Origin of the sequence: Okeania sp. SIO2F5, assembly GCF_010692685.1 — a bacterium.
Taxonomy (GTDB): domain Bacteria; phylum Cyanobacteriota; class Cyanobacteriia; order Cyanobacteriales; family Microcoleaceae; genus Okeania; species Okeania hirsuta.
Genome location: NZ_JAAHGU010000014.1, coordinates 1 through 57671, shown reverse-complemented (window position 1 = coordinate 57671; position 57671 = coordinate 1). Strand labels below are relative to the sequence as shown.

The window sequence follows — 57671 nt, the reverse complement described above, 5'->3', positions numbered from 1 at the left end:
TTCCCCCTCTTCCCGTTTAAAAGAGGAGTTGGGGAAAGAGGAAAAAGCGCGGGTACGAGATTTGGTGCAAAATCCTCTGCGGTTGGCGCTGTTGTGTCGGAGTTGGCAGTTATATGAAGGAAGTTTGCCGGAGACGAAGGCGGAATTGTATAGTCAGTTTGTGGAGCAGTTTTATCGGTGGAAGTCTATTATTTTTCCAATTAAGAAAAGTAAGCAACGGGAGTTAAATCTGGCGTTGGGTAGGTTGGCGAAAGATGATATTGATTCTAGTGGGGGTCGTTTTCGGTTGCGTCAGGATTTTATTGTTGAGAGGTTGGGGGATACTGATGATGAAAATTCTCTGTTTTATCTGGCGTTGCAAATTGGATGGCTGAATAATGTCGGGGTGGCAGCAGAGTCACCCACGAAAAAAGTGTATGCTTTTTTTCATGCCTCGTTTGAGGAATATTTTGCTGCTGTGGCGATCGCTGATTGGGATTTTTTCTTGCCTCGCAAACACAAGAATAAACCTGTAAAGGGGAGACGTTATCGAATTTTTGAGCCCCAGTGGGAGCAGGTGATTTTGTTGTGGTTGGGGCGAGAGGATGTGGAAGAGGAAGAGAAAGAGGGGTTTATTCAAGCTCTAACTAAATTTAGGGATGGATGTGGAACTTTTTTAATTCCAGGAGTAGATAGGGGTTTTTATGGATATGAGGCTTATTTTCTGGCTGCTGCTGGAATTACTGAATTTAGCAAATGCACCCAAGCTGATAAAATAGTGAAGAAAGTAGTTGATTGGTGTTTTCGTTTCAATGAAGTAGCAATAGAAGGTATTTTACCAGAGACTCCCAAGAAAGTGGTTGATTGGGGTTTTGGTTACAATAAAATAGCAATAGAAGCTAAAGCTGTTTTAACAGAGACTCCAAGGAAAAATACTATTAATGCTTTGGTGCAATTGTTGGGATCTACTTGTGATGGTTGGATTCGCTACAAAGTAGTAGAAAGCTTAGAGAAAATTGGTAGGGGTAATGAGAAAGCAATTAATGCTTTGGTGCAATTGTTGGGGTGTACTTCTGATGTTCACAGTCGCAGGGAAGTAGCAGAAAGCTTGTGGAAAATTAACCCTGGCAATAAGAAGGTGATTGATACTTTCGTACATTTGTTGGAATCTACTTCTGATGATCGGATTCGCTGCCAAGCAGTGTTATTGAGCATAGAGAAAATTTGCATGGGCAATAAGAAGGCAATTGATGCTTTGATACAATTGTTGGGGTCTACTTCTGATAGTTGGATTTGCATGCAAGCAGCAGAAAGTTTAGGGAAAATTGACCCGGGCAATGACAATGCAATTAATGCTTTGGTACATTTGTTGGAGTCTACTGATATCAACATTCCTAGGTTCGCAGCAGAAAGCTTAGGGAAAATTAACCCAGGTAATGAGAATGCAATTAATACTTTGGTACATTTGTTGGGGTCTACTTCCTGTAATGATACTCACTGGCTAGCAGCACGAAGTTTAAGAAAAATTGGCATGGGCAATGAGAATGTGATTAATGCTTTGGTGCAGTTGTTGGGCTCTACTTCTGATGGTAATAAGGTTCAGTGGCGAGTAGCAGAAAACTTAGGGGAAATTGGTACGGGTAATAAGAAAGCCATTGATGGTTTGGTGCAATTGTTGGAGTTTACTTCTGATGATTATACTTGTAGGAAAGCAGCAGAAAGCTTAGGGCAAATTGACCCAGGCAATAAGAAAGCAATTGATGCTTTGGTGCATTTTTTGGAGTCTACTTCTGATAATTATACTTGTGTATCGGCAGCACAAAGCTTAGGGCAAATTGACCCGGGCAATGAAAATGCCATTAATGCTTTGGTGCAATTGTTGGAGTCTACTTCTGATTATAATATTCAGTGGCTAATAGTAGAAAGCTTAGGGGAAATTGGCACGGGAAATAAGAAAGCGATTGATGCTTTAGCGAATTTGTTGGGGTCTACTTCTGATGATAGTGAGATTCAGTGGCGAGTAGCACAAAGCTTAGGGAGAATTGACCCAGGCAATGAGAAAGCGATTTATGCTCTGGTGCAATTTTTGAGGTCTACTTCTAATTATGATCTTCTCAAGCTAGCAGCAGAAAGCTTAGGAGAAATTGGTAAGGGCAATGAGAAAGCGATTAATGGTTTGCTGCACTTGTTGGGGTCTAACTCTGATTATTGGACTCCTAGGGAAAGGGAAGTAGCAGAAAGTTTAGAGAAAATTTTAGTAGAAAAGCAGATGGCAGAAGTCATCACATCAGTCGTCACATCCTTAAAAGGCTACATAGATAATAGCGATCGCTTCCATAAATGCTACGAAATAATCTGGAAATGTGCCCAAACTCTGCCCTACCCAGAATTTTACCAAGCTTGGCATTCTTCGTCTAAGTTGAAAAAACCTCGTTGATTATTTTGGTAGTTATGCTTTCTGTTAGGATTAGTCATAGTATTTATACTCGCCTTAAAGTAGGCCCTTGTAGAACGAAGTAAAACCCAACCCACAAAATCCTTGGAGTTGGGTTTCCTTACCTCAACCCAACCTACAAATTCTATGACTTCCACACAAAAAGACAGTATAGATAATAGATAATTTAGTCATCTTTAGATGACTTGAGCTATGAGCCAAGGATTTCAATCCTTGGCGGGGTTTGTCATCTTTTTTATGTAGTTCATTGACCTGAAAACTGCTATAAAAATTGAAAGGAGGTATCATTCATTATGTCTCAAGAATTATTAAATGAGTTAATCAGTAAATCAGAAGAATTAAACATTGAAAAAAAACTTCAATTAATGCGTTATTTATCAAGTCATCTTCAAAGAAATGATAATTCAACCCCTAAACCTCGGCGTAAATGGCGTGATATTCAAGGAAAAGCAACTTATCCTTTGGTAGGAGAAGATGCTCAAGAATGGGTTTCTCGAACTCGTCAAGAAGCCACAGAAAACCGCGAACAAATTATCCGCAATAATTATGAAAGTTAATAATGCTATTCAAGGAGTTAGGCAACTATTTTTAGATACTGCGCCAATTATTTACTATGTAGAAAATCATCCCAATTATTATCAACTAACTGAAGCTATTTTTGATGGAATAGATGAAGGTTTACTTTTGGGAGTTACTTCTACAATTACTTTGTCTGAGTGTTTAGTACATCCTTACAAGTTAGGGTTAATAGCACTTGCTCAGGATTTTATTGATTTAATTGTTTATGGATAAAATATTAACTTTATACTCATTGATGAAGACATCGGCAAGTTGGCGGCGCAAATAAGAGCAAAGTATAATTTATCATTAACTGATTCTTTACAAATTGCTGTTGCTATTCAATCAAAATGTGAGGCTTTTTTAACCAATGATTTACAGTTAAAACGAGTCAATGAGTTATCTATTTTAGTAATCAGTGAATTAACATTATGATTCTATTAATATGACAGGAGTGTTTCGATAAACTTTAGGGCAGTTTCCTATGATTTCCACCTTAATTGAGCGTCTAATATTTGCTTCTCGCCCCATGAATATTCAAGATTGGTTAGTGGTAGGGGTGACATTGTTAGTCTATGGAGCGATCGCTTTACCATTAGGTTTTAATTCTAAATTTTTACGAGTTACTCAAAGCTTTCGGAATCTCAAAGAATTATTTCAGGGGTTAGTAGCGATATTTTTTATGCCATCTTTAATAGAAGAGCTGATATTTCGAGTTTTCTTATTGCCTCATCCCACCGAGAAAGTTTCAATTATTGTGTGGTGTTTGTGGGCAGCGTTAAGTTTATTTTTATTCATTATTTATCATCCAATAAATGCTCTAACTTTCCATCCCCAAGGAAACCCAACTTTTATGACACCAATTTTTTTGACATTGACAGGAATTTTAGGTTTAGGATGTACAGTAGGTTATCAATTAACTGGTTGTTTGTGGGTTATGGTAATTATTCATTGGGCAGTAGTTGTAATTTGGCTATATTGGTTAGGTGGTAAAGAAAAATTGTATGGAAGTAACTAATATTATCAAGTTTTTGTTTGTAGTATTGCTCTAGTCCTGACAATATTTTTATTAGGACTAAAGTCCAACTACGAACCTGATTATAACTGTTCTACAGAACATGATATTCAATATATTTATTAATAAAAGCTTCATCGGATCATTACTTAATAATAAATTATATGGTTTGTAGTATTGCTCTAGCCCTGACAATATTTGTATTAGGACTAAAATCCAACTACGAGCCTGATTATAAATGTTCTACAGAACATGATATTCAATATATTTATTAATAAAAGCTTCAGGAGTTAGACATTCAAACTCTCCAGTTTTTTCTACAATATCATTAACCAATTTATTTATAGTTTGCCGAGTTTATTCCCACACTCCCCTCTTTCTTCTTACTTATTCCTTCTTACTTATTCCCTCTGCTATAAAACTAAAAACCTTGACAATTTGCCTGTACAATTTTTCGGACTTCTCCAGACTCTAATTCTATTAATTTCTTAGTTGCTTGAATTTGAGTAGGCTGATTTTCTAAATGTTGACGCTCAATTAATTCCCATTCTTCTGCTGTTTTCGTATAGCGTCTAGATGTAGCTCTATCCATATTCATAGATGTCGCAACTTCGTTTAGAGAAGCCCACCCTGGTTGATTTCGCATTCTATGTAAATAGCGAGTCATTATATCAATATCAATTTTCATTGTGCATTTTCCTGATTATTTTTAACTATATATAATTTGATGAAAAAAGAATATTACAAGTGCTTTATAAAAGGAATAAGTAAGAAAAAAAGCAATAATAATGATTGATTTTATTGCTCAATTAGATAAATAAGTTTTGACCAAAACAATTATTATCAAAATTGTCTATTCTTTACAGCAAAGATAGATCCTACTGAATATTATATTACCTATATTATATTCAGATAATTAGTTATAAAAAAAGTCTTTATTTGTAGGCGCGTTTAAGGCAACTACACACCTAAATAAAATTAATATTTCAAGACTACAATTACAACTGATAACCACAACTAGAGCAAAAGCGATCGCTTGTTTGTACAGGGGCACCACATTGAGAACAAAAACGCTTCCCAGAACTTGCAGAGGAACTTGACCCCATTTCCATCGACATATTACCCATCCGCATCTGCATTGGGTTCATCTTCATTTCCATATTGCCCATTTTCATCGGTTCCATTGGTTTCATTGGTTCCATCGGTGGCATACTTTTGCTAGGTGTTGCCTCTACTTGTTGAAGCGATAAAACTTCGGCATCACTCAAAGTAGGCGTCCCACTGATAGTACTTATTCCACCTGCCTGCAACTGAACAAAAGATTGTCCCTGTTCCGACTCTATCCGCAAAATTACTCCAGTAGCAGTTTTAAACAAAGTGGGTACTACAGTCCATTTACTTGTTTGAAACCCTGTACTTGCCTGTTGTTGTTGACCAGGACTACCACTGGAAAGAGTAACCACAGTTTGCATTACCTGATTTTCAATATAAACTTGCTGGCCATTACTAAGATTGCATTTGTCAGCCATAACTTTTAGTCGATCATTACTTAATTGTATATATTATAACAATTTTCTTAATAATAATTGTTACTTAATTATGTAAACTTTAAACTTACTTGTATAATAAAAGTTTCATTATCATCAAGTAGTTGATAAATTATAAATAAAAATAGTGCAATTTGATTCTTATACACTGGGGGAATTCTACGATGAACTTTTCATCAGTAAAAATCAACCTCGTCCAGAAGCTCAATTATTGATAGAAAGAATTAATTCTCTTTCTGTAGGTGAACTATTGATGCGACAAAAAGCTGCACAAGTCGCAATGGTAAAACTTGGAGCAACTTTTAATGTCTATGGTGATAGTCAAGGTACAGAACGTATTTTTCCTTTTCAATTTACTGGCTAAATCGTTATGTTGAAAGGGCAGAAAATGTTGCCGGATTTGTTGATGTAAATCTCAATCTACTATTAGATTCTCCTGGTTTAATTCAACAGTGGCAACCTATAGTTATTACTACTGGAGATTTACCTTTATTTCAACAATGCTATGGCGAAGCAACAGAAGCAAATGTAATTCAATTTCTTACTTTTGACTGTGACGACCCTAACTCTATTATTTCATGTCTGCGTCTAGCTAGAGAAAATTCTCGTTCCATTCGGGAAATTATTTCCTCAGAAATGTGGGAGCAAGTTAACTAATTTTATTTAATGGTAAAAGATGTTGCTAATAGTGGTTTAAAAACTTCTGAATTACCAGAATTTTTTGAGAAGGTAAAAATGGGTGGACATTTATTTTCAGGTATCATGGATGCTACTATGAGTCACAATGAAGCATGGCATTTTGGTAGAATGGGCAGATTTTTAGAATGGTCTGATAAGACTAGCCGTATTCTTGATGTTAAATACTATATTCTTTTACCTTCAATTAAAGATATTGGAACTCCACTAGACGAAGTACAATGGATGACATTATTAAAGTCAGCAAGTGCTTATGAAATTTATCGCAAACATCAACAACATAGAATTACCCCTAATGGAATAGTAGAATTTTTAATATTAGACCGAGAGTTTCCCCGCTCAATTCAATATTGTTTAAGTTCAACAGAGCGATCGCTCTATCAAATTATTGGAGTAACTCAAGGTATGAAAAAACATCCAGTAGAAAAAGTATTGGGTCGTTTATGTTCTGAGTTAGACTATTTAACAATATAGGAAATAATTCAAACTGGTTTACACGAATTTCTGGATAATTTACAAACGAGAATTAATCAGACAGGAGAGAAAATTTTTGAAACTTTTTTCGATCTTCAACCTATAGAGGGACAGCGATTAAATAATTAGCAAATGCGATAAAGTCGAATGAAAATCGCCTAATTTTTTCCTCTCAATATAGATTAATTTCTCAATTAAACCAACGATTAGATATTTTTGACTCGATACAAGGAACTTCTAAACTACCAGTAATATTATGTCCGGTTGAATAGTTATAAATAATCAGGAAGGAGTCAGGTAGGGGAGCTGTCGGTAGGGCGACATACAGGAGGGAAGAAGAGGGAGTTTTAAGCTATAAGCAGGGGAAAGTTTTTTTGGTCAGGCTCTTATCCGGACATGATATAATCCAATAATTAATAGACATTTCCAACAATAAAAAATCAAATCAATTATTGCACATAAATTATCAATTCTTTCTCCCTACTCTTTACGGACGTTGCATGCAACGTCCCTACTCCCTACTCCCTATGCATGGAGGAGATGTCTAATAATTATTATTCAAAATTAGGCGTTGCTGAAATGTAATGGTAAGTAGCTGAAGGTAAAATTGAAAAACTTATGTTTTGCGTTGATAAGTAGGTAGGCGCGAATAAACGTCACTATGTAACGAAATGTTTATGCCGTCGAAACTTTTGAGATTGCTTCCTTCCACTCCGTTCCAGTCGCAATGACGTAGTTGGAAATTTTCTCACCTACCTACTTACTTAATCTAAAAATCATTACTACTCAGCAACGCCCAAAATTAAGCCAAAGATCGAATATTTTTGACTCGATACAAGAAACTTCTAAACTACTAGTAACCCAATAATTAATAATTACAGCAGATTTCATCAGGCGTGAGGTACATCCTTCGTGGGCAAGATGCCCGCACTACGAACATCTTAACGTTAATATTTGTATCTCATATACGACCGAATCTGCTGTATTATTCACAGCAGAACTATTTCATATATATGTCCTTTATTCACTGTTCCTGAAAAATATCTAAATTTTTCCTCGATCAATTTGTCAATTATGATCAAGAGTAACTTTTTCATCAATATATTTATATTTAAGCTATAAGGCAAAAAATTTGATGAAAAAATAATCAAGAGTCGATGTATAGACACAAGAGTTAATATTATTGTTATAGTAGTATCGACTTTATCATCAATTTAAAACTCAGCTCGAGACAAATAACAACCACTAGAAAACTGTAAATATATTGATTTTTATGAGTAATTTATCTTCATCAACTCAAGACTCCAGACAAACACAGACACAGATAGAAACAAATGCTTCCACAACTGAACCAAAACCCAGTTATGTCAAACTGGCCATGAGAAATATGGTGAGGAAGGGAAGTAAATCACTCAAACATTTTGCCCTGACAACCATTGGACTTGTAGGTATATTGGTTGGCCTTGCCTATCTAACGCGATAATTAAAATCACATTTTTGAGCGGAAAGGAGAATTTAAGGTTGTATCTGGAAGTAAGTGTTCAGGATTATTTCTGGTCATCCTCTGTGTCAGAAGTAGAAAAATTAAAAGTCCAGAATGTTGACGAAGTCAGAAGTCAGAAGTCAGAAGTCAGAAGTTGTTTTTGTCAGGGGGATTTGAGCAAGTCTCCAAAAACATTTAGCCAATCAAAGCAGGGTTTTAGACCCAATTATTCTGATAAGGAAAAATTTTATCCCATATCTTCTGAAAATTGGGCATATTGGTTTCAAAAATGGCTAGAAATTCTACAACCAAATATTCCACTTGCTGAAAACTACGAACTTACTCTACGTCTGACCGGGGATGGCGAAATCCAAATCCTTAATCATCAGTATCGCGACCGGAATCAACCAACAGATGTTTTAGCTTTTGCTGCTCTGGAAGTAAATGTTCCTCAGCCAAAAGTACTAGATTCTGATTTACAACTATATCTGGGTGATATAGTAATTTCCGTTGAGACGGCCATTCGGCAAGCTAGACAACTGGAACATTCATTAACAACTGAATTAGTTTGGCTAGCCGCCCATGGTTTTCTACACCTACTTGGATGGGATCATCTTGACGAAAAGAGTTGGCAACAAATGCTCAAACAGCAATTATTTTTGCTTCATGCCGTTGGAATTACTATTGAGAAACAAATCACTTTAGAAAATTGACAAGACTAAGGGTAAATTTTGAACTTTTTAGATAGACTATTAATCGAGTAAGTCTTTGATTATCTGGGCCTTATTTATTAAATTGAACTGAGGTAGATAAATTATGAAACTGAATGAGTCATCAATATCTTACAATGAAGCCACTTTTATACACAAATCGAAAAATTCTTCTGCTCCGAAAATAAAGGGTTCTAAAAGTACAGTTAAACCTAATAGAGAATTATCTTGGCAAGTAGCAAATAGTCTTTTAATTAGCTTCAAATATGCTTGGGCAGGATTGTCTTATGCTTTCCAGACTCAGCGTAATTTTCGGATTCATACTTTCATCGGTATTGTTGCTGTTAGTTTGAGTATTTTATTAGAGTTAAAACCAATAGAAACAGCAGTTATTGTGTTAACTATTGGATTGGTTATGGCTATGGAATTACTGAATACTGCTATTGAATCTGTGGTAGATTTAACAGTTAAAAAAAGTTACCACGAGTTAGCCAAGATTGCTAAAGATTGTGCTGCAGGTGCTGTTTTAATTTCAGCTATTGTCGCATTACTTATCGCAAGTTATCTGATTTTACCTCAATTATTAAGTCTAGTTATTGATACTTTTAGTAGTTAGTGCCGCTACGCGGAAGTTAAAAGTCAATCATTTTTAATTTGTAATTGTTTTAGGATTTTGTAACTGGTCAGTTATTTCCGCCATCCTGCACTAGGGATTATCGCTTTGATTGATTAAATGGGGTGCAAGATTTGAGATTTTAAGTTGATATTTAATGAAATTTCAAACAAGAGTTGGTTATTTACTAACAGTAAAAAGTCCGGCAAACCTTCTTCTATGTTACCTGTTGTCTTTTGCCTGTTGCCTAAAAGCGACCAGTTTTTTTACCTAACTCAAATAAAATTACTATATAAGTTTTTGCCATTATCAAAGCATCTGGCTTTTTACAGTAAAAATAATTTTTACTGGAGTAGAGGTCTAGCTATAATCAAAGTATTTTGAAAGTTGTTTGGTAAAAAAAATACTTCTTGCATCAGTGCAATGAAGCTAGAACTTTAATAAAATTAGAGTGTTGTTCGTGCTTTAGTTGCTATTTTTCTCTTTAGCTCAGTAGTAAAACTTTCAGTTTTATGAATCTTAGTCTTGAGAAATTATTTCTCAAAATAACTAATCAGAAAAATTAGCGATCACTCATCGATTGAGAGATTAAATATATCTAGGAAATTAAGGAGTAGAACGCTTTGATTATAGTTATAGATAATTACGATAGTTTCACCTACAATTTAGTACAATATTTAGGTGAATTGGGTGCAGAATTAGCAGTTGCAGCTAATGTTAAAGTTTACCGTAATGATAAAATTTCTTTGGCAGAAATTAATGACTTGAAACCTGATGGAGTGGTTATTTCTCCAGGTCCTGGTCGCCCTGAAGATGCCGGAATTTCTCAAGCATTAATTAAAGAATTAGGAGTAAGTTTACCTATATTGGGGGTGTGTCTCGGTCATCAAAGTATTGGTCAAGTATTTGGAGGAAAAATTGTTGCTGCTCCAGAATTAATGCACGGTAAAACTTCTGAAATTTATCATCACGGAGTAGGTATTTTTGAAGGGTTAGATAATCCTATAATTGCTACGAGATATCATAGTTTAGTTATAGATAAGGAAAGTTTTCCTGAAGTATTGGAAATTACGGGATGGGTTGAGAATGGAACTATTATGGGTGTTAGACATAGAAATTATCCTCATATTCAGGGGGTACAATTTCATCCGGAAAGTATTTTAACTAATTCTGGAAAGTTGTTAATTAGAAATTTTTTGGAAAAGTTATAGAATTTTTAATAGGGTTTTTTAACTGTTGGAAGAAGTAAGAAGGAAGAAGGAAGAAGGAAGAAGTGAAGAAGAAAAAAAGGTAAATATATTTATATTTGATAGATTTATAGATATAACTATCTAAAATGAATTGGAGAAGATCTTTTTAAGTATCTCCGATATAGATGCACCAAATGAAGTGCATTTTTTTTAACTTACCCTGTTAAAAGTCAGAATTATCCCAATTTAATACTTAATTACTATAATAAACCATACTTTGTTGATATTCCCCACAACAACCCACCAGCCTCATAGACTTTCATAAAATCAGGATATTGCTCATACAATTTCCCAGCAGCAATATTCCATTTTATTCCCGGTTCCTGTCGAGAAGTTCCCGGAATAGCTGCGCCATGAGGGTCATTTCAGTTATCAGTTATTAGTTATCTCCAGTAGGAGATTGAATTTATTTCGAGAAGTAAAACCAGGAAAATATGTTACATGATAAATATAGTAAGCGTGCTGATTGGTATCAAAAACAACCTAAACAATTATCATTGTTTGAGTAATAAAATAAATAGGCAACAATAATACTGCCTACTTTCAGAAGCCTACCGATTGCACTGAGTAATACAGGATACCAACGTACCCTATATAAACCCTTTATCTACTTAAAAATCTTATACTTGTAGGCTATGCAAAGTACAGCCATCAACCCAACCAGAAAGACTAAAAACTGAGGGTTTGCAGATAACGTTAGGAGTGCTGCTGCTAGCTGAAACATATCTAGGGCAATGGAAGAAATTTTTGTTTTTTGATTTGGCATTTTATCTACCTCTATTATGAGTGTGAAGTTTTATTGCACTTGCATTTTTTCCTGAAGAGCTTGACAAATACTAGAAAAGTAGATAAACTAGGATTTAATAAGTAAGGTAGACATCAAAATCTCACTTATGTATATCGGATATATGTATTGGTTAGTTTTGCTTTACTAATACTATAGTTGCTTGTACTTACCATTTCATATTTAGGCACATTTCCTAAAATACCTCTCATAGTATTTGCCATAAATGCTGTCTTCAGAGAAAAAACATGAGCTTTTTAAGCTCTCATATAATAGTACCCAGGCACTCGCTCAGTCGCTAAACTCTTTAGAGTGCCTTAAATTACGTGCCATAAAAAAAATAGCACTAATACTATATATTATATCTATTTAGAAAAAAAGTCAAGTATTCTGCAAGAATAAGTTTTTATGAGTATAGTATTGATATACTCAACTTTTTGAGTTAATAGGCATTCTATTTATCTTCACTATTAGTTTAGCTTTTTATCACAGTAACTCTTCTCAGGCTGGTAGAAAAAACCGTACATTAACGAACAAGAACCGTAAAGATAAATGCCGAGATAGTTTACCTCGGCAATTTTTTGTTTTGAGATAAAAGAAGCTCGAAAAACTATTCCTCCAAATTAATATTTTTTTTATTTGGGTATTCAGCTATTTGGACTAACAGTTTTGGAAAGCTCGATTATCTAAAGTAGAAGGGCTAAAAAATCGTCGGCGAATAAGTCGGTAACTAGACCCTAAAAGTAACAAAGTTATAGATATCATAAGGGTTCTATAGCATTAGAAAGAGAAAATATAGCAACCCGCGCTTATGTTGTAATATCTTATCGTAGGGGATTTGGAAACCAAACCAAAACTAAGGATGGGATTTGGAAACCAAACTCCTACAATTTTTTTTTACAAATTATTTCATATTGTTATAGCGTCAAACTTATAGTCAAACAAATTAAGATGAAAAGACGAAAATTTATACGTTATACACAAGCAAGTTTATTAGCCTTAATGGGAACTGGTTTAGCATCTAAACTTAACTATTCTCAAGCTGCTACAGGAGAATCTTTAACAATTAAATGGTTAGGACATACTTGCTTTTTATTTGAAGATACAGCTACTAAAGTATTAGTAAATCCTTTTCGCCCAATAGGTTGTACAGCAGGATATCGCAACCCTACAGTAGATACAGATTTAATTTTAATTAGTAGTAGATTATTAGATGAGGGAGTAGTAGAAAACTTTACAAGTAATCCCCAACCAATGTTGTTATATGAACCTGGAGTTTATCAGGTTGATAATAGACAAATTCAAGGAATTCGCACTACTAAAGATAGAGAAGGTGGACGTCGATTCGGGACTAATGTGGCTTGGTTATGGCAGCAAGCAGGAATCAAGATTTTGCATTTAGGGGGACTAGCAAGTCCCATTGGCATAGAAGAACGTATTTTAATTGGTCGTCCAGATTTGCTACTCATTCCTGTAGGGGGAGGGCCAAAAGCATATACCCCTTTGGAGGCAAAACAGACATTGGAAGTGCTAAAACCCAGAATTGTGATTCCCACTCATTACAAAACTGAAGCTGCTGATGAAGCTACTTGTGATATTGTTCCTATCGAGGAATTTCTCAGTGTGATGGAAGGAACTCCAGTAAGAGTTGTAAATCAGGATACAATTTCGATTACTAGAGCTGATGTTCCTCAAGAAGGCTCGATAATAGAAGTTTTGAGCTATGGATTCGATCAACTATCTCCGGATTCTCTCGGAAGTAATTAAAAACTGAAAAGTAAAACTTAAGTATAATTATGTAAATTATCTTGACACTTCTTAAAATTTTGTTAAGATAAATAGAACTAAGTTTACACTTTTTAACAAACAGGAAAAGTAGATCGGTATGAATAATCAAAATAGTTTCAATATAGTGGAAAGAGCGATCGCTATTTTAGGATTAGTTGGTACTACCGCATTCTTCGGTCTACCCGCAGTAGCTAACTTCTCTCAAAAATCTTCCACTCAGTCATTAGTTAACCAACCTTTACAAATTGCTGACTCTAACTCTAAGGATATTGTCGCAACTGCAGCAGAAGCAGGTCAATTCAATACTTTAGCTGCGGCACTAAAAGCTGCTGGTTTGGTAGAAGTGCTTCAAGGAGAAGGCCCTTTTACGGTATTTGCTCCTACTGACAAAGCATTTGCAGCTTTACCAGCAGGAACAGTAGAAAAGTTATTGTTACCAGAAAACAAAGATAAATTGGTAAAAATTCTGACTTATCATGTAGTTCCTGGCAAGGTAATGTCTGGCGATCTAGAATCTGGAATGGTTAAGACTGTCGAAGGTAGTAAAGTAAACATTGATGTTTCTAATTCAGGTGTAAAGGTTGGAAAAGCTAATGTAGTTAAGGCAGATGTACCTGCAAGTAATGGTGTAATTCATGTAATTGACACTGTAATTGTACCTGAATAATTAATTAGCGTTATATCGTGCATCGCAAATATCTAAATCTACCCCATTCTTAACTATGCTTATGAATGGGTTTTTTGATGAACTCAGAAGTCAGAAGTTAAAGTTCTATATTTGAAATATTTTTCAGATAAGTTCCTGTTTTGTACTATTTTTAATAACGTAGTTAATGAAATTGGGAAAACATGAATACCCAAAATATTCTCACTCTCTTCAAAAAGTCCATCAATATCTTAGGATTAATCTGTGCTACTTTAGCGCTAATCTTTGCTAGTGCCTTTTATAGTCTACCCGCAGTAGCTAATCAGCAAGTAGTTAATCAACCTATACTAATTGCTTATGCTCAAGATATTGTATCAACTGCAGTAGAAGCAGGTCAATTCAATACTTTAGCTGCGGCACTAAAAGCTGCTGGTTTAGTAGAAGTGCTTCAAGGAGAAGGTCCATTTACAGTATTTGCACCTACTGATGAAGCATTTGCAGCTTTACCACCAGGAGCAGTAGAAGATTTATTACGTCCAGAAAACAAAGACATACTAATCAAAATTCTGACTTATCATGTAGTTCCTGGTAAGGTAACTTCTGGCGACTTAGAATCTGGAAAGGTAAAAACTGTTGAAGGTGATGATATCTATGTTCAAGTTTCCTATGCAGGTGTAAAGGTGGATGACGCTAATGTAATTATTCCAGATGTACCTGCAACTAATGGTGTAATTCATGTTATCGATTCTGTGATTCTACCATCCAGATAATTAGTATTAGATTTTATTAAGTACCTAAGCAAAATTATTTACCTATTCTAATTCTTTGCGCTCTTGAGAAGGGAAATAATTTAGCTTGTTATAGATGTGTAATTAATTTTGCACGACCACTTATTAGCGATCGCTATCTTAGAAATAGAAATATTTTGAACATACCTCATTCAGAAGTAGAGTAAGAATGGGGTTTTTTAGTAAGTTTTATAAATTAAAGGAAAAAGCTATAGTTGAAGTTATAATTCAGAAGTCAGAAGTTAAATTATTGTTGTGACTAAACTTGAGACTTTTAGAATCTGCTAGTAGATAAAAAGGAATGGGAAGAAGTAGCTTTTTTATTCTGTTTCTCATTGGTGTTTTTTTCCCTATCTATTACTTAGGGTTTGCGCTCAAAAGTCTTTTAGTAGGGGTAGGAGACAGGAGACAGGAGACAGGAGACAGGAGAAATGGGAATTGTAGAGGAGGTAGTCGGAAAAATTGTAAGAGTGATTTTTCTGCCATAATTGCCCCAAAATACTAGCTTTTTGAGCTTGAGCGACCGAAAAACTTGCACTTTTTAAAGGCAAAAAAAGGCAGCAAACCAATATCAGTCAATACTTTGATATTTAATCCGCAAGCCCTACTTATACCAACGGAAATGATATAATTTTAATGCTAATCGCTGATAGCTGAATGCTAATTGCTAAAATATGAATTTGAGTTTTTGCATTATTGTTAAAAATGAGGAAAAAAACTTGCCTCGATGTTTGGCAAGTGTGAAAGATACGGTTGATGAAATGGTTGTTTTGGATACGGGGTCAACTGACAGAACGCCAGAAATAGCTCAAGAATTTGGTGCAAAAGTACATTATTTTGAATGGTGTAATGATTTTGCAGCAGCAAGAAATGAATCTTTGAAATATGTTACTGGTGATTGGGTTTTAGTATTAGATGCTGATGAATATCTCTCACCAAAAATAGCTCCACATATTCAGGAAGCAATTAAGAGCGATCACTACATTTTAATTAATTTAATTAGAGAGGAAATAGGGGCGCAACAATCTCCATATTCTTTGGTTTCTCGTCTGTTTAGAAATCATCCTGAAATAAAATTTTCTCGGCCTTATCACGCCATCGTTGATGATAGTATTACTGAGATTTTGGCGAAGGAATCTCACTGGGAAATAGCTTCGTTGCCAGATATAGCAGTTTTACATGAGGGTTATCAAAAGGGAGAAATTACTTCTAAAAATAAACTGCAAAGAGCAAAAGCAGCGATGGAAAGTTATTTTAATAATCATCCTAATGATGTTTATGTTTGTAGTAAATTAGGTGCTTTGTATATAGAAATTGGGGAAAAACAGAAAGGAATGGAATTACTATTTCGAGGTTTACAAGACCCCCAGATAGATAAAACAATTTTGTATGAGCTGCATTATCACTTAGCTATTGCCTATCGACAACAACAAGATAGAGAAAAGGCAAAGAGTCATTATAAAATAGCAACAGAATTAAATGTTATGCCTAAATTAAAGTTGGGAGCATACAATAATTTGGGTAGTTTGTTGAAAGAAGAAGGAAATTTACAGGATGCAAAAATTAACTATGAAATTGCTTTACAGATAGACCCTAATTTTGCAGTTGCTCACTATAACCGAGGAATGGTATTGAAAGAAATGGGTTGGTTTACCGAGGCGATCGCTTCTTATCAAAAGGCAATTCAGCTTGATAGTAATTATGCAGAAGCTTATCAAAATTTGGGAGTTGTATTGTTGAAAGTTGGTCAAGTGCAAGAAAGTTTAGAGGCATTTGGGAAGGCTATTAGTTTACATGAAAAATATAATCCTACAGAAGCAAAAAGAATTAGGCAAGGATTAGAGTCTATGGGTTTTATTTTGTAGGGAGTAGGGAGTAGGGGAGTGGGGGAGAATTCATTAATTGATAATTGATAATGGATAATTGATAATTAACTCTGGTTAAAACCGTTACGGAATTGAATATAAGGAAATATTATTTCTTCTCTTAGTCGATTGGATATGGTTAGGAAACCCATCCATCCCACCCTTCGGGAAGCTACGCTAACGACCGCTTTTTTCCCCTTAAAAGGGGAGGCTTCAAGGCGCGAATTATTTAATTATTAATTATTAATTATTCGGTAAAAATAAGAATAACTAACAATAACTGGTTAATAGTTATCAAAAAAAGTTATTTACTTAAGGATAGTTCATTAATGGATAATGGATAATTGATAATTACCTTTGGTTAAAACTGAGAGGATTGAATATAAGGAAATATTATTTCTTTTTTTTCTCTTAAAAGAGGAGGCTTCAAGGCGCGAATTATTTAATTATTAATTATTAATTATTCGGTAATTATTAATTATTAATTGTTGAAAGCAGCTTCGGAGTTAGTGATACCAATTTGAAAAAAGAATGTTACGAATAATAAGTGCAATAAAAATATTTTGCAGAAAATGTCCCTTTGACAAAGCGGTGCTACCCCGCGACGACTTCTAAGATAATCAGTTAATAGCTGATAGCTGACTGCTGACTGCTGAATGTTTACATACAATTCCAATAACTTGAGTAAATTAAAAATGATTATTTGGATCGATAAATTCAGGAATTTTGAGCATAAGAAGTTAATTAGGTTTATTTTTCTGAGTGGAATACTATTTATTTCTAGTTGTAATATATCCCTCGAAGCTAAAACAGAAAAACTACCAGAAACTTTACCTGTAGAATCACCTCAACCACCTCAACAAACTCCCTATATTACCGAGGCAAAATTAATGGCGGTTGGAGATATTATGATGCACGGTATGCAAATCAAATCTGGCTATAATTCTCAAACTAAAACTTATTCTTATCAAGGTTTTTTCACAGAAGTCAAAGATATTTTGTCTGCTGGTGATTGGGTAATTGGTAATCTAGAAACAACATTAGCAGGACCTGAATCTGGATATACAGGATATCCTTTATTTAATGCTCCGGCAACATTAGCTGATGCTGTTAAATGGGCAGGTTTTAATATTTTAACTACTGCTAATAATCATTCATTAGATAGACGAGAAAAAGGTCTGTTGAAAACTCTAGAAAATTTACGCGGTCGCGACATTTATCCAGTAGGTACAGCAGCATCTTTAGCAGAATATCAACAGATTTTAATAGTGGAAAAAAATGAAATTTTGATGGCTTTTTTGGCTTACACTTACGGCACTAATGGCATTCCAGTTCCTCAAGGAAAAGATTATTTGGTAAATTTAATTGACGAACAAAAAATCATTCAAGATATTACTAGGGCAAGAGAAAAAGGAGCAGATATTGTCACAGTATCTCTACATTTTGGTGCAGAATATCAACGTCTACCTAATACTAAACAAAAACAATTAGTGGAAAATTTGGTGAATGGAGGAGCAGATATTATTTTGGGTAGTCATCCTCATGTAGTTCAACCCTATAAAATATTTAACGTTACATCAAAAAATGGAGATACTCGTCAAGCAGTTGCGATTTATTCTATGGGTAATTTTATTTCCAATCAAACGAAAAAATATACTAATTTGGGAGTTATTTTTCAGGTTAATATTCAGAAAAGTTTTCCTGAAGAAACAATTGAAATTTCTGGTGTGGAAGCTTTACCGACATGGGTACATCGTTATCGGAAAAATGGGAAATTACAATTTCGTATTTTGCCTTTAGAGGAAGTTGTTAATGCTAAAAACGATTCTTTACTTAAGTCTAGAGATTATTCATTGCTAGAAAAATATTTAACTCAAATGAATAGTCATATTAATTCGTTAAAAGAAGGAGTAGGGGTTCAATAATTAATAATTAATAATTAATAAGAGTGGGTTTGCTGATTAACTATAAAAGCATTTACAGATAAAGGTTGTAGCCTTTTTGCTGCGAAAAAAGTGTCAGTTTTTAGCTCCGAATTGCCCAAAATACTCACATTTTGAGCAGACAAGGGCAGAAAAATTGAGCGACAATTCTTTCGACTGCTTTCTCTGTAATTCCCATTCATTCTGACTCCTGAGTCCTACCCTCCACAAAAAGACTTTTTCAGCAAACCCTAATTAATAATTACCGAATAATTAATAATTAATAATTAAATAATTCTGGTTTAAAGCCTCCCCTTTGAAGGGGAAAAAAAGAAATAATATTTCCTCTGGTAAGTCTTGTATTACAAATAATAAAGTTAAGTAGACTAGAAAAAGTTAACATATTATTCTTAAGTGTAATATAAAATACTATATGAGGTGATTATGCCTAGTTCTTCCACTGGTCCGCAGAAAATCAGTATGAACCCAAGTGGCAAGTTAGTAACAGTTGCTGCCTTTGCTCAATCAAGTGGTAATCAAACAGTAAAAATTGTTGATTCTAATGGTAATGAAGTATTCTCTGCTTCTGGTAGCAGCAGAAGTGGTGGAGTATTCACCTATATCGGTGGTGGTAGCTTCACATCAGCAGGAGATGGAAATTACACAGTTAGCCTAACAGAAGGTTCTAAGATATTGGTGGGTGAAGACGCTATTATAGAAAAAGGCGAAGTCTTTTTGCACCGATATTCTTTCATCACTAACGATGGTGGTTCTGATGCAAAACCCGACTTTAATGACCTTTTTGTAACTCTCTCTGTATTTGGTTACACTGGTTAGTCCAGTAGGGTGCGTTAATGAAATGTAACGCACCATCTATCGCAAATATTTCTGGCAAAAATAACTTTCCTTAATCACTGAAGTTACCAAATATCAAGCATTTGGTCGAATAAATAATATTTAGAAATAGAAAGTCCAAGATATAGCAAAGTTTATGGTAATTGGTATTACTTCTGCTATGATGCCTTTACTTGAAGCAGCATACAACCCAAGTATTTCCGTGACCCCACTCATCACCAAATGTATTCGGGTTTGAATACAAATCTCCCCAAATTTCCCTCCTGGGGGGGTTAGGGGTGGGTATCCATCTCCCCATCTCCCCATTCACTAAAGTCAAAAGTTAGAAGTGATATCTGATATCAAATCCATGTAATTGGGTAAAAAAAAATGTTCCATCTTCAACCATTACTAAATATTTCTCGCTCTCCCCATCTCCCCATCTCCCCATCTCCCCATCTCCCCATCTCCCCATCTCCCCAAAAGGGTACTTTATCAACCAGATTCTATATTACTCTCATCTCCAGCTTTTAACTCAATTACTTCTGTAGGTATAATTTTCGGAATAGTTGTGTCCGCAGATTGTAAATTAGTTTGATTTGATGGTTTAACGTAACTATTTTTAATTTCTTCAAGCAAATTAATCATTAAAACTTCTATTTCTTCAAAAGTTTGTTTTTCTTGCAATTCTGATAGGAACTTAGTTGTAAACTGTCTGAATAACTGTTGTCTAAGTTTGATACTTACCGCATCTGGTTGTGTTTGATAAGCTTTTTGCGGAGAAGTAGCAATTGTACTTGATATTTGTATCACTAAATTATTAGCAATTTTATCCGGTAAGCGACGTAAAAAAGGTATTTTTTGTAAACGCCTATATATAGATAACTGCTGCATAGACTTTTCAACCTGATAGCGTAAAAAATCTTCAATATCTGGATAAATTTCTGGAAGGACTCTACAAGCAGTTACTTCAAGTATATTGTTAATAATTTCCTGAATGTTTCCATAGTCATTTTTATCTACACCAACTTTATCTGATTTATTTTTTGATTCAAATATAGCTTTTTTTAGAGAACCTTTACTAATATTATTCTGAAGCTGATTTATACTCCCACCTACTACAACTTGAATTATTTCCTGAGCAAAACTACCAATAAGTTGGAATCGGATATTTGTGTAGAAATGTTTCATGTCTGGCAATTTAACTTTCTGTAAACGAATAAATACAGTAATTATTCGCAGTGAAGGTAGCCAAGGTTGTAATAAAAAAACATCATACCAACGCTTTTTAACAGCACCCCATAAACTTAAATTAGAACGACAACTGATTAGTAAAGTCCGCCCAATAAACTCTATCCAAAATATAATCATCCAAGGTAAATCTACTAACCAAAATCTATCTACAAATTCCCCATCCTTACCCAAATCGCGAAAGTAAAAAGAGTGCATTAAAAATTGAATATTTTCAGAAAAAAAATCTAACTCTTGTTCCCATTGATATCTTTCTAGATGTTGACGACTCCAGAAGGTATTAAACGCTATTTTTGATGATTTATCTGCCAACAAAACTTCTGGCGCTAAATATTGGAGCAAGTTTAATGACTGTAAAATTTGAATAGTAGGAGTTAAATTCACATTACTATCTGGAATCTGGCTATAAATATGTTGCTTCATCCGGTATTTTATTTGAGTTAAAACTAAAATTTGATTAACTATCTGGAAATCATAATCTCTATCAATTAATTCCGTACTATGACCGCGTAATTCTTTGAGTAAAGGTTCTATTTCTTCTTCTTCCAGACCTTTTTTTTCGAGTAATATCTTCAGTTCACTAACTGCGATTAAATAATTTTGTGAGTCTCGGAATGGCTCTATTCCTTTAATTAAATCATACTGTAATTTCGGCTCATACAATAATATTAGAGGACGAATTTTTCTATTGAAAAATTCTAACTGACTTTGCCAACCTTGTGTTTCTAAGTAATTTTCATCCCAAAAAATTTGTACTGCTTGTGAAAAACTTTCTCTTCTAGTGTGAGTAGTAAATATTTGCTTAATTTTTGCTAAATTTCCATAACTATCGATAACTTTAAATGGAGGACGATTAATGAATATTTCAAAACTACTAATGCGTAAATCGTCTAATAAATTTTCTACTTTTGGTGACTCTAAACCATTCTTTTCTAACTCCTCTTGTAGATTATCTACTTTTTGGAGATATTTTTTTTGAGGAGTATCAGTGATTGTTTGTAGGTATAAATCTATTTTTAAGTACCAATGACGGATTTTTATATAGGTAATATCAAATATTACTAACATGACATTAGCAAGAATTAGTAATGCCATAATTCGTTCACTCAGTAATAGTAAAAGTGAACGGTGAGACTTCGGAAATTTTTTGGATAACATAGTTATATAGTTTGGACTTTAAAATTTCCTATTGCTAAACTCTTATACCAATTTTATATGAGGCTATACATAATTAGGTGTTAGGTCGTAGGTAGTGTTGTCTTATACAAATTTTATGTGAGGTGGCACAGAATTATGAAATTTATTAACTTGTCTATCTAGATCTACATTCAATTATGATTAATATATTATTCTATGCAACTTAGAAATGAATTTGGTATTAATATATTTTCTTTTATAGCAAAACTAATAAATTATTTTAGGATTGATATTTAGTTGATTTAAATTGATATAGTAGTCGAAGGAAAGGGCACGGATATATCAAAAGCTTAAGACTCAGACAAGGCCAGATTTTTCCTTATCTCCTAGATAATTAATCGCCTTCTTCCTTCTTCCTTCTTCTTTCTTTTTTCTGCTATAAATAGTTATAATTAAGTACTATAAAATGCACCAATATCAACTAATTAACAATAAATTTTTAGCTAAAACTATATAAGTTATAAATAGCAAAAATTTGTCCTACCGAATTTACCTCTAACGATATAGGAAACTTATTTAAGTTGTGAAATATTGTAGACCCTGATAGAACACCGGATTTGAGAATAGTCAAATTATTACGAATAATTTAGGATTGCCATATCATATTTATCAGGACTTACGCATGCTTGACCTTGAAAACGCCATATGTAGGGGCGCAATTCGGAGCTTTGCGGAGCGCAAATGGCATTCGCCCTCACTGGATTTAGTGTCCATGCGTAAGTTCTGTTTATGCTAGATTTAAAAAAGTGGCTAGAACTAGGCTTATAAATTTGTTCTAAAAAAAATTAGGAATTTGATCATCTCTAAGCTCTGAAGGTTTCATTTAAGTGAAAAATTAGCCTTCTGAGTCGGAACTGTATTAACAGTAACTACCGCCATCTTTCAGTAGCTTGAAATCAGAAATATTTTAATCTTCATCCCCTTGTAGGACTACAGCCCTTAGTATAACCAAAAAGAAGCTTTTTACCTATTTTTTTTTGCCAAGTTAATTAGAAGGTAATAAGTTGTAGATTGCAAAATATCTACTACCTAAAACCTACCACCTACCACCTTCTTAAATTTTAGACCTAGTTTCAGAACCTAGTCATAAATTAATCAACCATACCTAGTCATAAATTAACCAACCATTTGTAATGACTTAGTAGTAAATTCTATTCCCATCCAACTACCTCCATTATTACTAGAATGACTAGCTTTTTCAGCTATCTCTAGAACTAAACCAGCTTCCATCAAAGAGAATGGTTCAGTATTTGGATTATTAGCACAATCTAGAAAATTCTCAATCAATCCATTAAACCAATTAGTATGACCAGGATCGTCAAAATATGTAGGCACAAAAATATGCTGAACTGGTTTATCTTTAACACTTAAAAACACATCATTATTTTCAATGCTAATTTCTCCTTCTGTCCCCTGAATTCTGTAATAAGCTTTTGGAATAGACCCTAAAGAACTGACACTAATATTGATTAATTTGTTCTCCCAATCTAAGCAAAAAACAGCTACATCTTCAAGTTGACTATTTGTTTCATTGAAACTTCTAGTATGTGCAGATATACGTTGAGGGAAACCACCAAATAAAGTTTGAGCAACAGAAATTGCATCTAAACCATGGTCTATCATAATACCACCACCAGATAGTTCTTTATCTTTTCCCCGTACACCTGGTTGAAAACCTACACCAAATATATTAAATGATGCAAATAAAGGTATCCCTATTTCACCTGAATTAATTAAGTAGGCAGCGTGAACGATTGAAGGAGCAAATTTATAATTATGACATGGATATAAAATACGTTTTCGTTCGTTTGCTATATTGACTAATTCATAGTATTCAGCTTTATTCAATACTAATGGTTTTTCACATAAGACGTGCTTATCTGCTGCTAATGCTTGTTTAATACTTTCTACATGAAAAGCATTAGGTAAACAAATATCTATTATGTCTATTTCACTAGAATATTCTTCTAATAAATCGTTGAATTGTTCATAAACTCGGATATCTGCATATTGTCGAAGCGCTGCTGCACGCCTAGATGTTACTGGATCTACTACTGCTGTGAGATGAATATCAGAACGATCTCTATATACTGGTACATGGGCTTTCTCTGCATTAAATCCAAAACCAACAATCGCTACTTTCACAATCTAAAATCCTCTTAAAGTATGTTAATTTTTAACATTTTTTTAACAAAACTTATAATTTTTGTCAAGTATTTTTTTTTGAAGTCCACTCTTAAATATCTTTCTGATTTTATTATGGATAAATTTTCTCCAATTTAACTCAATAATTTAGTAATCATAGCTTAAATAAGTTCAATTTTTTCTTGAATCAAAAATCTCAACTAAGAAATAGATATTACTCTTTGATATTTCTCAGATATATAGCATTTACATTTGGATTGTAAATATATTTTTGAATAAAAGGTAATAGAGAATAAAGTACACAAAAATTTTATATTGAAAAAACTACTTTTCTCTTTGTTATTTTTCATGGAAATGTTGTATTCAAGCAAAATTTAGTTAAATTAAATTTTAAGTATAACTATTTGAGTAATTAGCTTGATTATATTAACTTGAACCTGATTTAAAGAAATATAAAAATTCCCAGTTGTTAACTCACTCTTAATATCAACAATTACCGAGAGTATTAATAATATTTTTATAGTGTTTCTCAGACTAATGAGGTATACACCTATCTTTATTTCTATTCTATTCTTTTCCCTGTTCGCAGATCCGATGCTCCATAAAACAAACAAATTTTGTCCCTCACGCCTCTTGGGAATTGCTATATCAAAATTATTTATTAAATGCTATTTTGAGACCATTCCTTATTTTTAGACAAAAAAAATCATGTCTCAAGCCTCCCTTTTTTAAATTATGCATCTTCTCGTCTCCATATTGTAGGAAGTCCTGATAACGTAATTCCTTTGTAATACCAAGTGTGAAAAAAGAATGCTATACTTAAGTTACAAGTGACACTTCAATTATTAAGTAATTAACAAATAATCAATTACTTTTTTGATAATTATTAGCCAGTTATTGTTAATTATTCTTATGTTTATTTCTCGCTCTCGGACGTTGCATGCAGCATCCCTACTACCCTACTCCTCAGCAGTGCAAAAATGTAGCAAGCATTTATTACCCTTGAGATAAGAAGCTAGGGTAGCTCCTCTGTCAAGAGACTAATTGAAGCCCACAGTTCCTCCGGCAGGAAGCTAACTGAATTGACTGAATAATGTTAAAGTAATCTATAAATATAACGGCAATATCAAATCAATTAACCAAGATGAAAATTAAAATTCCCAGTAATAACGGCGAGACTTTTTCCGCTTACTTAAAAACACCTACTTCTACACCTGCTCCTGGATTAATAATTATCCAAGAAATTTTTGGAGTTAATGAAGTAATGCGTAATATAGCTGATGAATATGCTCAAGCAGGTTATGTGGCAATAGTCCCTGATTTATTTTGGTGTCAAGAAGCAGATATTGAACTTACCGATAAATCTGAGAATGACTGGCAAAAAGCATTTGAACTTTACCAACATTTTGATGAAAATAAAGGAATTGATGATTTAATTTCTACAATGAAAACTCTCAAAGAATTACCAGAATGTACTGGCAAAATTGGCAGTGTAGGTTTTTGTTTAGGAGGAAAACTCGCTTATTTAATGGCTACTCGTTCCCAAGCAAAATGTAACGTTAGTTATTATGGAGTTGGCATTGAAAAAAATCTTGATGAAGCTGCTAATATTCAAAATCCATTAATACTTCATCTTGCTGAAAAAGATGAATATGTTTCTCCAGAAATTCAGTCTCAACTAAAAATTGAATTGAGTAATTATCCTTTAGTAACAATACATTCTTATCCAAATATTAATCACGGCTTTGCTCGGATAGAAGGAAAAGACTATAACTTAGAAGCTACTAATCTTGCCCAAAGTCGCACTATAGAATTTTTCCAAAAATATCTTGACTAAGTTTTTAGTTTGACACTGAGTCACTATTTTTTAACCCACTCCCAATAAGTTGATTATTCTACATTATATCTGGTTGATTGACTGCTATTATTGGGAAGGTTTTATTGAACCGAAGTTAAGGCAGATAATAAATTGAATAAGGAATATAAGCAAAGCAAGTAATTTATTAATTAGAAATTATAACTACACAAGAATCACTGATAATCAAAGCTTCCATAATTTCCCAAGTATACTAAAAAAAAATTTGCTTAAATGCCATTACTGAGAGTCAAGAACTATATATAAATTTATAGAATATTAGTATTGTTATCTATGTAGATTATAATCAATGAAAATTTTATCATTAACTTCTATTGTTGCTGCCACAGTAATTGGATTGTTAAATATTCCTATAAATCATCGTTCTGCTGAAGCTCAAACTACTAATTTTTTCTGTGGGAAAATCGGGGCAACTCCAGCAACAATAGCCACTAAACAAGGCAAAAATATTCCGATTATTCTCTGGAATTCTAATAATTATTTTACCGAATCAGGAGAAGATGCTCTGACTAGATGTACTAGAGTATCTGGAATTTTATCTACTCAACAAAGAAACGGATATCGAAGTATCACTGTCAGTATTTCTAAAAATGGACAGCCAATGATTTGTGCTGCTAATCCTCAAGATGGTTCTTGTAGATTATTATATCAAGTTCCTAATGGTCAAAATCCTCAACAAGCTAGACAAGAATTATTGAGAAGAGTTGCTAATCCTCAGCCAAATCTACCACCAATTACTATTTATTAAAAGAACAAGTATTAAGCAGAAAAACTTTGATAATGATGATAGGAAAAAAGTAGTTATCAGTTTTCAAAACTTGAGAAAAAGTCAAAGCCATAGCAAACATTGTTAACATTCCCAGACAAACCATGCTAATGTCTAGTTTTCAAGAAGGTGAAATATTAGGATATTGCAAAATTGTATATCATCCCCACAAACCTAACAAAAGTCAGGCAGGGGGAGGGCGTTTATGGATACAAGAAAGCCAGAAGTTCAAGTTATCCTTGACATCCTCTCCGGCCTGTTAGCGTTTGCGCAGCATTCCGATCGGAATGCTCCTTTGTTAGCGCAGCTCCTCCGCAGGAGGCAAGAGGCAGGCACGGAGATTCCTACCGAGTCTTAGTTATTCGGTGGGTTGACGTTTTGCTGGGGCAAAACTCCGCTAACATTGGGTGCTGCACCCACCCCTCTTGCTCCCCTCCTGGGAAGGGATGGGGGTAGGTTACGCTTGCCTCCAGGTCCGTTTTTTGTCTCGGACTGCCCGCCTGCGACTAATATATTTATTGCTGCATTCTAATCTCTATGGTGTTTTGCGCCACAGTTGAGGCATTCCCATTCTCGCATCTGAAGGTCTAGCTTGCCACCTTTAAAGCCACAATTTGAGCAAACTTGACTTGTAGGTTCCCACCTGCTAATGACTCTAAAATCACGACCGTATTTCTCAGCTTTTCCTTCTAAGAAAGTTCTAAATTGTCACCAACCTAAATCGGATATAGCTCTGGATAATTTGCGGTCTCTTGGTGCGTGTTCCCTTGCGACTGGCGTCATCGCGGGGTCGCACCGCTTTTTTACCATGCCAGAAAGGTTTCCTTCGGAATGCTTTGCAAACAAATCTTCTAAAACAACTGTTTGGTTGTCACGAATTATTTTAGTAGATAATTTATGCAAAAAATTAGTTCTTGTATCTTTGCAGTTTACCATGGAACTTAGCTACTCTAACCCGTGCTTTTTCATACCTTTTTGACCCTTGAGTTTTATTAGATAATGACTTGCTTAACTTTCGTTAGCACAGCTCCTCTGAAACAGGCTACTTCTTAATTGTTTTTTGAGTGGTTTTGGTGGATCAATCTTTGTACCATTACTCAAGGTTGCAAAGGTAGAAATGCCTAAATCTATACCTACTGAATTATCAGTATGAGCCAAGGTTTCTGGTATAATTTCTACTACAAAACTTAAGAAATATCTATTAGCTGAGTCCTTGATAATTGTTACTGATGATGGAGCAGCAGGCAACTCTCTTTACCAAACAATTTTCACCTTTCCAATCTTAGCTAAATAAACTTTATTTTGACCAATTTTAAACCCTCCTTTTGTAAATCTTGCAGTTTGTTTTAATTTCCTGCTTTTGAATTTAGGAGGCTTAACAGGTTTACCTTTCCTCTGGCCTTTTGTTGATTTAAAAAAGTTTTGATAAGCTTGGTTTAAATCATTCAAAGATTGCTGCAATGGTATGCTGGAAAATTCTGAGAGCCACTCTCTACATTCAGTCTTCTTAGCCTGAGTAATAAACTGTTTTTGTAGTTCAGAATTAGTGGGTTTCTTTGCTCCCGATCTATACTTTTCTTGACAATAAGCTAGGATATCATTCTAAACAACACGGACAGAACCAAATAGCAAAACTATTTGGTATCTTTGTCCCGGTGTTGGATATATACGATACTTAAATCTAGCTTTCATAATTCCTATCTAAACTAACAGCATGATAACATATCTATTGAAAAAAAAAGCTAAAAAGTCGCCCTAGAAGGGCGGGGCTTTAAACCCATTTTTTTGGTAAAATCTTCCAAGATCGAGAACCAAAAGGTTTTGGCTAATCCCAATTAAGCAGCCAAATCATCATTATTGAATAGCTCAAAAATCTGCCGACAGAAATATTTCAGTTTGGCAGCAGATTCTGTTGTGGGTTGGGTATTTCCCACAAAATGCCAGCCACCCACCGTTGATAATTTCCATTGTTCTCCGCGATGATCGTAACCAGCAACTTCCACTCCAATTACACGAGAATAAGCTTCAATAGGATCTTGATATAAACGAATTTGCACCAATAAACAACGACTTTCCAGAGACCTACTTCTACCAGGCAAATGAAAACCAATATCTATAGAATCTGGGTCAACTAACTCCAAAGTATCTGGATCGTTCATCCAGGGCTTGAGATCGACCTTAACATCTACAAACTGGGACTTAAATAAATTTACAATCGCAGCAATCTTACTCGCTACTTGAAAATTTTTGGCCTGTTCTGCAGCATTTACCATATATGCTCCTCAAGAATAAAATTTCAGATTATTAACTAACTAATTTAAGTAAAAATCAAAAACTGTGATTATTGGGACAATTATTCATAATTTTAGATTTTCTACTTATTTGTTAAACAATAGCTTCGAGGGTTTAGATTTGATTGGGGCTAAAATTTTTCGTTTAAGTCCCAATCTCAACAGCCAAAAAGAAAATTGTTAACTTTTGACTTGACTACTTTTTAATTGATAATGCTAGTATCAAAATAATTAACCTAATTTCTAACATCTTATGCTTCAATATCTTGTGGCTCTTATAGCAACTGCAATCATTGGTTATACAGTTAATTCATCTGTAAAAGTTATTGATGAAGGAGATGAGGCTTTAGTAGAACGCTTGGGTAAGTATAAGCGCACTTTGAAGCCTGGACTTCAGTTTGTTCTACCTCTAGTAGAAAAAATAGCTCATGTTGATACCATCCGCGAAAGGGTCTTGGATATTGACCCTCAGTCAGTCATTACTAATGATAATTTGACATTGCAGGTAGATGCAGTAGTCTACTGGCAGATTATAGAAATCGAGAGAGCGTATTATGCAATTGAAGACGTAGAAAATGCTATTGATAATATAGTTTTAACTTCTCTGCGTTCTGAAATTGGTCGCTTGCCACTTCAAGAAGTTTTATCTACAAAAGATGAAATTGATAAAGCTTTGTTGAAGAAATTGGATGAAGCTACTTCTAGTTGGGGTGTCAAAGTGATTCGTGTCGAGGTTCAAAATATTATTTTTCCTGAAAAAGTGCAAGCAGCAATGGAGTCGGAAAGGGTAGCTTTAAGTGAGAAAAAAGCTATGCTTGAACAAGCAGAGGGAGAAAAAAGAGCTGCTATTGCTAAAGCTCAAGGACAAGCAGAGTCTATAGAGGTTCTTTCCAAAATTTTAAATTTGCGCCCAGATAGTCCAGAATTTATGCAATTTCTGATTGCTCAAAGATATTTAGAAACTAATCAGAAATTAAGTGAAAGTGCTAATTCTAAGGTTCTATTTATGGACCCGAAAGCCATGTCAGAAGCATTAGCTGAATTAGTGGGAGATTCTCCTGATTATCCTCCACTAAACGATCTACCTATTTCACCATCTAAACTGAAAAAATCTGATTAGTATCATGTCTCATAGATATTGGGATAGGGAGTAGAAACAAGGGATAAGAAGATTTTGATTATGGTTTATTAAGCGAAATCAAGATAGTTATGACCGGGGAATATATCCAGTTTTAGAGATGCTAGCTGGGTAAATTTTTTGCAGCTTTTAATCAGGCAGAATAACTATCATTAGCACTTTTTTATAAACTATTAGACATCTGGCGGTCCTAAAAAAGAAAAATAAAATCAACTATCGCACATGAATTATCAATAATTATCAATTATTTCCCCCTACTCCCTACTCCCTCTTTTGGAGGAAATGTCTATTGATATTTAATCAATAAACTTATAAATTAAAATAATTAAAGTAAAGTAAGAACCTTAGGAATATAAATTCTTGCCACTTGGAAGTAGCTAGAGATGATTTTGGTCAAAAAATTAACCTTTTTCTTTACTTCCTTCGAGTTAAAATATCTAATACTAAACTAGCTAAAATGCGCTCCTATTCATTAATTGCTCCTGCTAAAATCAATCTGTATCTAGAAATCATAGGCGATCGCCCAGATGGTTATCACGAATTAGCAATGGTTTTGCAAAGCATTAGTCTTGCAGACAGAATAGATATTCGTGCCATTGGAATTGAAACTATTGTGGTTCGATGCGAACATCCCCTAGTTCCTGCTGATGCTGACAATATTGCTTATCGATCAGCTTCCTTGATGGGTAAACAATTTCCAGATGTATTTGCCAGGTATGGTGGCGTTGAAATTACTATCAATAAGCAGATTCCTGTAGCAGCAGGGTTAGCAGGAGGTTCCACAGATGCGGCAGCAGTATTAGTGGGATTAGATTTAATGTGGGAACTTGGTTTGACTCAGGGAGAGTTGCAAGAGTTGGGGGCACAGTTGGGTTCAGATGTTCCTTTTTGTATTAGTGGCGGTACAGCATTGGCAACAGGACGTGGCGAAGTTCTCTCCCCACTACCAAATTTAGACCAACTTTCTGTGGTTTTGGCTAAATACAAGAATCTCTCTATTTCTACACCCTGGAGTTATCGCACTTATCGTCAAGAATTCGGTCATACTTATATTGATGATACTGAAGCTCGGGAAAATAGTATACAAAGAGTACATTCTGGACCAATGGTTTCAGCGATCGCTCACCAAAACAATATAGAAGTTGGCAAACTATTGCACAACGATTTAGAAAAGGTGGCTTTACCAGAATATCCGCAATTATTAAAATTAAGAGAAGCTTTTGCATCCCAAAATGTCTTAGGAGCTATGATGTCAGGGTCTGGGCCTACTATATTTGCTTTGACAGAATCTCTTGCTCAAGCACAGGAAGTTGAGGCCACAGTAAAAGCAAAAATGGCTGACCCCGGTCTAGAATTCTGGATAGCACAGTTTAACTCTAGTGGCATTACTATTGCCCATTGAAGAGGGAAGAGGGCAGGACGTAGAAGGTAGAAGGAACATATAATACTTTGAATTGGCAATAATTAATAACTATTATTCTCTGTTTGTTGTTGTTGAAAACTCTAGAAATCTCTATTTTATTTTGTCAAGTTATAAACTGCTATATTTAATTTTCATTTTTCCCATAATTCTAATATAGCAATAGCCAGACCTGTTAGGACTTATGCTGACCATTGATCTTAGCCTAGGCAATGTTTTTCCAACTATTTCCTATTCCATGTTCTCTGTTATAGTTACAAACAATTTTTATTCCGACTTCAACTATTCAAAATATATGACAAATTTAACTCCTAAATCTCAAGAAAAATCTACTTCAAATGTCAATCCTTTACAATGTTTGGCTAGTGCGATAATTGCTGGTGGATTAGCCACACTTGCCTATATGTTAATGAAATCTATTTCTGAGACATTTGCTAATAAACCTATTATTTCAGATAATGTTTTTGTGGTGAATATTTCGACTGCTGTGCGTGCTTTAGTGGTGGGAGTTATTGCTTTAGCTACTTGTATGTGTGCGATGGTTACTTTAGGTTTAATTGCCTTAGCTATACAAATTATAATTCAGCGATTTACAAATAAGGAAATGCCTCCAAATGAAGGTTGAATAGTAAAAAATTGGGGGATAAATATTTATATCATGTCCGTCTTAAATTAGTAGACATCTCCAGAAAAGAGGGAACAGGGAACAGGGAACAGGGAACCCACCCCTAACCCCTCCCAGGAGGGGAATAATTGATAATTTATGGATAATAATTGATTTGATTTTGAATTTTCACCAGATGTCTAATGATAAAAAGGCGTTGCATCATTACGGGGTGATATGTAATTTTTTCATCATTTGAAAATATTTTCAAATTATAGGCGGTTGCTGAATACCTAAAAACCCAAATATCACTGGCAAGTTTGCACTTTTAAAGCTTTTCTCTTTTCAGTAATCAATCAATCGCTTTATAGTTCAAAGTAAAATTGGGCGTTGGTAATTTGAGGTATGATATCATGTCCAGATAAGAGCGTGATAGAACTCCATTCCGTTTACACGACCAAAAAACTTTCTCCTTCTATTCCTCTTTCTTCTTCTTTCTTCCCTCCTGACTCCTGAGGACTGACTCCTGACTCCTATTCCTTCTAGTATAAAATTTCCTTCAACTCAGGTTAATTATACCTTCGTCAAAAACACGATTATTTACATCAATTCCTCTAACAATGATGCGGTCTTCATAAACATCAAAAGCAGCAAAACTAAAATCACTTGTAGAATATTCAGTCCACTCTGATTTCCCTACAAGACGTTGTTTGCCACCCGCACCACAAATTAAATAAGTAGTACCATTAATTGAGCTAGTTCTTTCATAATCATGTTCATGCCCATTAATATAAAGCTGAACCCCATATTTTTTAAATAGAGGAGTTAAAGTTTGAATAAAATCTTCATTTAACCCATACATTCCAGAAGAATAAATTTGATGATGACCAAAGACTATTTTCCAAGGTGCTTCACTGTTACTCAATTCTTTTTCTAACCATTTTAATTCGGTTTCCCAGTCAGCATTAATATTAGTATCTAAGGCAAAAAATTGAATTGGGTGATACTGAAAAGTATAGTATCTTCCTGCCATATTAAAACCTGGATATTTGAGTTCCAAGTCTCCATTTTCAGTACGAATATCGTGGTTGCCTAAGCAGGCATAAAATTTAACTTCTTTTTCTAGTAAAAATTTATATGGTTTCTCAAAAACATCTTCTATTTTTTCAATTTCTCCATCTTCATAAATATTATCCCCACCAAGAATTACAAAGTCAAAAGGATATTTTAAAAAATAACGCCCCATAGCTTCAGCTACAGCAAATTGATCTTTGCCTCCTGCACCAGTATCAGCGACAGAAACAAATCTGAAAATAGGGTTTGTTTGAACAGAGGAAGAATTGTTTAATGTCACTGCATTAGTAGGACTAAAAAAATTAATAATTTTTACTATTTTGCTGCATATACCAACAACACTAATGCTGCTGAGACTACTTAAAAATAAAAATTGACGACCTTTAATACTCATCGTTTGAGAAAATAAATTAAGTAGAAAAAGGACTATAGTCCAGAATACTAATTTGTCTTTTATTAATTTATCGTTTTATCCATCGATTTGTTTAGTCCAAAAGGTATAAAGTAAATGTCAGAAGACCAACCACAGCAACCAAATTTAGAACAACCTGAAACTGAAGCAGTCTATCAAGAGTCAACAGAAACTCCTTCCGTGACACCGCAAAGTCCACCTGAACAACAATCTACTACTGAGAAAAAATCAGTAGTGGCCCAACCTAGTCTTGGACAACAGGTTTTAGGATTAGTTCGTTCCTTATTACCAGCGTCCCTAAGTCAAAAGCTTTCTGATGGGTTATTGACAGGGGCGATCGCTGGTATTTTTGTCCTGATTCTGGTGATTATTTTTGTTTCTTTTTCCCCTGATCAACCTGTTACTGAGGTGGCAGATATTCCTATAGCTGAAGAAATAGAAGAAGCGATCGCCCCGACGGATATTCCTATAGCTGAAGAAATAGAAGCGATCGCCCCGGAAGAGTCTCTACCTCTTACAGTAGATCCAGAAGTATCTGAAGATTCATTTGATGAAGCTCCTGAATCTGTGGAACCAATTATAGCTTCACCTCCAAAGTTGACACCAGAGCAAATTTTAATTGTGTCAATTCAAAATCAAATTGATGACCTTACTAATGAATATGGTGCTGGAATTATTGAATCTTTAAGAATTAATTTTCCCAGTAGTTTATTAATTGTTGAACTGAATAATGATTGGTATGACAAAACTGAGGAAGAACAAGATAAATTAGTTAAGCAAATGTTTCAAGAAGCACAAGATTTAGACTTTAATAAGTTACAAGTTATGAACTCTAAAGGTAGAGTTATAGCTCGTAGTTCAGTGATTAATTCTGAAATGATTGTTTTAGAGCGATCGCTGTTAGAAATACCAGGATAATTTTCAGAGTTAAGAAGGTTTTAGGTAGTAGGTGGTAGCTGGTAGATGAAAAAAGCTGACCGCCATACCTAAAACTTTTGGGTGGTGATGCATAGTAATGGTAAAGGAAGCACCGGGAGTGTTGGAGAAATTAAAAAATATATATCCTCACCATTACCATGCAGGACTACCAACTTTTGATTTTTTCTATTTATTTAAAATAGCTATCCTAGATAGAAGAATGAACATTAAGTAGATATCAAGAGAAGTAAATCTCAGTATTTAGATATAGCAGTCGAAGGAAAAGGCGCTGACAGATTAAAAGCTTAAAACTCAAACAACCCAAGATTTTTCCTTCTTCCTTCTGCGATAACTAACATTTGTTCAAAACCTATTTAGGAAAGCTATAGTATCAATTTAAATTAAAATAGCTTAATTATCGCCAAAATATTTATTTATAGTTGATTCAGCGATTGATAACAAAGGCATTTATACAAAAAGTATATTATTAAATTTTTTTATTTATAGTGATGTTTTAATTCATCTGTTGCCATAACCGATAATTTCGTAGTATAATTAAAAATTACAGATAAAAAATTAAGTGTAGTTAGAATATTTTATGAATAAAAAAAGTGGTGAAGGATATAAAATAATTAGTGATAATCGCCAAGCTAGATTTAACTATCATATTATTGAAACTTATGAAGCTGGTGTTGCATTACAAGGAACAGAGGTAAAATCAATCCGGGAAGGTAAGGTTAACTTACGAGATGGTTATGCCTTAATTCGTAATAATGAAGCATGGTTACTAAACGTTCATATTTCTCCATATCAAAAAGCAGGAGAATTTTTCAATCACGAACCTCGTCGTAGTAGGAGACTACTGCTACACAAACAAGAAATTCGTAAATTGATTGGTAAGGTAGAACAACAAGGATTAACTTTAGTACCATTGAGGATGTATTTTAAGCGCGGTTGGGTAAAAGTTGATATTGCTTTGGCACAGGGTAAAAAGCTCTATGATAAGCGTGAAACTATTAAGCAACGAGATGATAAACGGACTATGCAAAGAGTAATGAAGCAATACTAGAGCCGCTACGCGGAAGTTAAAAGTCAAAAGTTAAAAGTCAAAAGTATTGATTTGTAATTGTTTTAGGATTTTGTAACCAGTTATTTCCGCTATCCTGCACTAGAGCAACCAATTTTATCTTTACCTTAGTAAATTTGAAGCTTTAGTTTGCTCATTCAACAATTAATTATTAATTATTACCTCTCCTTAAAAAGTATAGGATTGACGAAAAGGTTTTTTTTCTTTATTTCTGGTTTTAAAGAAGAGGCTTTAAACCTGAATTATTCAGTAAATTGAATAATACTTATTAGTTAGTAGTTAGTAGGTATAGTTATATTCATATTCATAATTATAAGAGTCTTCAAAATTAGTGGCGACTCTAACTCCATTAGGATCGACAGTACATACAAACTTATTTCGTTCTCCATAAACATTTACCCATCCTCGCCACTGCCAACCTTCAGCAGTTTTAGTCACATTCTGACTAGAAGACCACCGCCCATTACTAGGAATTCCCATTTCATATTGCATAAATTCTTTACAAGAATTTACAACACTAATATTACTGTTATAAATGCGATCGCCACCTTCATAAAAACGATCAGGGAAATAATCAGGATAAGTTTCTTTATGAAAATATGCTGTTACTTCATTGTTATTAATATTGCAAATAAAATTGCTTCGTTCCCCATCAAATTCTACCCAACCTTGCCATTGCCAACCAGATGTAGATTCAGTTATATTTTCTACTGAAGACCACCGACTATGGCGAGGAATTCCCATTTCGTATTCCATAAATTCTTGACAATAAGTAACAACATAACTTGTATTATTATTAGTTGGAATGTGATTTTTAGTTCCTACTTTTCTACGATTTATATAGTCAGGATAAGCATGATTTTTATAGCCATCATTTTTGAGTTTAATATGACTATTATTACCAACATCACAGGCTGCTAGAAAAACAACTGTAGCTAAAGTTATTGCTAGATTTTTGTTGTTCATTGTTCTGTGTTAGAAAATATAATTTATCATTTATAGTAGCACTAAATGTGCCTTTTAGAGAAGATTTTCTACAAGAAAATCAAAATCAGCTAATAGGCGTTTATTTTTAGATTTTCTCTTAAAATTGCCAAGTATGGTTCAAAATGTTTCCCATAGAGGTGAGTTACCAAGGCGTTGAATTAAGAAATCAATGAAAGTTTTAATTCTCAAGGAATTACGACGATTCGGTAGATAAAGTGCGTAAATACCTGTATCCATATCCATGTGGGGATAGAACTGAAAATCATTAAGTACAGCTTGGAGAAGACCCCCACGGATATCTTATCCAATTAACCAGGTTAGCATTAAAGTCAAACCAGCACCATCTAAACAAACTTGCCGAAGAACCTCTGAATTATTTGCTACCAACGATCCATTAACTTTAACTTCACACACCTCTTTGTCTCCCTTAAATCGCTAAATTTTATAACCAGTGGAATAGCTAAAATACAAACAATTATGGTGAACTAAATCTTGAGGATGCTCTGGTTTGCTATACTGCTGAAAATAAGCTGGACTACTTAGAAGGGGATTTAAACCCCTCCTCAAATGAAGCGACTTATAGAAGTCAGGGATTTAACCCAAGCTTTTCCGTTCCGGAATGCTGCGCAAACAGATACCTAATTATATGCACAAATTTTTAGGCTGATAGCTAATAGCTGATAGCTAGTTAAAAACTGAAAATCTGTAAGTCCCGATCATCTGGAAATTGCTCACTTTCCCTAATTAAATTTTTCACCTGAAATTATGCAAACAATTACAAACAGATAACAAAAACTGTACACGAAAAAGGTGGCAAAATATTTTTACAACTTTGGCACGCTGGACGAGTTGCCCATCCAGACTTGCTAGAAGAGGTAGACATTCCGATCGCTCCTAGTTCTATTACGGCTGATTATTTAGCGGATCTTCCCAATGGACAATTCCCCCACGTTATTCCTAGAGAACTCAAACTAGAAGAAATAACTCTGATTATCGAACAGTTTCGACAGGGAGCGAAAAACGCAAAAGAGGCAGGTTTTGATGGAGTAGAAATTTATGCTGGCAATGGTTATTTACCAAATCAATTTCTCCAAGATAATTCCAATCATCGAACAGATGAATATGGAGGTTCGATCTAACTTTTCTGTTTATTGAGCTTCTCGCTTCATCATCCGGATGTAAGATTTACAATTGACACCACCAATAACTAGGCCATCAACAAAGCTGATTAAAGGCTGAAACAGCCCAATAATAATTAATCTACGACCACGGCGCTTTATCTGTTCCAGGCATTTTTGTTCTCCACGTTGGTAATAGGTGTAACTCGACTCACTCCACATACAAAAACCTGATTCATCCAAATATCTCAGGTCTATTTCTCCTTTTGCAGCAGATAGCTCCAGCATTATACCAGCTATGGGCATTGAGCCTGATTATCTCTGCTCGGCCTTTGACTTTCTGTGGTACATCCTCAGTTCTAACCTTCAGTAGTTTTTGGTCTTGCTCACTCGTGAGAAAAATCCTGAAACGATCCCCCATAAAAAAATCGCCTTGATAGATAAACTTTCCGTATTTACCTATCTTTACATAGTTTTATTTTTTCGTGCCTACCTACTTAATTCTACTTAATTAAAACCTACTTAATTCTACATTAAACAGATAGGTTATCTGTAACTTTTTCTGTTAAGTTCTGTATTTCAGAATGTGGGTTTTATTGTGGTTATTCAAAGATATCGGTAGTCAACTCTTGACAATGTTGGTTAAAATGCTAGAGTATAAAAAAAGAGTGAAGTTAAAAAAAGTAAATTTTGTACGTTATGTATCAAACTTTAAGTTAGCTCAAAATTTGATATATGCAAGGTATTTTTTTTGCTCTATTCTACTTGATTTGGCAATTAAAATTTTAAGATGGAAAACACAGAAAGATTTCAAATAAACAGCCCGAAAGTAGTTCAAGAAACAATTGAAGGTGAAGTAGTCATCGTCAACCTAGATAAAGGAGACTATTATAGTTTATTGAATACAGGGGCAGACATTTGGTCAGCAATAGAAAAAGGTAATTCAACAACAGAAATAATTGCCGAAATGACAGAAAGATATGAAGGCGATCGCAAAACAATAGAGACAGCAGTCAACTCTCTAATCACCCAACTAAGAGAAGAAGAAATTATTATTGTAGCCCCAATAAATGAAGGAGAAAATCAAAATAGAGAGGAAGTAAAAGCCACAACAGATAATAAACAAAAACTCCCTTTTGAACGTCCTATCCTATCAAAATACACAGATATGGAAGAGCTATTAGCTCTAGATCCAATCCATGAAGTTGATGAAATGGGTTGGCCGAATGCTAAAGTAAATACCCTTATTTAAGCATCAAAAAAATTTAGTTATTCACTTTGCATAAAAATCTTCAAAAAGTGACTCAAAAACCAAATATTCCTAGTGAATTGTTACCTCAGAAATATCCTTTAGAATTTTTCAATGAAGTCTATGATTTATACCAACAAGCAGAAATTAATGTTGGAGGTAAAATCACTCTTTATTATGAAATTTCTGGGTTAACAGTTCGTTTGTGTTTTGCAGGAGAAGCTTTAATCTCTCGTTTAACTACTGCATTAGCACACTTAGAAATACAAGCGATCGCTAATCCTGACTTAACAATTTGTATTTGGGATAGCACCTCTACTAATACTATTATGCCACCTCCTCCCTGGCAAGGACAGCATCTACAAAAACGAGGAGAAGTTTGGGGATTAAATAGCGATCGTATTCACACATCTTTTCAATGGGGTGCTAATGCTTTAAGCTTATTAGATTATGAACGTAATTTAGGAATTTATTGGGTTAATAATTCTGAATTAGTACCCTATTGGGAAACCGGATCGCCTCTGCGAACAATTCTCCATCTTTGGTTAGGAAAAAGAGGTATTCAGATGGTTCATGCAGGTGCTGTAGGAGTTCCTAGCGGTGGTGTTTTATTAGTAGGAAAAGGTGGTTCGGGAAAGTCTACTACAGCGTTATCTTGTCTTGATTCTGAGTTATTGTATCTGAGTGATGATTATAGTTTAATAACTTCTGAACCTAAGCCTACAGCTTTTAGTATTTATGCTACAGGGAAGAAAAAGCCTGATGATGTAGATCGCTTACCTTTTTTGAAGCCAATCATTAGCAATTATGAAAAATTAGGAGAAGAAAAAGCTCTTTATTTTCTGAATAAACATTTCCCATATCGGATTATTAAACAGTTTCCTCTGAAAGCAATTTTAGTTCCTCGAATTACGGGGAAACTAGAAACAAGTTTAACTAAAACTTCGACAATTACAGCCGTATCATCCCTGGTTCCTAGTACAGTTAAACAATTACCAGGAACAGGACAAGAAGCTTGTAAAATTATGACTAAAACTGCTGAAAAATTACCTTGTTATTATCTCAATCTGGGAACTGAAATCGAATCAATTCCTCAAGTAATATTTGATTTAATTATCTCATTAAAACATGTCGTTTAATAATCCTTTAATTAGCGTTATTGTCCCTGCTTATAATGCAGAAGAATATTTAGAAGAAGCACTGCAAAGCATTAGTAAGCAAAACTATGAACCTCTAGAAATTATAGTTATTGATGATGGATCAACGGACAAAACAGCAAGTATTGCTAAGGGGTTTAGCGATAAAATCAACTATATCTATCAAGAAAATAGTGGACCAGCAGCAGCTAGAAATACAGGTATTAAAATAGCACAAGGAGAGTATATTGCTTTTCTGGATAGTGATGATATATGGGGAGATAATCATTTAGAAATACTCTTAAATTATTTGACTCAAGAGCCTGATTTAGAAGCAGCTATGGGTAGAGTGCAATGTATGGTAGTGAAAGAAAATCAACAAGGAAAAAAAATATTTGAAGAATTTGGTGAAGCAACTATTAATGTAAATTTGGGAGCAGGTATATATAAGAAATCTGTATTTATAAAACAAGGGTATTTTGACCCCAATTTACAACAAAGCGAAGATGTAGATTGGTTTATGAGAAATAAAGAAGCTGGCATCAAAATAGCGATGCTTGAAGAGACTACCTTATATTATCGTCTTCATCAAGATAATATTAGTAGAGATCGAAAGAGAGGTTATTCAACGTTTCTGAATGCTCTCAAAAAATCTTTAGATAGACGAAGAAATCAAAATACTCAACTTCCTGGTTAAATTTATTAATTAAAATGCGAGAAAAAGCAACTAAATTAATTATCAAAAAATATCTTGAAGCTGGACAAATTCCTTGGTATCCCGGTTATTTAGTTTATCGTCAACAGCTAATTAGTGAAACATTATCTAATTCTGACCTGATATCTAAATTTAAACTAAATCAGTCATTACCATTAGGATATGGTTATGGTGTAGATGAGAGATGTGTAGAATATCCTTGGTTATTTTGTCAATTAAATCATAACTCAGAGTCAATTCTTGATGCTGGTTCTGCTCTGAATCATGATTTTATTTTAGAACAACCAATATGGCAAAATAAGAAGTTACATATTTTAACTTTATCCCCAGAGTTTAATTGTCATTGGAAACGAGGTATTTCCTATTTATTTGAAGATTTACGCAGTATTCCCATTCAAGATAATTATTATGACCAAATTGCTTGTATTTCTACTTTAGAACATATTGGCTTAGATAATCGACAATTCACTGGTCAAGATGCAGATCAACAAAATAAAAATCAAGATTTTTTATTGGCTATTCAGGAAATGCGTCGTGTTCTTAAACCTTGTGGAAATTTATTATTAACTGTTCCTTTTGGCAAATATTCTAACTTAGAAACCCAGCAGGTTTTTGATGATAATTTATTAGAACAAGCAATCTCTGCTTTCAAGCCATCAGATATAACACGCACTTTTTTTTCTTATACTCAAAAAGGTTGGCAATTTTCCTCAGTTGAACAATGTAAAAAATGTGAATATGTTGATTGGATTATGTTACCAGAAGAAAAGCGTCCTAACAAATTTCCTGTTCAACTAGATAATGCTGCTGCTGCTAGAGCAGTTGCTTGTGTCAAGTTAGTGAAATAACTCTAATATTGAAGAAGGAGTCAGAACTCAGGAGTCAGGAGTCAGGAGGGAAAATTGCATGGGGATGTCTTTGACACCTTGCTCCGCGTCTATGTGCCCCCAAAGAATTTTGAACACTGCGGGTGACGGTGAGGTATTAAACCCACAAAAAAAAGATAATGATCAATTGGGATACAATTTTATGATGAAAAATCCTCTTGTTAGTGTAATTATTGTCGTTAAAAATGGTGAGCGTTATTTACAAAATGCGATTGACAGTATATTGAATCAAACCTATAGTAATTATGAAATTATTGTGATAGATGGAAGCTCCACGGATAACACCCCAAAAATAGCTCAATCTTATCCTCAAATTCGTTATTTTGTCCAAGATAGTAAGGGTATAGCTAATGCTTATAATCAAGGAATTGAGGTAGGAAAAGGAGAATTAATTGCGTTTCTTTCCCATGATGATACTTGGACTCCTGATAAACTAGAGACTCAAGTAATATACATGAGGGAGCATCCAGAAATTGAATATACAGTTGCTAAAGTTAACTTTTTTTTAGAACCAGGACATTCACCACCATCAGGATTTAGAACAGAATTATTAGAAGGGGAACATATCGGTAAAATTATGGAAACTTTAGTAGTACGAAAAACTTTATTTGAGAAAATTGGCAAGTTAAATCCTGAATTTACTGTAGCTGAGGATGTTGATTGGTTTGCTCGTGCTAATGATGCTCAAATTCCTATGGCTGTTATGCCCAAAGTATTACTAAATAAAAGAGTTCATGATACTAATTTATCTTTAAATTCTCAGCAAAATACACAGAATTTATTGAAGCTGATCAGAAATTCTATTCAAAGAAAACGTCAATTAAGCTAACCATTATTTATTAATAGAGTTAATACTTGAAAATAGGAGTTATTTGTGTCAAATAAAGATAAAATTAAAAAACAAATATTTAATAAAATATTTAAAGCAGATGATTTTATTAAAAAAATTTGTTATGGGAATGCAGGTATGTTAAACATGGGAAATATTTGGTGTTTTGATTATGCTATTTCTCATATCCCAAGTAAAGCACCAATTATAGAAATAGGTTCATTTTGTGGTTTATCTGCTAATGTTATTACTTATATTAAATTAAAACACAAAAAAAATAATCCTTTAATTTGTATAGATCCCTGGGATTTTAGCGAAGGAAATGAATTACAAAAATTAGGAGAACATCCTACTTTAAATAATAAAGATTATGGAGATTTTGTTAAAAGAAGCTTTCAAGAAAATCTATTGTTATTTAGTAGTTACGATCTGCCATTTGCTATTCAAATTACATCAGATAATTTTTTCAGAAAATGGAATGGAAAAGAAAAAGTTAATAATATGTTTCAAAAAACAATACAGTTAGGAGGTGATATCAGTTTTGCTTATATAGATGGCAATCATGATTATGATTATGCTTATCGTGATTTTCAAAATGTCGATAGATGTTTAAGTATAGGAGGATTTATTTTGTTTGATGATTCTGCTGATAATTCAGGGTGGGGAGTTTGTGAAGTAGTTAAAGAACTTTGTCGAAATGACAAATATAAGCTTATTAAACAAAACCCAAACTACTTTTTTAAAAAAATAAACTAACAACTAATTTCAAGCAATATAGATATAGATAGTCAAAAAATATGAATACTCTCAATCCCCTAATTAGCATAATTATTCCTGTTTATAACGGCGATCGCTATATATCAGAAGCTATTAATAGTGTCTTACAACAAACCTATAATCCCATAGAAATCATCGTTATAGATGATGGTTCAACGGATAAAACAGCAGAAGTAGTTAAAAGTTTTGGTTCAGTTTTAAAATATTTTTATCAAGAGAATAGTGGTACAGCTACTGCTCGTAATTCTGGGATTAGTCTGGCTAAAGGTAACTTTTTTGCTTTTTTGGATGCTGACGATATTTGGGTAGAAAATAAGTTAAAAATTCAGATGGAAATATTTAATAATAATCCTGAAGTAGATCTAGTATTTGGTCAAGTTCAACAGTTTTACAGTCCAGAATTAGATGAAAATATCAAAAAACAAATTTATTGTAATCCTGAACTAATGACAGGATATATACCTTCTGCGATGATCATTAAACGAGATGCTTTTTTCCGTGTTGGTAAGTTTCAATCTCAGTGGCAACAGGGTGAATTTGCTGATTGGTATATTCGAGCTACTGAGTTAAATTTAAAAATAATAAATCCACCTAATTTAGTGACAAAAAGACGCTTGCATAAAATGAATAAAGGTCTTCAACAAGGCCAAGCTTCTCAAAGTGATTATCTACGAATTCTTAAAGCATCTTTAGACCGCAAAAGACAACAAAAAAAAGAAAATTAAAATAATTCATAAATAATATGAAAGCTCAACAAGTAAATCATTTAGCTGAAATTCGTTATAGATTAGCGAAAGGATGGCAAATTAAAGGTAAAATTGAAACGGCGATAAGTGGTTACAAAGAAGTTATTAATATGAACTCAAATTATATACCAGCTTATCTCAGCTTAGGTGATTTACTATTAGCTAAAGGAGATTGGCAACAAGCACAACTTATTTACGATCAAGCAGTTAAAATTAATCCTAATTTTGATCGATTACATAAAAATTTGGTAAATGTTATTGCCAAATATCAAGGAATAGATGAGGCTTTTAATTACTATCAATTAACTAGACAAGACCAGAGAAAAATTACTATTAACACTACAGATATTTTAGCTTGTGTTGTAGTTAGGAATGAATCCCTGCGCTTACCTTATTTTCTCTCCTATCATCGTCAACAAGGGATTGATAAATTTTTGATTGTTGATAATGGTTCAAATGATGAGACTTTAGCTTATTTATTACAACAACCAGATGTTTATCTTTGGCAAAGTTTTCTTTCCTTTAATCAAGCAAATTTTGGTTCAGCTTGGTTTGAAGTACTGTTAAGAAAGTATGCTTTAGATCATTGGTGCCTAATGGTTGATGCTGATGAATTGTTTTACTATCCTAACTGTGAAAGTAAGAAAATTAATCAGCTATGTGAGGAATTAGAGCAACAAGGAAAAAAAGCTTTAAATACAGTTTTGTTAGATATGTATTCAGATAAAGCCATTGCCGAAACTCATTATCAAAAAGGAGAAAATTTCTTAGAAGTTTGTCCTTACTTTGATAGACAATTCTATCACACAAAAAAAGAAAAAGCTGGACCATATCAAAATCACATTGGTTATTTTGGAGGAGTCAGACAAAGGGTATTTGGCGAACAAGGAGCTTATTATTTAACTAAAGTTCCTCTAATTAAATACGATTTGAATCTAGTTTTAACAGGAGGGCAACACTATACGAATTGTCCAGAAGATAAAATTGCAGGTGAGTGGGGTTGTTTATTGCACTTTAAATATTTCTCATCCTTTTCTGGTTATGTTAAAGATCAAGTTGAGAGAAAAGAACATTATAATCAAGGAATGCAATATTTAGAATATGCAAAAGGAATAGATAAAAATCACAATTTAACTCTATATAATCCTAAATATTCTCTTCAATTTAAAAACAGTCAACAATTATTGGATTTAGGAATTATGAAGATTCAGGAAAGAGCAGTTTTTTCTGAATTAAAAGATGATTTTATCTCACATCCAGATAGTATTCTCCTCTATACAGATTGTCCAGAAATATACGGTGCTGCCCAATGGAATCATGCTTTAATTTGTGCTTTAGCAGAAGCTGGATATCATATTAATTGCGCTCAAAGCAAAGCCTCTCATCATTTAGTTACACATAGGAAACAATTAGGAATTCAACACTTATGGTTAGAAGAAGATAATATCTATCATTCTACTCAACCTGCAAGAGCATTTGTAAATACAACTGAAGCAGCTAATATTTTGGCAAAAACTAAACCAAAACTGATTATTTTTAGTGATGGTTGTCCTGTTTCTAACTTAGCTGCTAAACAGGTAGCAATTGAACAGAAAATTCCTTTTATAATTATCAATCACTGTGTTTCAGATGATTGGGCTAAACTATTTTCTCCTTACTTAGATCATTTACCCAATATTTATCAACAAGCGAAAACTGTAATTGCTGTTTCTCAAGCAAATTTAAACTTACTACATCAATTATTTAATTTACCTAAAAACAAAGGTGAAGTCATCTATAATGGCAGACCAAAAGAATTCTTTACTCAGGCAAATTTAGTAACCAGAAATTATCTACGTCAAAGTTTAAATATTCCTCAAAATGCCATAGTATGTTTCACTGCTGCTCGTTTAGAAGTAATGAAAGGGTATCAATATCAACTGAGTGCTATGGAAATTTTGAAACAAAAAGAAATTTGGTCAAAACTTTACTTTGTTTGGGCAGGAAGTGGCAGTTTAGAGAAGAAAATCATGCCAAAAATCAAGGAATTAGGAATAGAAAATAAAATCAAATTAATAGGCGATCGCTCTGATATTCCTGATTTATTAGATATGGCTGACATTTTTATTTTACCTTCCCAATTTGAAGGAATGCCATTATCTATTATGGAGGCAATGGCAAAGGGAAAACCTGTAATAGCAACTGCGGTTAGTGGTATTCCTGAAGAATTAGGAGATACAGGCAAATTATTATCAGATCCTAAGATTAATGCTCAAGCTACAATTAAAGAATTGGCTGAAACTATTGAAAATTGGGCTAATAATTTTACTTTAGCTACTCAAATTGGTCTAGAATGTAAGCAAAGAGCAGAACAAATGTTTCAGCAAGAAACAATGATTAAATATTATTTAGATTTAATTGACAAGGCAATATAATTAGCTACTTAATCTTTTTATTCCAACAAATTGAAACAAACAAATAATGATAAGTAAAGTTCAAAATGAATTAAAAATTAGACAAAAATAATTTTTCGATTACTTAACCTCTTTTTCGTTAAAATCAAGTTCAACTAAGCATAAATTTATTATCTTTGCCCACTATCGAACAGGTAGCACCTTACTCGCTAACTTACTAAACTGTCATCCAGAGATTTTTGTTGATGGAGAAATTTTTTCTAGCTTTTCTACATCTTACTTTAAAAAAGTTCTATTTCCTGAGACTTATATTAATATTCAATCTCAAAAAACGCCTTGTCATTTTTATGGTTTTGATCTGAAAATCGATCAACTTATTCTCAGCTTATCGAAGTTTCATCGGACACCTCTAAAATTTATAGAGAATTTATGTAGAAATGGTTGGAAAATTATTTACTTAAAACGAAATAATCTTTTGCGAAAAGCTATTTCCGATCTAAGTGCTAATGCTAGAAGACAATGGCATGATACCCCTGAAAATCCTTTGCTAAAAGCTCCAATTAGTATAGATTGCCAAAAATTAATAAAATTTATAGAATGGTGTGAGAAAATGAATAGAAAAGAAGAACAAGTTATTCAAGGACTTTCTTGTTTACATCTAATTTATGAAACTCATCTCTTAAATTCCGAGACACATCAACAAACTATAGATAATATTTTTAGTTATTTAGGCACTTATTCAGTTCCAGTTAAAACAAAAATGAAAAAAATATCTACTCATAATTTAGCTGATGATATTATAAACTATGAAGAAGTTGTTGATTTTATTCAGGCAACAAAATACCATCATTTTTTAGAAAACTAATTCTCGATCTTTCTGCTTCAATTTATAGTGAAGTAATTAATCATGAATCTCAAAATTCGATTAAAAGCTGCCTTAAATTCTTTTCTGAATCCATCAGCAAAAACACCCAAAGTTATTATCCAAGAAAAATCTCCAGAGCCATCATTAGTTTTCAATAATCAACTATTAGCAGGAAAAAATGTTCTGATTACTGGAGCAGGACAAAATATTGGTAAAAGTATTGCCTTGGAAATGGCTAAACAAGGAGCTAATATTTATTTTACAGATATAGTTGAAGAAAAATGCTTAAAACTAGAACAAGAACTAGCCAAATATCAGATAATATGTAAATGGTTTATTTCAGATATATCTAAAACTGAAGATATTGATAATTTACATAATTATTTTATTGAAAATAAGATTAAACTTGATATATTAATTAATAATGTAGGTATCCAATTTAATAAATTTGGCATTAAAAATTTTGAATTAGAAGAAGCAAATAAAGTATTTCAGACCAATATTTTTAAGCCAATGTATTTAACTAAGCTTATTGCTGAAATGATGATTAGGAATCAAATTTTTGGCTCAATTATATTTATAACATCCATACACCAATGTACTGTATTTCGTGAGCTAAGTTATAGTACATCCAAAGCATCTTTAGGAATGATTATAAAAGAATTAGCTATAGATTTAGCTGCACATAGAATCCGTGTTAATGGAATTGCTCCAGGTGTAGTACAAGAAGATAACAAGGGAAATCCTTTGTATTATAAATATACTCCCTTGCATCAAAGTAGCATTAATCCTAAATATATAGGTCGTGCTGTAGTTTATTTAGCTTCAGATTATTTCTCACATTTTACTACAGGAACAGTGATGAAAATTGATGCTGGATTATCCTTGAGAAATTATATGGTAGAGATTCATTTTCCTCAATAATATATAGCAATCCTATTTTATTTGTGTATAAAAATCTTACCCCTTTTAGGGAAGAGGGAACAGCGAACAGGCAGGAGTTTCAGTTTTTTTATTTACTTTTTGATTTGTCACAACCAATTTAGGATTGCTATATCTTTCCTGTCAATTGAGAAGAATAGGATTTTTTTATTTAAGAAATTAGTTAATCAGGAAATTAAAGTATCTAGATTTCGTTAAATTCAGATTGAGATATTTAAGTTAAGGGGTGGAATAATATGCAAGCACTAAAAAAAAAGCTCAAACAATTTGTAAAACAAAAGAAAGAACGATTAGAACTACAATTTAAAGTAGGTTATCTAGAAGCTAAATCAGAACAATTTTTCAGTTTATTTCCCCAAGGAGCAAAAATTAAGCGTGTTGTTACAGGATTTCAATTTACAGAAGGTCCGATTTGGTTTTCTGAAGCAAACTATCTTCTTTTTAGTGATATTCCTGCTAACAAAATTTATCAATTAACTCCAAATGGTAAAGTATCAATTTTTCGGCAATTCAGTAATAATTCTAACGGTTTAACTAGAAATAAACAGGGAAAATTAATTGCTTGTGAACATTGCACAAGGAGGGTAACGCAAACAGAAAAAGATGGTTCAATTACTATTTTAGCTGAACAATTTCAAGGGAAAAAACTCAATAGTCCTAATGATGTTGTTGTGAAAAGTGATAGTAAAATTTATTTTACAGATCCTTCTTTTGGCATTAAATCAGAACAACAGGAACAACCTTATCAAGGAGTATATTCTCTCTCAAATGATGGTAAATTAACCCTAGTTGCTGATGATTTTGAGCGTCCCAATGGTTTAGCATTCTCACCTGATGAAAAAAAGCTTTATATTGATGATTCATACCGTCATCATCTCAGAGTTTTTGATGTTCAAGACAATGGAATACTAACTAATGGTAAAATTTTTTATGACATGAAAATCAATAAACCTGGTTGTCCCGATGGGATGAAAGTTGACATTCAAGGAAATATTTATTGTACAGGTGCAGGAGGAATTTGGGTATTTAATCCAGAAGGAAATCATTTGGGAACAATTGTTACTCCAGAAATACCAGCTAATTGTGCTTGGGGTGATGCAGATTTGCAGACTCTTTATATTACTGCACAAACATCAATTTATACAATTAGAGTTAATATTCCAGGAATAAAAGTTGGATTATAGGTTTAATTTTTAATTTATAGAAAATACAGTAGGGTGGACAATTTACTTGAAATTATTCAATCAAATAATAAATTTATCAAAATAATTGGGTCGCGCAACCCCGCCTTGATCGGCGAAATATTTTTGGAGGGTTGCTCTAATCCCCGTTACAAAAACAACTTCTGTACGTCGCCAATCCGATGCCTCCCCTATCTGACTTCTGACTTCGTTATTTAATTGCACACCTTACTATCTATTGATTTTTGTTTTAAGCTATACTTAACTAACATTCTAATTGGTCGAATTAAATAATAAAAAATTGCCGGGAAATTAGATTTTGGCAATAGTACCCAATCAGAAGTAGTTGGAGTTAAAAAGAGGCTTAAAGCATACCAAATTTTATCTTTGAACCTTTCTTTAGTCCATAAATGAAAGGAAAATACTTTAATTTGTTCAGAACGTTCTTGAGAATCAAGAAACAACCAATTTTGAATTTGAGCAACAATTTTTTTGATTTCTATATCTAATTCAATCTTTTCTAAGACTAAATCAGGTAGAGGAGCTTTCAATAAATTATGTGCCAATAAAACCCCTGATAAAACAATACGCATTCCTCCTTTTTTTTCCGCTTGTTCCATAACAAATTGCCAATTTAACTGAGGATAAGCACAGATTAATTCTGCAATATCACAAATTCTTGAAAGCTTATCCCAACAGTCTTTTGTTCCATGCCCACAAAGGAGTAATAAATAATTTTCTGGACTAAGATTAGGGATGCTAGTATTAAGTAATGTGACAGTAGTTAGGTCTTCTTTTAAATAGTCTATACTTAAAGGAAACGCAAAATATTTAGGGATTACTTCCCAGTGTAATTCAATGACAAATTGAGCATTATAATAATCAAATTCATAGGCAGATTCTTTCACAAATTGATGTATTGTTTCTGACTCAAGAAATGCTCCTTCTTCCGTTTCCTCTAATTCAATAACATGGAAACGCATTTTATTACCTTGTTTGACTAGCAAATCTTTCCCTTTGACAATATCTTTTTCAGAAACTAAAAGATCCAAATCACTAAACTGTCTTAAGGAAATATCCCCATAAACACATTGTGCTAAAGGCGGTCCTTTAAAACAAAAAACAGGAATATTATTCTTAGCAAACAAATCAAGTAATTCTAGCAATTCTCTAGTTAAATATAAATTGCGGAGAGCATTTGTACGGAATTTTTTTTGGAGCTGAGTAAGAATTTTTTTGGGTACTGCATCTCGACAAGTATTGTTTATAGTTTGATATAAAATGGGTTTTACTGAGTGAGTTTCGGCTATTTGAATAAGATATTGCCAGTCTATTTTTTGTGTGAGTAAAGTCTTAATTATGTCTGCTGTTTCAGTATCTATATTTTTTCTAGCACAATTAATAATTAACTGAATTTCTGTGGGATAGCTTCCTAATGTTTGAGTTTGATTTTTGTTCAATACTTCTGCTCCTATTTTCCTTTTTTTATCGAATTAATTAGATTTGATTACTATTTTATCTCAAGTTTTAAAAATTTGGTACTATGGTATTTACATTTGAGAGCTAAATAGAGAATTAAATGAAGGAAAAAGGGAAGTTAATTACACCATATTCCATGTAAATATGATATATTAGTTAGATAGATGCCCAAAAATAAAATATCATTCATTCTATTTCCGTGAAAAAATAGTTAAATATTATGAAAAATGTGATACATCCATCTACTTTTTCTATTAACCAATGAACTGTGGAATGTAAGATTCTCTAAACCCACCCCTAACAAAAATGCTTATTTACGGAGAATTAAACAGTCCTACTTGATTTCTAACCCGACTCGTTTTCTTAGAGATAGTATATGAATTTAAACCTAAAATTTCAGCCATGCTCGCTGACTCACGAACAGAAATTACTATTACGGGTTTGTCTGTTCCAGGGAGAAGATGTCTTAAAAGCTTGGCAACAATGGGTAACAACAGTTGATATTGACAACCTTGACTCTGACTCTAATAGCTTACTTCCTTTAGTGTACCGTAACTTATCTACCCACCAGATAAATCATCCTGAAATGGGGAGACTTAAGGGAATTTATCGGAGTAAATTTTACAAAAATCAACTATTAATCCAAAAAATTACCAAAATTTTAAATTCTTTGCAGGATGCAGATATTGAGACAATACTCCTAAATGATGTTGCTATCAATTTACAGTATTATCCACATATTGCTCTCCGTCATATATATAATTTTGACCTGCTTATTAGAACGGAAAATGCCTCGAAAACAATAAATTTTTTAGATCGATTAGGATGGAAATATTCTGAGAATTTACCAATCAGAACTGTTGTAGGTAATGCTGCTATCTTCAAAGATGAATTAGGGTGTCGATTAAGTATTCATTACCCAGTAGCTTTAGATGCTATACAACAGAATGTTGAACATAATTTCTGGCAGGAAGCGGAAATTAATCAAGTAGGAGAAATGTCAACATATTTATTAAACCCTAGTAATCAGTTATTACAAGTTTGTTTACAAGCTTGGCCGTTTAAGCAAGTTTCTACTGCTATCTGGGTAGCAGATGCGATGATGATTCTAAATTCATCAGGAGATAAAATTGACTGGAATCAATTAATCAATCAGGCAAAAAAACGCCAAATTGTTTTGCCAGTGCAAAATACACTTCCCCTATTGGATAAAATACTCGATACTTCACTACCAGAAGCAACTTTACAAGAAATTGAACAACTCCCTATTTCTAAATTAGAGCAGAGAGAATATCAGATAATTAATAGTAAACTATACCCATTTATAGACACTTTTTTGAGCAGATATTATCTATATTCAAGATTAGTTAATAATAGCAATGCACAGTTAAAATTAATAGAATTTACAAGGTATCTGCAAGCAGTATGGGGTTTGGCTAGCTTTTGGCAAGTACCTATCCAAGTAGTTATTAAGGCTATAAGAAAGGCTAAACCAGATATCTTCAAAATCTAGACAATTTATCTCCATAAGCAGTAGGGAATAGTTCTGATATCTGGCGTTTGTAAATTAGGGTATATAGAACCCATTTGGGATCTTTGCATGCGGTACGTGCTTTTCCTAGTTGACCTCAACCAAGGATATCAAAACACATACAATTACGCACCAGAACAAAAACAATCTCTAGCAGAAGCTGCAACGGAGATTCAAGAACTACTAGACAAGCTTTCTGATACCTATAGTGAAACAGAAGCAGAACAAAAAGTAGCTGAAGATTTAGCTAATAAAGCAAAGCAAGACCCATCCTTTAAGGAAAAACTCAAAAGCTGGAGTCAATCTCTACTCAATAAGGGTACTGAAGCTGGTATCGCAGAATTTGCTAAGGAAAGAGTTACACGAGTTATTCCTCTTGCTCTGACTCTTCTTGCTTAACTGGGTCAAATATCAGGACTTACGCATGGACATTAAATCAAGTGAGGGCGAATACCATTTGCTAACGCAGAGCTGCCACTAACGCTCCTACATATGGCGTTTTCAAGGTGAATTTCCGTAAGTCCTGTTTATCTAATTTTGATGATGGCAATACACAATTTGACTGAGAGACGCAAACAAAATACCCAATAGAACGGCTAACCGAACTACTGGGCTTTTATCAGGATTCTAAATTATTCAAATACCTCGCACTATTTAATCGCAGGCGCACGCATCAACAACTCAGACTCATTCTTCAATGCCACTTCCCCAGTAGGGTGTGTTAGCGTTTGCGCAGCATTCCGTAGGAAAGCGTAACTGAGCGAAACATTTATTTGGGACAAGCGGTGCGTTACATTTCATTAACGCACCCTACTGAACTACAGGTGACCAAGATGGCCGCACTATTTAATCGCAGGCGCACGCATCAACAACTCAGACTCACTATTCAACGCCACTTCCCCAGATTCTATCAACGTTGGTACAGCATCTCGCAACCGCGCCGTCAACTGTACTGTCGTTGCATCATAAATCTGAGTCACAATCTTGGGATACAAACCAATACCAATAATTGGCACCAACAAACAACCAATAATAAATACCTCGCGGGGTTCGGCATCCTTGAGAACTTCGTGTTCTACCAACTCCTTATTCTCAGGACCGTACAAAATCTCCCGCAACATTGACAACAGATAAATTGGAGTCAAAATCACTCCCACTGCAGCCAAGAATATTGCCAACACCTTGAAAGTTGGATTATAAGCATCACTGGTGGCAAAACCAATAAATATCATCACCTCTGCCACAAACCCACTCATTCCAGGTAATGCCAAAGAAGCCATCGAACAAGTCGTCCACATTGCGAACACTTTCTTCATCTTCTTACCGACACCACCCATTTCATCCAATATTAAAGTATGGGTACGGTCATAAGTAGCTCCCACTAAGAAGAATAAACTCGCCCCGATCAAACCGTGGGAAATCATTTGTAGTACAGCTCCACTCATACCAATATTGGTAAATGAAGCCATACCAATCAACACAAAACCCATGTGAGAAATTGAAGAATAAGCAATTTTCCGCTTCAAGTTTCGTTGAGCAAATGAAGTCAAAGCGGCATAGACAATATTGACAACCCCCAAAATCACCAATATAGGAGCAAACACTGCGTGAGCATCAGGTAACATTCCTGCATTCATTCGCAACAGTGCATAACCACCCATTTTTAACAGAATTCCTGCCAGCAACATATGAGCAGGTGCAGTTGCTTCCCCGTGAGCATCAGGCAACCAGGTATGTAATGGGAAAATTGGCAACTTCACAGCGTATGCAATCAAAAAAGCTCCATATAACAATAGTTGCAGATTCAGAGCATAATCTTTCGCAGCAACCGCTCTCATATCAAAAGTAACAGTATCGCCATAAAACGCCATTGTTAACGCTGCTATCAAAATAAACAGCGAACCACCTGCGGTATAAAGAATAAACTTAGTTGCTGCATACAACCGTTTTTTACCACCCCAGATGGAGAGAATTAGGTACACTGGTACTAACTCTAATTCCCAAACCAGGAAAAATAGCAACATATCCTGCACGGCAAACACAGCTATTTGACCGCCGTACATTAACAACATCAAGAAATAAAATAGCTTTGGCTTAAAAGTTACAGGCCACGCTGCCATAATTGCCAGAGTTGTGATAAACCCAGTCAGGATAATTAGTGGCATGGATAAACCATCAGCTCCCACTGACCAATTTAAGTCTAATTGTGGCACCCAAGCATAACTTTCTACCAGTTGAAGCTCAGGGTTACTCGTGTCATATCCAGTACAGAAGGCAGTAGTGATAATAGTAAAATCAATTAATCCAACAATTAGGGCGTACCACCGTACTGTTTTGCCGTCTTTATCCGGAATAATCGGAATTAGCAACGATGCAACTACTGGAAATAGGATGATTATAGTTAACCAAGGAAAATTAGCCATAAATATCAAATCTCACTTTTAAAATGTTTGAAGAAGGAAGAAGTAAGAAGGAAGAAGGAAGAAGAAAAAATACTACTCGCAATTCTTAATTTTCTGTTCCCTGTTCCTTCAGGGCTGTTTCATTCTAAATTTTTGCGTTTCTCTCAAAGCCTGACGGGGAGACAGTTATGGGCAGTTCTACTTCTTTGGGTGGAAAGCCAACTTTTAATCGTAAATTAAAAGCCTCCATCCCCGTGTCTCCGTGTCTCCGCGTCTCCGTGTCTATCGAGGGTGAAACAGCACTGTCTGTTCCCTGTTCCCTCTAAACTCCAGAGAAAACAACGAAGCCTAAAACTGCCACAAATACAATTAGTGCATAGAACTGAGCGCGACCATTTTCTAAATATTTCAAACCTTCCCCACTCAACAAAGTAATAAAACCTGTTAAGTTAACAGCTCCATCAACTACTTTGTAATCTACTTCCAACACTTGACGTGCTAGACGACGACTACCTCTAACAAATAGCTTGTCGTTGAGGTCGTCTAGATACCACTTGTTGAGAGAGAAGTTGTAAAGAGGTTTGATTTTTTCAGCGATCGCACTAGGGTCAATTTTACGACTCAAGTACATCAGGGAAGCAAAGGTAATGCCAATTAAAGCAATACCCACAGAGTTACCTGCCATAATTAAAAATTCAGTCAGGTCAAACTCAGCTAATTCCTCTAGCACCTCTGCCAAAGATTCTCCTGGTGCATAAATAAACTGCTCAAAATAATTAGCAAAAGGCGTTCCTAACAAACCAATAATCATTGAAGGAATCGCTAAAACCATCAATGGTAAAGTCATGCTAATAGGAGACTCATGGGGAGAGTCACTATGATGACCGTGGTCGTGGTCGTGGTCATGGTCATCATGGCCGTGTTCTAATTCTTTCGGGTCCATTGCACCAGGTCCGAAAGCTACCGCTGGGGTCATCTCGACCTTATCACCTGTAGAGTTTGCAGCCATTAATTGCTGTTTAATCTGCTCATCGTTACCCCGGAATTCTCCCTCAAAAGTGGAGAAATACATCCGGAACATATAAAAAGCAGTCATTCCAGCAGTTGCCCAACCGATCAACCACAAAGCGGGGTTTGCTCCAAAAGCACTGCCCAGAATTTCATCCTTTGACCAAAAACCAGCAAAAGGAGGGATACCGCAAATTGCCAGAGTACCAATTAAAAAGCAAGTAGAGGTAACAGGCATATATTTGCGCAGTCCACCCATTAACCGCATATCTTGCGCCAAAACTGGGTTGTGACCGACAACAGCTTCCATACCATGAATAACTGAACCGGAACACAAAAACAACATAGCTTTGAAATAAGCGTGGGTCATTAGGTGAAATAGTCCAGCACTATAAGCTCCCACACCCATTGCCATTACCATATATCCCAATTGGGAAATAGTGGAATAGGCAAGACCTTTTTTAATGTCATTTTGAGTAATGGCGATCGTTGCTCCTAGAAAAGCCGTGAAAGCTCCTGTCCAAGCAATAATGTTCATTACTATTGGCAGATGTTCAAATACTGGATACATCCGCGCAACTAGGAAAACCCCAGCAGCTACCATTGTCGCTGCATGGATTAGAGCAGAAATTGGTGTAGGGCCTTCCATCGCATCTGGTAGCCAAACGTGCAATGGGAATTGAGCCGACTTGGCCGCAGGTCCTAAAAAGACTAAAACACCAAACAGGGTAGCTAAACCAGCACTCAGAGCGCCTGTTTCTACCAGTTGTTCTAGACGAACGCCCATGACTTCAAATTCAAAGCTACCAGTTGCCCAGTAAATTCCGAGCATCCCTAGTAGCAAACCAAAGTCACCGACACGGTTGGTCACAAAAGCTTTTTGGCAAGCATCTGCTGCTGCTTTCCGGTCGTACCAGAAACCTATTAGTAGGTAGGAAGATACACCCACCAGTTCCCAAAAGATATAGACCTGGACCAGGTTTGGAGAGACAACTAGACCTAACATTGAGGAGCTAAATAAGCTCAAGTAGGCATAAAAGCGTACATAACCTGCGTCGTGAGCCATGTAACCATCGGTATAGACCATTACCAAAAAGGCAACAGTAGTTACAATGACTAACATAAGGGCTGTCAGATGGTCGATGGTATAGCCCATACGGAGTTTAAAGTCACCTGCTGCAGCCCACTCAAACATTTGAGTATAGGTTTCATGGCCATTAATTTGACTCCAGAGGATGGCAAAGGAGAGAACCATTGCAGTTCCTAACAGGGAGACTATGAATATTGCAGATCCCCGTCGCAAATTACTTGTGGCTTGACTATAGGATATTAGTCCCAGGCCGACTACCATTGCTCCAAGTAGGGGCAATAGTGGAATCAGCCAGGCATATTGATAAAGGGCTTCCATTGTTTATGGTTACTTTATAATTCTTAATTAAGTAGACAAAACTAATAAGCATTCTTACACAGACTTTCCTGGGATCAAAACTAAAGATCAATTTTTTTAATGGTTATCCAGGTATAAAAGTCAAAAGTCAAAATTAAATAGCCAAAATGTTGTATGCTGTAGAGTTAAATTTTGGAAATCTTTTAGATAGCACTTTTTTTGAGGAAAGTCAAAAAAACTGACCATGAATTTGATGAATATTCACACTATTTCCTCATTCACGACTTTAATTAGTAGTCTATACAAAGTGGAAATCTTCTCTTTGCCTGGCAATATGTTGATGTAGTCTAGCTATTCTATTCTGTGCTTTTTTCCAATTGTTTGACCCAATTTCTTTTCTAGATACTTTTTTTTGCTTTCTTGCTAGATTAGATTGAGATTTTCTATAGAAAT

Annotated in this window: 55 protein-coding genes and 2 pseudogenes (1 of these 57 running past the window's edge); 38 read left to right on the top strand and 19 right to left on the bottom strand. The window is 34.2% G+C overall.

Annotated features, from left to right (window positions below):
- The 5 genes from F6K27_RS08370 to F6K27_RS08350 form a co-directional block, all read left to right on the top strand.
- Nucleotides 1-2416, top strand: partial view of a HEAT repeat domain-containing protein gene (locus F6K27_RS08370; protein WP_287275309.1) — the 3' portion only. 665 nt of this gene lie to the left of the window's left edge; 2416 of the gene's 3081 nt are visible here — the last part of the coding sequence; the start codon falls outside the window, past its left edge; the stop codon is at nucleotides 2414-2416.
- Between the two features lie 311 nt (nucleotides 2417-2727).
- On the top strand, nucleotides 2728-2991 hold the full coding sequence (locus F6K27_RS08365; protein WP_287275246.1) for a hypothetical protein: 264 nt from the start codon (nucleotides 2728-2730) through the stop codon (nucleotides 2989-2991).
- Nucleotides 2981-3226 (top strand): hypothetical protein, encoded by a 246-nt coding sequence (locus F6K27_RS08360; RefSeq protein WP_287275244.1) that lies wholly within the window; start codon nucleotides 2981-2983, stop codon nucleotides 3224-3226. Before F6K27_RS08365 ends, F6K27_RS08360 begins: the two co-directional genes overlap by 11 nt.
- 3 nt (nucleotides 3227-3229) lie before the next feature.
- Nucleotides 3230-3427: a PIN domain-containing protein gene (locus F6K27_RS08355; RefSeq protein WP_353735954.1), complete on the top strand. Its 198-nt coding sequence runs from the start codon at nucleotides 3230-3232 to the stop codon at nucleotides 3425-3427.
- 49 nt (nucleotides 3428-3476) lie between these two features.
- Entirely contained in the window at nucleotides 3477-4010 is a 534-nt protein-coding gene (locus F6K27_RS08350; RefSeq protein ID WP_287275242.1) for a type II CAAX prenyl endopeptidase Rce1 family protein, read from the top strand.
- Nucleotides 4011-4428: 418 nt separating this feature from the next.
- On the opposite strand, the gene F6K27_RS08345 is transcribed toward F6K27_RS08350, so the two are convergent.
- Both F6K27_RS08345 and F6K27_RS08340 read right to left on the bottom strand, forming a co-directional pair.
- A complete protein-coding gene (locus tag F6K27_RS08345) occupies nucleotides 4429-4695 on the bottom strand; it encodes a transcriptional regulator (protein WP_287275240.1) in 267 nt (88 codons plus the stop codon).
- Nucleotides 4696-5005: 310 nt separating this feature from the next.
- Nucleotides 5006-5536 (bottom strand): zinc ribbon domain-containing protein, encoded by a 531-nt coding sequence (locus F6K27_RS08340; RefSeq protein WP_287275238.1) that lies wholly within the window; start codon nucleotides 5534-5536, stop codon nucleotides 5006-5008.
- A gap of 145 nt (nucleotides 5537-5681) precedes the next feature.
- Between F6K27_RS08340 and F6K27_RS08335 the strand changes: the two genes are divergently transcribed.
- The 6 genes and pseudogenes from F6K27_RS08335 to F6K27_RS08310 all read left to right on the top strand — a co-directional run bounded on the left by F6K27_RS08335 (nucleotide 5682) and on the right by F6K27_RS08310 (nucleotide 10741).
- Nucleotides 5682-5918, top strand: coding sequence for a hypothetical protein (locus F6K27_RS08335; protein WP_287275236.1), 237 nt, complete (start codon nucleotides 5682-5684; stop codon nucleotides 5916-5918).
- Nucleotides 5906-6853 (top strand): annotated as a pseudogene (locus F6K27_RS08330) (alpha-E domain-containing protein). The gene F6K27_RS08335 and the pseudogene F6K27_RS08330 overlap by 13 nt, the downstream one beginning before the upstream one ends.
- A gap of 1144 nt (nucleotides 6854-7997) precedes the next feature.
- Nucleotides 7998-8207 (top strand): DUF3285 domain-containing protein, encoded by a 210-nt coding sequence (locus F6K27_RS08325; RefSeq protein WP_124145358.1) that lies wholly within the window; start codon nucleotides 7998-8000, stop codon nucleotides 8205-8207.
- A gap of 38 nt (nucleotides 8208-8245) precedes the next feature.
- Complete coding sequence (gene ybeY / locus F6K27_RS08320; RefSeq protein ID WP_287275235.1) at nucleotides 8246-8920, top strand: rRNA maturation RNase YbeY; 675 nt, start codon at nucleotides 8246-8248, stop codon at nucleotides 8918-8920.
- Between the two features lie 103 nt (nucleotides 8921-9023).
- Entirely contained in the window at nucleotides 9024-9533 is a 510-nt protein-coding gene (locus F6K27_RS08315) for a diacylglycerol kinase family protein (protein ID WP_124145357.1), read from the top strand.
- A 620-nt stretch (nucleotides 9534-10153) separates the two neighbouring features.
- Complete coding sequence (locus F6K27_RS08310) at nucleotides 10154-10741, top strand: aminodeoxychorismate/anthranilate synthase component II (protein ID WP_287275233.1); 588 nt, start codon at nucleotides 10154-10156, stop codon at nucleotides 10739-10741.
- A gap of 646 nt (nucleotides 10742-11387) precedes the next feature.
- Here F6K27_RS08310 and F6K27_RS08305 read toward each other — a convergent pair.
- A complete protein-coding gene (locus F6K27_RS08305; protein ID WP_287275232.1) occupies nucleotides 11388-11546 on the bottom strand; it encodes a hypothetical protein in 159 nt (52 codons plus the stop codon).
- 969 nt (nucleotides 11547-12515) lie between these two features.
- On the opposite strand from F6K27_RS08305, the gene F6K27_RS08300 reads away from it, so the two are divergent.
- The 6 genes from F6K27_RS08300 to F6K27_RS08275 all read left to right on the top strand — a co-directional run bounded on the left by F6K27_RS08300 (nucleotide 12516) and on the right by F6K27_RS08275 (nucleotide 19410).
- Nucleotides 12516-13331 carry an MBL fold metallo-hydrolase gene (locus tag F6K27_RS08300; RefSeq protein WP_287275230.1) on the top strand — a complete coding sequence of 272 codons (816 nt, stop codon included), beginning with the start codon at nucleotides 12516-12518 and terminating at the stop codon, nucleotides 13329-13331.
- Nucleotides 13332-13449: 118 nt separating this feature from the next.
- On the top strand, nucleotides 13450-14019 hold the full coding sequence (locus F6K27_RS08295; RefSeq protein WP_287275229.1) for a fasciclin domain-containing protein: 570 nt from the start codon (nucleotides 13450-13452) through the stop codon (nucleotides 14017-14019).
- A gap of 182 nt (nucleotides 14020-14201) precedes the next feature.
- Entirely contained in the window at nucleotides 14202-14768 is a 567-nt protein-coding gene (locus tag F6K27_RS08290) for a fasciclin domain-containing protein (protein WP_287275228.1), read from the top strand.
- A 692-nt stretch (nucleotides 14769-15460) separates the two neighbouring features.
- Complete coding sequence (locus F6K27_RS08285) at nucleotides 15461-16651, top strand: glycosyltransferase (protein ID WP_287275227.1); 1191 nt, start codon at nucleotides 15461-15463, stop codon at nucleotides 16649-16651.
- Between the two features lie 695 nt (nucleotides 16652-17346).
- Entirely contained in the window at nucleotides 17347-18576 is a 1230-nt protein-coding gene (locus F6K27_RS08280) for a CapA family protein (protein ID WP_287275224.1), read from the top strand.
- 441 nt (nucleotides 18577-19017) lie between these two features.
- Nucleotides 19018-19410: a hypothetical protein gene (locus F6K27_RS08275; protein WP_287284224.1), complete on the top strand. Its 393-nt coding sequence runs from the start codon at nucleotides 19018-19020 to the stop codon at nucleotides 19408-19410.
- Between the two features lie 340 nt (nucleotides 19411-19750).
- Here F6K27_RS08275 and F6K27_RS08270 read toward each other — a convergent pair whose 3' ends face one another.
- The 3 genes from F6K27_RS08270 to F6K27_RS08260 form a co-directional block, all read right to left on the bottom strand.
- Nucleotides 19751-19882, bottom strand: a complete 132-nt coding sequence (locus F6K27_RS08270; RefSeq protein ID WP_287284221.1) for a hypothetical protein — start codon at nucleotides 19880-19882, stop codon at nucleotides 19751-19753.
- Nucleotides 19883-19902: 20 nt separating this feature from the next.
- Nucleotides 19903-21816: a hypothetical protein gene (locus F6K27_RS08265; protein ID WP_287275220.1), complete on the bottom strand. Its 1914-nt coding sequence runs from the start codon at nucleotides 21814-21816 to the stop codon at nucleotides 19903-19905.
- A gap of 1155 nt (nucleotides 21817-22971) precedes the next feature.
- On the bottom strand, nucleotides 22972-24000 hold the full coding sequence (locus F6K27_RS08260; protein WP_124145341.1) for a Gfo/Idh/MocA family protein: 1029 nt from the start codon (nucleotides 23998-24000) through the stop codon (nucleotides 22972-22974).
- A gap of 1144 nt (nucleotides 24001-25144) precedes the next feature.
- On the opposite strand from F6K27_RS08260, the gene F6K27_RS08255 reads away from it, so the two are divergent.
- Together F6K27_RS08255 and F6K27_RS08250 are read left to right on the top strand one after the other, a co-directional pair.
- Nucleotides 25145-25837, top strand: a complete 693-nt coding sequence (locus F6K27_RS08255; RefSeq protein ID WP_287275218.1) for a dienelactone hydrolase family protein — start codon at nucleotides 25145-25147, stop codon at nucleotides 25835-25837.
- Nucleotides 25838-26165: 328 nt separating this feature from the next.
- Nucleotides 26166-26624, top strand: coding sequence for a COP23 domain-containing protein (locus F6K27_RS08250; RefSeq protein WP_124145339.1), 459 nt, complete (start codon nucleotides 26166-26168; stop codon nucleotides 26622-26624).
- Nucleotides 26625-27170: 546 nt separating this feature from the next.
- Here the strand turns inward: F6K27_RS08250 and F6K27_RS08245 are convergent.
- From F6K27_RS08245 to F6K27_RS08220, 6 genes are all read right to left on the bottom strand, one after another.
- Nucleotides 27171-27293 carry a transposase gene (locus F6K27_RS08245; RefSeq protein WP_240038982.1) on the bottom strand — a complete coding sequence of 41 codons (123 nt, stop codon included), beginning with the start codon at nucleotides 27291-27293 and terminating at the stop codon, nucleotides 27171-27173.
- 57 nt (nucleotides 27294-27350) lie between these two features.
- Complete coding sequence (locus F6K27_RS08240; RefSeq protein ID WP_287275216.1) at nucleotides 27351-27578, bottom strand: hypothetical protein; 228 nt, start codon at nucleotides 27576-27578, stop codon at nucleotides 27351-27353.
- Between the two features lie 72 nt (nucleotides 27579-27650).
- Nucleotides 27651-27890, bottom strand: a complete 240-nt coding sequence (locus tag F6K27_RS08235; protein WP_287275214.1) for a transposase — start codon at nucleotides 27888-27890, stop codon at nucleotides 27651-27653.
- Nucleotides 27891-27896: 6 nt separating this feature from the next.
- A complete protein-coding gene (locus tag F6K27_RS08230; RefSeq protein WP_287275212.1) occupies nucleotides 27897-28091 on the bottom strand; it encodes a hypothetical protein in 195 nt (64 codons plus the stop codon).
- Nucleotides 28092-28244: 153 nt separating this feature from the next.
- Nucleotides 28245-28334, bottom strand: coding sequence for a helix-turn-helix domain-containing protein (locus F6K27_RS08225; RefSeq protein WP_287275210.1), 90 nt, complete (start codon nucleotides 28332-28334; stop codon nucleotides 28245-28247).
- A gap of 143 nt (nucleotides 28335-28477) precedes the next feature.
- Nucleotides 28478-28915 carry a hypothetical protein gene (locus tag F6K27_RS08220; protein WP_287275209.1) on the bottom strand — a complete coding sequence of 146 codons (438 nt, stop codon included), beginning with the start codon at nucleotides 28913-28915 and terminating at the stop codon, nucleotides 28478-28480.
- Between the two features lie 271 nt (nucleotides 28916-29186).
- Between F6K27_RS08220 and F6K27_RS08215 the strand changes: the two genes are divergently transcribed.
- From F6K27_RS08215 to F6K27_RS08205, 3 genes are all read left to right on the top strand, one after another.
- Nucleotides 29187-30053 (top strand): SPFH domain-containing protein, encoded by an 867-nt coding sequence (locus F6K27_RS08215; RefSeq protein WP_124145337.1) that lies wholly within the window; start codon nucleotides 29187-29189, stop codon nucleotides 30051-30053.
- 475 nt (nucleotides 30054-30528) lie between these two features.
- On the top strand, nucleotides 30529-31473 hold the full coding sequence (gene ispE, locus F6K27_RS08210) for a 4-(cytidine 5'-diphospho)-2-C-methyl-D-erythritol kinase (RefSeq protein ID WP_287275305.1): 945 nt from the start codon (nucleotides 30529-30531) through the stop codon (nucleotides 31471-31473).
- 313 nt (nucleotides 31474-31786) lie between these two features.
- Complete coding sequence (locus tag F6K27_RS08205) at nucleotides 31787-32116, top strand: DUF3082 domain-containing protein (RefSeq protein ID WP_287275207.1); 330 nt, start codon at nucleotides 31787-31789, stop codon at nucleotides 32114-32116.
- A gap of 538 nt (nucleotides 32117-32654) precedes the next feature.
- On the opposite strand, the gene F6K27_RS08200 is transcribed toward F6K27_RS08205, so the two are convergent.
- The gene (locus tag F6K27_RS08200) at nucleotides 32655-33563 is read right to left on the bottom strand and encodes a metallophosphoesterase (protein ID WP_287275205.1); all 909 of its coding nucleotides are present in this window, start codon (nucleotides 33561-33563) and stop codon (nucleotides 32655-32657) included.
- A 114-nt stretch (nucleotides 33564-33677) separates the two neighbouring features.
- Between F6K27_RS08200 and F6K27_RS08195 the strand changes: the two genes are divergently transcribed.
- Both F6K27_RS08195 and smpB read left to right on the top strand, forming a co-directional pair.
- A complete protein-coding gene (locus F6K27_RS08195) occupies nucleotides 33678-34499 on the top strand; it encodes a hypothetical protein (protein ID WP_287241790.1) in 822 nt (273 codons plus the stop codon).
- Between the two features lie 598 nt (nucleotides 34500-35097).
- Nucleotides 35098-35568: an SsrA-binding protein SmpB gene (gene smpB / locus F6K27_RS08190; RefSeq protein ID WP_287241787.1), complete on the top strand. Its 471-nt coding sequence runs from the start codon at nucleotides 35098-35100 to the stop codon at nucleotides 35566-35568.
- A gap of 297 nt (nucleotides 35569-35865) precedes the next feature.
- Here the strand turns inward: smpB and F6K27_RS08185 are convergent, their stop codons facing one another.
- Complete coding sequence (locus F6K27_RS08185) at nucleotides 35866-36552, bottom strand: hypothetical protein (protein WP_287241786.1); 687 nt, start codon at nucleotides 36550-36552, stop codon at nucleotides 35866-35868.
- 803 nt (nucleotides 36553-37355) lie between these two features.
- Here F6K27_RS08185 and F6K27_RS08180 point away from each other — a divergent pair.
- Nucleotides 37356-37712: pseudogene (locus F6K27_RS08180) on the top strand (alkene reductase); the annotation flags it as partial.
- 9 nt (nucleotides 37713-37721) lie between these two features.
- Here F6K27_RS08180 and F6K27_RS08175 read toward each other — a convergent pair.
- Nucleotides 37722-37997, bottom strand: coding sequence for a hypothetical protein (locus tag F6K27_RS08175; protein WP_287241784.1), 276 nt, complete (start codon nucleotides 37995-37997; stop codon nucleotides 37722-37724).
- A 484-nt stretch (nucleotides 37998-38481) separates the two neighbouring features.
- Between F6K27_RS08175 and F6K27_RS08170 the strand changes: the two genes are divergently transcribed.
- The 11 genes from F6K27_RS08170 (at nucleotide 38482) to F6K27_RS08120 (ending at nucleotide 49414) form a co-directional block, all read left to right on the top strand.
- Nucleotides 38482-38943, top strand: a complete 462-nt coding sequence (locus F6K27_RS08170) for a PqqD family protein (RefSeq protein WP_287275203.1) — start codon at nucleotides 38482-38484, stop codon at nucleotides 38941-38943.
- Nucleotides 38944-38990: 47 nt separating this feature from the next.
- Nucleotides 38991-40079, top strand: coding sequence for a serine kinase (locus F6K27_RS08165; RefSeq protein ID WP_287275202.1), 1089 nt, complete (start codon nucleotides 38991-38993; stop codon nucleotides 40077-40079).
- Nucleotides 40069-40773: a glycosyltransferase family A protein gene (locus tag F6K27_RS08160; protein WP_287275200.1), complete on the top strand. Its 705-nt coding sequence runs from the start codon at nucleotides 40069-40071 to the stop codon at nucleotides 40771-40773. Before F6K27_RS08165 ends, F6K27_RS08160 begins: the two co-directional genes overlap by 11 nt.
- 14 nt (nucleotides 40774-40787) lie before the next feature.
- Complete coding sequence (locus F6K27_RS08155; RefSeq protein WP_287241777.1) at nucleotides 40788-41639, top strand: methyltransferase domain-containing protein; 852 nt, start codon at nucleotides 40788-40790, stop codon at nucleotides 41637-41639.
- A gap of 109 nt (nucleotides 41640-41748) precedes the next feature.
- On the top strand, nucleotides 41749-42507 hold the full coding sequence (locus tag F6K27_RS08150; RefSeq protein WP_287300857.1) for a glycosyltransferase: 759 nt from the start codon (nucleotides 41749-41751) through the stop codon (nucleotides 42505-42507).
- A gap of 45 nt (nucleotides 42508-42552) precedes the next feature.
- Nucleotides 42553-43263, top strand: coding sequence for a class I SAM-dependent methyltransferase (locus F6K27_RS08145; RefSeq protein WP_287275197.1), 711 nt, complete (start codon nucleotides 42553-42555; stop codon nucleotides 43261-43263).
- Nucleotides 43264-43304: 41 nt separating this feature from the next.
- Nucleotides 43305-44009, top strand: coding sequence for a glycosyltransferase family A protein (locus F6K27_RS08140; RefSeq protein ID WP_287275195.1), 705 nt, complete (start codon nucleotides 43305-43307; stop codon nucleotides 44007-44009).
- Between the two features lie 17 nt (nucleotides 44010-44026).
- Nucleotides 44027-46444 (top strand): glycosyltransferase, encoded by a 2418-nt coding sequence (locus F6K27_RS08135; protein ID WP_287275193.1) that lies wholly within the window; start codon nucleotides 44027-44029, stop codon nucleotides 46442-46444.
- A 454-nt stretch (nucleotides 46445-46898) separates the two neighbouring features.
- Nucleotides 46899-47288, top strand: coding sequence for a hypothetical protein (locus F6K27_RS08130; protein WP_287275191.1), 390 nt, complete (start codon nucleotides 46899-46901; stop codon nucleotides 47286-47288).
- A gap of 42 nt (nucleotides 47289-47330) precedes the next feature.
- Entirely contained in the window at nucleotides 47331-48212 is an 882-nt protein-coding gene (locus tag F6K27_RS08125; RefSeq protein WP_287241763.1) for an SDR family NAD(P)-dependent oxidoreductase, read from the top strand.
- Between the two features lie 254 nt (nucleotides 48213-48466).
- On the top strand, nucleotides 48467-49414 hold the full coding sequence (locus tag F6K27_RS08120) for an SMP-30/gluconolactonase/LRE family protein (protein ID WP_287275189.1): 948 nt from the start codon (nucleotides 48467-48469) through the stop codon (nucleotides 49412-49414).
- A 212-nt stretch (nucleotides 49415-49626) separates the two neighbouring features.
- On the opposite strand, the gene F6K27_RS08115 is transcribed toward F6K27_RS08120, so the two are convergent.
- The gene (locus tag F6K27_RS08115) at nucleotides 49627-50871 is read right to left on the bottom strand and encodes a nucleotidyltransferase family protein (protein ID WP_287275187.1); all 1245 of its coding nucleotides are present in this window, start codon (nucleotides 50869-50871) and stop codon (nucleotides 49627-49629) included.
- 395 nt (nucleotides 50872-51266) lie between these two features.
- Between F6K27_RS08115 and F6K27_RS08110 the strand changes: the two genes are divergently transcribed.
- Nucleotides 51267-52403: a nucleotidyltransferase family protein gene (locus F6K27_RS08110; protein WP_287241759.1), complete on the top strand. Its 1137-nt coding sequence runs from the start codon at nucleotides 51267-51269 to the stop codon at nucleotides 52401-52403.
- An 87-nt stretch (nucleotides 52404-52490) separates the two neighbouring features.
- A complete protein-coding gene (locus F6K27_RS08105; RefSeq protein WP_287241756.1) occupies nucleotides 52491-52820 on the top strand; it encodes a hypothetical protein in 330 nt (109 codons plus the stop codon).
- A gap of 443 nt (nucleotides 52821-53263) precedes the next feature.
- Here the strand turns inward: F6K27_RS08105 and F6K27_RS08100 are convergent, their stop codons facing one another.
- From F6K27_RS08100 to F6K27_RS08090, 3 genes are all read right to left on the bottom strand, one after another.
- On the bottom strand, nucleotides 53264-54844 hold the full coding sequence (locus F6K27_RS08100; protein WP_287275185.1) for an NAD(P)H-quinone oxidoreductase subunit 4: 1581 nt from the start codon (nucleotides 54842-54844) through the stop codon (nucleotides 53264-53266).
- A 301-nt stretch (nucleotides 54845-55145) separates the two neighbouring features.
- Nucleotides 55146-57239 (bottom strand): NAD(P)H-quinone oxidoreductase subunit 5, encoded by a 2094-nt coding sequence (locus F6K27_RS08095; protein WP_287275183.1) that lies wholly within the window; start codon nucleotides 57237-57239, stop codon nucleotides 55146-55148.
- Between the two features lie 277 nt (nucleotides 57240-57516).
- On the bottom strand, nucleotides 57517-57671 hold a 155-nt coding region (locus tag F6K27_RS08090), incomplete at its 5' end, for a transposase (RefSeq protein WP_287275304.1).

What these genes read in the sequence shown, in the direction of transcription:
- F6K27_RS08225 (WP_287275210.1), bottom strand. Translation starts at nt 28,334, where the DNA reads ATGAAAGCTAGATTTAAGTATCGTATATATCCAACACCGGGACAAAGA.
- F6K27_RS08120 (WP_287275189.1), top strand. Translation starts at nt 48,467, where the DNA reads ATGCAAGCACTAAAAAAAAAGCTCAAACAATTTGTAAAACAAAAGAAA.
- F6K27_RS08255 (WP_287275218.1), top strand. Translation starts at nt 25,145, where the DNA reads ATGAAAATTAAAATTCCCAGTAATAACGGCGAGACTTTTTCCGCTTAC.
- F6K27_RS08185 (WP_287241786.1), bottom strand. Translation starts at nt 36,552, where the DNA reads ATGAACAACAAAAATCTAGCAATAACTTTAGCTACAGTTGTTTTTCTA.
- F6K27_RS08315 (WP_124145357.1), top strand. Translation starts at nt 9,024, where the DNA reads ATGAAACTGAATGAGTCATCAATATCTTACAATGAAGCCACTTTTATA.
- F6K27_RS08195 (WP_287241790.1), top strand. Translation starts at nt 33,678, where the DNA reads ATGTCAGAAGACCAACCACAGCAACCAAATTTAGAACAACCTGAAACT.
- F6K27_RS08155 (WP_287241777.1), top strand. Translation starts at nt 40,788, where the DNA reads ATGCGAGAAAAAGCAACTAAATTAATTATCAAAAAATATCTTGAAGCT.
- F6K27_RS08100 (WP_287275185.1), bottom strand. Translation starts at nt 54,844, where the DNA reads ATGGCTAATTTTCCTTGGTTAACTATAATCATCCTATTTCCAGTAGTT.
- smpB (WP_287241787.1), top strand. Translation starts at nt 35,098, where the DNA reads ATGAATAAAAAAAGTGGTGAAGGATATAAAATAATTAGTGATAATCGC.
- F6K27_RS08325 (WP_124145358.1), top strand. Translation starts at nt 7,998, where the DNA reads ATGAGTAATTTATCTTCATCAACTCAAGACTCCAGACAAACACAGACA.
- F6K27_RS08265 (WP_287275220.1), bottom strand. Translation starts at nt 21,816, where the DNA reads ATGTTATCCAAAAAATTTCCGAAGTCTCACCGTTCACTTTTACTATTA.
- F6K27_RS08215 (WP_124145337.1), top strand. Translation starts at nt 29,187, where the DNA reads ATGCTTCAATATCTTGTGGCTCTTATAGCAACTGCAATCATTGGTTAT.
- F6K27_RS08205 (WP_287275207.1), top strand. Translation starts at nt 31,787, where the DNA reads ATGACAAATTTAACTCCTAAATCTCAAGAAAAATCTACTTCAAATGTC.
- F6K27_RS08135 (WP_287275193.1), top strand. Translation starts at nt 44,027, where the DNA reads ATGAAAGCTCAACAAGTAAATCATTTAGCTGAAATTCGTTATAGATTA.
- F6K27_RS08105 (WP_287241756.1), top strand. Translation starts at nt 52,491, where the DNA reads ATGCGGTACGTGCTTTTCCTAGTTGACCTCAACCAAGGATATCAAAAC.
- F6K27_RS08200 (WP_287275205.1), bottom strand. Translation starts at nt 33,563, where the DNA reads ATGAGTATTAAAGGTCGTCAATTTTTATTTTTAAGTAGTCTCAGCAGC.
- F6K27_RS08140 (WP_287275195.1), top strand. Translation starts at nt 43,305, where the DNA reads ATGAATACTCTCAATCCCCTAATTAGCATAATTATTCCTGTTTATAAC.
- F6K27_RS08340 (WP_287275238.1), bottom strand. Translation starts at nt 5,536, where the DNA reads ATGGCTGACAAATGCAATCTTAGTAATGGCCAGCAAGTTTATATTGAA.
- F6K27_RS08300 (WP_287275230.1), top strand. Translation starts at nt 12,516, where the DNA reads ATGAAAAGACGAAAATTTATACGTTATACACAAGCAAGTTTATTAGCC.
- F6K27_RS08290 (WP_287275228.1), top strand. Translation starts at nt 14,202, where the DNA reads ATGAATACCCAAAATATTCTCACTCTCTTCAAAAAGTCCATCAATATC.
- F6K27_RS08360 (WP_287275244.1), top strand. Translation starts at nt 2,981, where the DNA reads ATGAAAGTTAATAATGCTATTCAAGGAGTTAGGCAACTATTTTTAGAT.
- F6K27_RS08345 (WP_287275240.1), bottom strand. Translation starts at nt 4,695, where the DNA reads ATGAAAATTGATATTGATATAATGACTCGCTATTTACATAGAATGCGA.
- F6K27_RS08170 (WP_287275203.1), top strand. Translation starts at nt 38,482, where the DNA reads ATGGAAAACACAGAAAGATTTCAAATAAACAGCCCGAAAGTAGTTCAA.
- F6K27_RS08110 (WP_287241759.1), top strand. Translation starts at nt 51,267, where the DNA reads ATGAATTTAAACCTAAAATTTCAGCCATGCTCGCTGACTCACGAACAG.
- F6K27_RS08250 (WP_124145339.1), top strand. Translation starts at nt 26,166, where the DNA reads ATGAAAATTTTATCATTAACTTCTATTGTTGCTGCCACAGTAATTGGA.
- F6K27_RS08095 (WP_287275183.1), bottom strand. Translation starts at nt 57,239, where the DNA reads ATGGAAGCCCTTTATCAATATGCCTGGCTGATTCCACTATTGCCCCTA.
- F6K27_RS08160 (WP_287275200.1), top strand. Translation starts at nt 40,069, where the DNA reads ATGTCGTTTAATAATCCTTTAATTAGCGTTATTGTCCCTGCTTATAAT.
- F6K27_RS08305 (WP_287275232.1), bottom strand. Translation starts at nt 11,546, where the DNA reads ATGCCAAATCAAAAAACAAAAATTTCTTCCATTGCCCTAGATATGTTT.
- F6K27_RS08350 (WP_287275242.1), top strand. Translation starts at nt 3,477, where the DNA reads ATGATTTCCACCTTAATTGAGCGTCTAATATTTGCTTCTCGCCCCATG.
- F6K27_RS08295 (WP_287275229.1), top strand. Translation starts at nt 13,450, where the DNA reads ATGAATAATCAAAATAGTTTCAATATAGTGGAAAGAGCGATCGCTATT.
- F6K27_RS08365 (WP_287275246.1), top strand. Translation starts at nt 2,728, where the DNA reads ATGTCTCAAGAATTATTAAATGAGTTAATCAGTAAATCAGAAGAATTA.
- F6K27_RS08285 (WP_287275227.1), top strand. Translation starts at nt 15,461, where the DNA reads ATGAATTTGAGTTTTTGCATTATTGTTAAAAATGAGGAAAAAAACTTG.
- F6K27_RS08280 (WP_287275224.1), top strand. Translation starts at nt 17,347, where the DNA reads ATGATTATTTGGATCGATAAATTCAGGAATTTTGAGCATAAGAAGTTA.
- F6K27_RS08220 (WP_287275209.1), bottom strand. Translation starts at nt 28,915, where the DNA reads ATGGTAAATGCTGCAGAACAGGCCAAAAATTTTCAAGTAGCGAGTAAG.
- F6K27_RS08125 (WP_287241763.1), top strand. Translation starts at nt 47,331, where the DNA reads ATGAATCTCAAAATTCGATTAAAAGCTGCCTTAAATTCTTTTCTGAAT.
- F6K27_RS08240 (WP_287275216.1), bottom strand. Translation starts at nt 27,578, where the DNA reads ATGGTAAACTGCAAAGATACAAGAACTAATTTTTTGCATAAATTATCT.
- ispE (WP_287275305.1), top strand. Translation starts at nt 30,529, where the DNA reads ATGCGCTCCTATTCATTAATTGCTCCTGCTAAAATCAATCTGTATCTA.
- F6K27_RS08175 (WP_287241784.1), bottom strand. Translation starts at nt 37,997, where the DNA reads ATGCCCATAGCTGGTATAATGCTGGAGCTATCTGCTGCAAAAGGAGAA.
- F6K27_RS08270 (WP_287284221.1), bottom strand. Translation starts at nt 19,882, where the DNA reads ATGGGGAGATGGGGAGATGGGGAGATGGGGAGATGGGGAGATGGGGAG.
- F6K27_RS08275 (WP_287284224.1), top strand. Translation starts at nt 19,018, where the DNA reads ATGCCTAGTTCTTCCACTGGTCCGCAGAAAATCAGTATGAACCCAAGT.